The 50,683-nt window shown below is 60.8% G+C and carries 48 protein-coding genes (1 of these 48 cut by a window edge); 25 read left to right on the top strand and 23 right to left on the bottom strand.

All coding sequences use genetic code 11. From position 1 onward, the window contains the following. Positions 1-157 precede the first annotated feature (157 nt). A complete protein-coding gene (locus ACQRBT_RS24545) occupies positions 158-2,284 on the bottom strand; it encodes a TonB-dependent receptor (RefSeq protein ID WP_412046797.1) in 2,127 nt (708 codons plus the stop codon). Between the two features lie 93 nt (positions 2,285-2,377). Further along, the gene (locus ACQRBT_RS24540; RefSeq protein ID WP_060757161.1) at positions 2,378-2,767 is read right to left on the bottom strand and encodes a DUF2946 domain-containing protein; all 390 of its coding nucleotides are present in this window, start codon (positions 2,765-2,767) and stop codon (positions 2,378-2,380) included. Positions 2,768-2,860: 93 nt separating this feature from the next. Here ACQRBT_RS24540 and ACQRBT_RS24535 point away from each other — a divergent pair, with 93 nt between their 5' ends. The 5 genes from ACQRBT_RS24535 (at position 2,861) to ACQRBT_RS24515 (ending at position 5,841) form a co-directional block, all read left to right on the top strand. Beyond that, on the top strand, positions 2,861-3,298 hold the full coding sequence (locus ACQRBT_RS24535; protein ID WP_161549469.1) for a DUF3995 domain-containing protein: 438 nt from the start codon (positions 2,861-2,863) through the stop codon (positions 3,296-3,298). Positions 3,299-3,409: 111 nt separating this feature from the next. Continuing rightward, positions 3,410-3,739 (top strand): hypothetical protein, encoded by a 330-nt coding sequence (locus tag ACQRBT_RS24530; protein WP_060757159.1) that lies wholly within the window; start codon positions 3,410-3,412, stop codon positions 3,737-3,739. A gap of 107 nt (positions 3,740-3,846) precedes the next feature. Continuing rightward, the gene (locus tag ACQRBT_RS24525) at positions 3,847-4,542 is read left to right on the top strand and encodes a fumarylacetoacetate hydrolase family protein (RefSeq protein WP_412046798.1); all 696 of its coding nucleotides are present in this window, start codon (positions 3,847-3,849) and stop codon (positions 4,540-4,542) included. A 36-nt stretch (positions 4,543-4,578) separates the two neighbouring features. Continuing rightward, a complete protein-coding gene (locus ACQRBT_RS24520) occupies positions 4,579-5,487 on the top strand; it encodes a helix-turn-helix transcriptional regulator (protein ID WP_104993439.1) in 909 nt (302 codons plus the stop codon). Between the two features lie 93 nt (positions 5,488-5,580). Further along, a complete protein-coding gene (locus ACQRBT_RS24515) occupies positions 5,581-5,841 on the top strand; it encodes a hypothetical protein (protein ID WP_060757156.1) in 261 nt (86 codons plus the stop codon). Positions 5,842-6,130: 289 nt separating this feature from the next. Here ACQRBT_RS24515 and ACQRBT_RS24510 read toward each other — a convergent pair whose 3' ends face one another. Continuing rightward, positions 6,131-7,075, bottom strand: coding sequence for a sensor domain-containing diguanylate cyclase (locus ACQRBT_RS24510; protein WP_090371560.1), 945 nt, complete (start codon positions 7,073-7,075; stop codon positions 6,131-6,133). 245 nt (positions 7,076-7,320) lie between these two features. Between ACQRBT_RS24510 and ACQRBT_RS24505 the strand changes: the two genes are divergently transcribed. Beyond that, a complete protein-coding gene (locus tag ACQRBT_RS24505) occupies positions 7,321-7,569 on the top strand; it encodes a DUF1652 domain-containing protein (RefSeq protein WP_090371558.1) in 249 nt (82 codons plus the stop codon). On the opposite strand, the gene ACQRBT_RS24500 is transcribed toward ACQRBT_RS24505, so the two are convergent. After that, complete coding sequence (locus ACQRBT_RS24500; RefSeq protein WP_178126884.1) at positions 7,566-7,706, bottom strand: hypothetical protein; 141 nt, start codon at positions 7,704-7,706, stop codon at positions 7,566-7,568. The genes ACQRBT_RS24505 and ACQRBT_RS24500 overlap by 4 nt on opposite strands. A gap of 225 nt (positions 7,707-7,931) precedes the next feature. Here ACQRBT_RS24500 and ACQRBT_RS24495 point away from each other — a divergent pair, with 225 nt between their 5' ends. From ACQRBT_RS24495 to ACQRBT_RS24480, 4 genes are read left to right on the top strand one after another with little or no spacing between them, the layout of a single operon-like run. Then, a complete protein-coding gene (locus tag ACQRBT_RS24495) occupies positions 7,932-8,243 on the top strand; it encodes a YXWGXW repeat-containing protein (RefSeq protein WP_060757153.1) in 312 nt (103 codons plus the stop codon). A gap of 31 nt (positions 8,244-8,274) precedes the next feature. After that, on the top strand, positions 8,275-8,853 hold the full coding sequence (locus tag ACQRBT_RS24490; RefSeq protein ID WP_412046799.1) for an RNA polymerase sigma factor: 579 nt from the start codon (positions 8,275-8,277) through the stop codon (positions 8,851-8,853). Continuing rightward, positions 8,850-9,281, top strand: a complete 432-nt coding sequence (locus ACQRBT_RS24485; protein ID WP_412046800.1) for a hypothetical protein — start codon at positions 8,850-8,852, stop codon at positions 9,279-9,281. The genes ACQRBT_RS24490 and ACQRBT_RS24485 overlap by 4 nt, the downstream gene beginning before the upstream one ends. Then, positions 9,278-9,772, top strand: a complete 495-nt coding sequence (locus ACQRBT_RS24480) for a periplasmic heavy metal sensor (RefSeq protein WP_090371552.1) — start codon at positions 9,278-9,280, stop codon at positions 9,770-9,772. Before ACQRBT_RS24485 ends, ACQRBT_RS24480 begins: the two co-directional genes overlap by 4 nt. A gap of 103 nt (positions 9,773-9,875) precedes the next feature. On the opposite strand, the gene ACQRBT_RS24475 is transcribed toward ACQRBT_RS24480, so the two are convergent. Further along, entirely contained in the window at positions 9,876-10,238 is a 363-nt protein-coding gene (locus ACQRBT_RS24475; RefSeq protein WP_090371550.1) for an NUDIX hydrolase, read from the bottom strand. A 126-nt stretch (positions 10,239-10,364) separates the two neighbouring features. Between ACQRBT_RS24475 and ACQRBT_RS24470 the strand changes: the two genes are divergently transcribed. The 3 genes from ACQRBT_RS24470 (at position 10,365) to ACQRBT_RS24460 (ending at position 12,710) form a co-directional block, all read left to right on the top strand. Further along, the gene (locus tag ACQRBT_RS24470; protein WP_161549475.1) at positions 10,365-11,354 is read left to right on the top strand and encodes a Gfo/Idh/MocA family protein; all 990 of its coding nucleotides are present in this window, start codon (positions 10,365-10,367) and stop codon (positions 11,352-11,354) included. A 27-nt stretch (positions 11,355-11,381) separates the two neighbouring features. Continuing rightward, positions 11,382-12,011: a ribonuclease T2 family protein gene (locus ACQRBT_RS24465; RefSeq protein WP_412046801.1), complete on the top strand. Its 630-nt coding sequence runs from the start codon at positions 11,382-11,384 to the stop codon at positions 12,009-12,011. A gap of 111 nt (positions 12,012-12,122) precedes the next feature. Further along, positions 12,123-12,710, top strand: coding sequence for a LysE family translocator (locus ACQRBT_RS24460; protein ID WP_090371544.1), 588 nt, complete (start codon positions 12,123-12,125; stop codon positions 12,708-12,710). Here the strand turns inward: ACQRBT_RS24460 and ACQRBT_RS24455 are convergent. The 8 genes from ACQRBT_RS24455 to gloB form a co-directional block, all read right to left on the bottom strand. Next, positions 12,652-13,527, bottom strand: a complete 876-nt coding sequence (locus ACQRBT_RS24455; RefSeq protein WP_090371542.1) for an AraC family transcriptional regulator — start codon at positions 13,525-13,527, stop codon at positions 12,652-12,654. The genes ACQRBT_RS24460 and ACQRBT_RS24455 overlap by 59 nt on opposite strands. Before the next feature lie 105 nt (positions 13,528-13,632). Beyond that, positions 13,633-15,255: an ABC transporter ATP-binding protein gene (locus tag ACQRBT_RS24450; RefSeq protein WP_060757144.1), complete on the bottom strand. Its 1,623-nt coding sequence runs from the start codon at positions 15,253-15,255 to the stop codon at positions 13,633-13,635. Between the two features lies 1 nt (position 15,256). Beyond that, positions 15,257-16,276 (bottom strand): ABC transporter permease, encoded by a 1,020-nt coding sequence (locus ACQRBT_RS24445; RefSeq protein ID WP_017738565.1) that lies wholly within the window; start codon positions 16,274-16,276, stop codon positions 15,257-15,259. A 1-nt stretch (position 16,277) separates the two neighbouring features. Further along, a complete protein-coding gene (locus ACQRBT_RS24440; protein WP_412046802.1) occupies positions 16,278-17,351 on the bottom strand; it encodes a microcin C ABC transporter permease YejB in 1,074 nt (357 codons plus the stop codon). Next, positions 17,352-19,190, bottom strand: a complete 1,839-nt coding sequence (locus tag ACQRBT_RS24435) for an extracellular solute-binding protein (RefSeq protein WP_412046803.1) — start codon at positions 19,188-19,190, stop codon at positions 17,352-17,354. Then, positions 19,187-21,016 carry an extracellular solute-binding protein gene (locus ACQRBT_RS24430; protein WP_104993447.1) on the bottom strand — a complete coding sequence of 610 codons (1,830 nt, stop codon included), beginning with the start codon at positions 21,014-21,016 and terminating at the stop codon, positions 19,187-19,189. Before ACQRBT_RS24430 ends, ACQRBT_RS24435 begins: the two co-directional genes overlap by 4 nt. Positions 21,017-21,338: 322 nt before the next feature. After that, on the bottom strand, positions 21,339-22,745 hold the full coding sequence (locus ACQRBT_RS24425) for a transglycosylase SLT domain-containing protein (RefSeq protein WP_060757140.1): 1,407 nt from the start codon (positions 22,743-22,745) through the stop codon (positions 21,339-21,341). Positions 22,746-22,843: 98 nt separating this feature from the next. Then, positions 22,844-23,611 (bottom strand): hydroxyacylglutathione hydrolase, encoded by a 768-nt coding sequence (gene gloB, locus ACQRBT_RS24420; protein ID WP_090371531.1) that lies wholly within the window; start codon positions 23,609-23,611, stop codon positions 22,844-22,846. Between the two features lie 65 nt (positions 23,612-23,676). Between gloB and ACQRBT_RS24415 the strand changes: the two genes are divergently transcribed. Beyond that, the gene (locus ACQRBT_RS24415) at positions 23,677-24,435 is read left to right on the top strand and encodes a class I SAM-dependent methyltransferase (protein ID WP_060757138.1); all 759 of its coding nucleotides are present in this window, start codon (positions 23,677-23,679) and stop codon (positions 24,433-24,435) included. 32 nt (positions 24,436-24,467) lie between these two features. Next, the gene (rnhA, locus tag ACQRBT_RS24410; RefSeq protein ID WP_003173571.1) at positions 24,468-24,920 is read left to right on the top strand and encodes a ribonuclease HI; all 453 of its coding nucleotides are present in this window, start codon (positions 24,468-24,470) and stop codon (positions 24,918-24,920) included. Between the two features lie 3 nt (positions 24,921-24,923). Here the strand turns inward: rnhA and ACQRBT_RS24405 are convergent, their stop codons facing one another. Continuing rightward, entirely contained in the window at positions 24,924-25,232 is a 309-nt protein-coding gene (locus tag ACQRBT_RS24405) for a DUF2388 domain-containing protein (protein WP_161549481.1), read from the bottom strand. 202 nt (positions 25,233-25,434) lie between these two features. Here ACQRBT_RS24405 and dnaQ point away from each other — a divergent pair, with 202 nt between their 5' ends. The 3 genes from dnaQ to ACQRBT_RS24390 all read left to right on the top strand — a co-directional run bounded on the left by dnaQ (position 25,435) and on the right by ACQRBT_RS24390 (position 29,088). Next, positions 25,435-26,175 carry a DNA polymerase III subunit epsilon gene (gene dnaQ / locus ACQRBT_RS24400; RefSeq protein WP_201026499.1) on the top strand — a complete coding sequence of 247 codons (741 nt, stop codon included), beginning with the start codon at positions 25,435-25,437 and terminating at the stop codon, positions 26,173-26,175. Between the two features lie 67 nt (positions 26,176-26,242). Further along, positions 26,243-28,498 (top strand): Orn/Lys/Arg decarboxylase N-terminal domain-containing protein, encoded by a 2,256-nt coding sequence (locus ACQRBT_RS24395; RefSeq protein WP_060757135.1) that lies wholly within the window; start codon positions 26,243-26,245, stop codon positions 28,496-28,498. 20 nt (positions 28,499-28,518) lie between these two features. Further along, a complete protein-coding gene (locus ACQRBT_RS24390) occupies positions 28,519-29,088 on the top strand; it encodes a GNAT family N-acetyltransferase (protein ID WP_060757208.1) in 570 nt (189 codons plus the stop codon). On the opposite strand, the gene ACQRBT_RS24385 is transcribed toward ACQRBT_RS24390, so the two are convergent. Then, positions 29,085-29,978 (bottom strand): LysR substrate-binding domain-containing protein, encoded by an 894-nt coding sequence (locus ACQRBT_RS24385; RefSeq protein WP_412046804.1) that lies wholly within the window; start codon positions 29,976-29,978, stop codon positions 29,085-29,087. The two genes, ACQRBT_RS24390 and ACQRBT_RS24385, sit on opposite strands and share 4 nt — an antisense overlap. A gap of 146 nt (positions 29,979-30,124) precedes the next feature. Between ACQRBT_RS24385 and gspG the strand changes: the two genes are divergently transcribed. Together gspG and ACQRBT_RS24375 are read left to right on the top strand one after the other, a co-directional pair. Continuing rightward, on the top strand, positions 30,125-30,574 hold the full coding sequence (gene gspG / locus ACQRBT_RS24380) for a type II secretion system major pseudopilin GspG (RefSeq protein WP_412046805.1): 450 nt from the start codon (positions 30,125-30,127) through the stop codon (positions 30,572-30,574). 103 nt (positions 30,575-30,677) lie between these two features. Continuing rightward, entirely contained in the window at positions 30,678-31,022 is a 345-nt protein-coding gene (locus tag ACQRBT_RS24375) for a hypothetical protein (RefSeq protein ID WP_104996118.1), read from the top strand. Positions 31,023-31,082: 60 nt separating this feature from the next. Here ACQRBT_RS24375 and ACQRBT_RS24370 read toward each other — a convergent pair whose 3' ends face one another. After that, the gene (locus tag ACQRBT_RS24370; RefSeq protein WP_017136925.1) at positions 31,083-31,319 is read right to left on the bottom strand and encodes a hypothetical protein; all 237 of its coding nucleotides are present in this window, start codon (positions 31,317-31,319) and stop codon (positions 31,083-31,085) included. A gap of 236 nt (positions 31,320-31,555) precedes the next feature. On the opposite strand from ACQRBT_RS24370, the gene ACQRBT_RS24365 reads away from it, so the two are divergent. After that, positions 31,556-32,113 (top strand): NADPH-dependent FMN reductase, encoded by a 558-nt coding sequence (locus ACQRBT_RS24365; RefSeq protein ID WP_161549485.1) that lies wholly within the window; start codon positions 31,556-31,558, stop codon positions 32,111-32,113. 42 nt (positions 32,114-32,155) lie between these two features. Here ACQRBT_RS24365 and ACQRBT_RS24360 read toward each other — a convergent pair whose 3' ends face one another. After that, entirely contained in the window at positions 32,156-32,785 is a 630-nt protein-coding gene (locus tag ACQRBT_RS24360) for an FMN-dependent NADH-azoreductase (protein ID WP_060757131.1), read from the bottom strand. Between the two features lie 94 nt (positions 32,786-32,879). Here ACQRBT_RS24360 and ACQRBT_RS24355 point away from each other — a divergent pair, with 94 nt between their 5' ends. Then, entirely contained in the window at positions 32,880-33,734 is an 855-nt protein-coding gene (locus tag ACQRBT_RS24355) for a LysR family transcriptional regulator (RefSeq protein ID WP_412046806.1), read from the top strand. A 3-nt stretch (positions 33,735-33,737) separates the two neighbouring features. Here the strand turns inward: ACQRBT_RS24355 and poxB are convergent, their stop codons facing one another. Then, positions 33,738-35,462, bottom strand: a complete 1,725-nt coding sequence (gene poxB, locus ACQRBT_RS24350; RefSeq protein ID WP_412046807.1) for a ubiquinone-dependent pyruvate dehydrogenase — start codon at positions 35,460-35,462, stop codon at positions 33,738-33,740. A 484-nt stretch (positions 35,463-35,946) separates the two neighbouring features. On the opposite strand from poxB, the gene ACQRBT_RS24345 reads away from it, so the two are divergent. Continuing rightward, positions 35,947-36,657 (top strand): type III secretion effector protein, encoded by a 711-nt coding sequence (locus ACQRBT_RS24345; protein WP_412046808.1) that lies wholly within the window; start codon positions 35,947-35,949, stop codon positions 36,655-36,657. 80 nt (positions 36,658-36,737) lie between these two features. Here the strand turns inward: ACQRBT_RS24345 and ACQRBT_RS24340 are convergent, their stop codons facing one another. Next, positions 36,738-37,232 (bottom strand): DUF934 domain-containing protein, encoded by a 495-nt coding sequence (locus ACQRBT_RS24340; protein WP_060757128.1) that lies wholly within the window; start codon positions 37,230-37,232, stop codon positions 36,738-36,740. After that, positions 37,216-38,874, bottom strand: coding sequence for a nitrite/sulfite reductase (locus tag ACQRBT_RS24335; protein ID WP_060757127.1), 1,659 nt, complete (start codon positions 38,872-38,874; stop codon positions 37,216-37,218). The genes ACQRBT_RS24340 and ACQRBT_RS24335 overlap by 17 nt, the downstream gene beginning before the upstream one ends. A 423-nt stretch (positions 38,875-39,297) precedes the next feature. Here ACQRBT_RS24335 and ACQRBT_RS24330 point away from each other — a divergent pair, with 423 nt between their 5' ends. After that, positions 39,298-40,359, top strand: a complete 1,062-nt coding sequence (locus tag ACQRBT_RS24330) for an ABC transporter substrate-binding protein (protein WP_412046809.1) — start codon at positions 39,298-39,300, stop codon at positions 40,357-40,359. On the opposite strand, the gene ACQRBT_RS24325 is transcribed toward ACQRBT_RS24330, so the two are convergent. Both ACQRBT_RS24325 and metH read right to left on the bottom strand, forming a co-directional pair. Continuing rightward, entirely contained in the window at positions 40,356-40,574 is a 219-nt protein-coding gene (locus tag ACQRBT_RS24325; RefSeq protein WP_060757125.1) for a DUF2970 domain-containing protein, read from the bottom strand. The two genes, ACQRBT_RS24330 and ACQRBT_RS24325, sit on opposite strands and share 4 nt — an antisense overlap. A 225-nt stretch (positions 40,575-40,799) precedes the next feature. Further along, positions 40,800-44,510 (bottom strand): methionine synthase, encoded by a 3,711-nt coding sequence (gene metH / locus ACQRBT_RS24320; RefSeq protein ID WP_412046810.1) that lies wholly within the window; start codon positions 44,508-44,510, stop codon positions 40,800-40,802. 166 nt (positions 44,511-44,676) lie between these two features. On the opposite strand from metH, the gene ACQRBT_RS24315 reads away from it, so the two are divergent. Next, complete coding sequence (locus ACQRBT_RS24315; protein ID WP_412046811.1) at positions 44,677-46,968, top strand: fatty acid cis/trans isomerase; 2,292 nt, start codon at positions 44,677-44,679, stop codon at positions 46,966-46,968. Positions 46,969-46,989: 21 nt separating this feature from the next. Here the strand turns inward: ACQRBT_RS24315 and ACQRBT_RS24310 are convergent, their stop codons facing one another. Beyond that, positions 46,990-50,683, bottom strand: the 3' portion of a protein-coding gene (locus tag ACQRBT_RS24310; protein ID WP_412046812.1) for an SET domain-containing protein-lysine N-methyltransferase. 698 nt of this gene lie beyond the right edge of the window; only the last 3,694 of its 4,392 coding nucleotides appear in the window; the start codon falls outside the window, past its right edge; its stop codon occupies positions 46,990-46,992.

The raw sequence follows: 50,683 nt of genomic DNA, 5'->3' as shown, positions 1-50,683 counted from the left end.
CGGTCCTTCTGAAATACCGTAGCGTCTTTGTTGGGGCGGCTGCGCCATCCAGCGCGGGGCAAGCCCGCTCACTACAGATGATGTGTTCTACATCCCACCCTTTGACTGACTGGCATTAGGGCAAGTCCCCTCCCACATGTTTGATTACATTGCAGGTTCAGAACCGGGTTTGCACTGCCAGCTCGAACGTGCGTGGCGCCCCCAGGTAATACGCCGGCGATACATGGGCAAACTCGGCATACACCTCATTGGTCAGGTTACGCACCCGGCCGGTCACCGAGGTATGGGCGTCCACTTTGTAGCGCAGGAATGTGCCGAACAACGTATAGGCCGGCACCGTGAGGGTATTGGCGTTATCCGCATATACCTCGGCGACGTACCGCGCATCCACACCGCCTTGCCAAGCCTCGGCAAAATCATAAGTCAGCCACAGATTACCGACGCGCTTGGGCACGTTGGTCGGCGTGTTGCCCTTGCGCGATACCACCGCACCGCTGGCAAGTTTCTCATTGAAGTCATCGTACTCGGCATCCACCCAGGCAAAGTTGCCTTCCGCCAACAGTCGGGGCGTGATGCGCAGTGAGCTGGCCAGTTCGATGCCTTTGGACGATTGCGCTCCCACCGGAATGCTGTTGTTCGGATCCAGCGGGTCGGTGACGGCGAAATCCTTGCGCTCGATCCTGTAGGCGGCAACGGTGGCCGAGCCGCGACCGTCCAGGTAGTCGAACTTGCTGCCGACCTCCCACTGCCGGCCGGTGGACACATCGAAGACTTGGGTGGTGGTCGATGGTTGCTCGGCCGCCGTGCTGTATTGCACATACACATTAGCCGACGGGATGAACTGGTAAGTCAGGCCGACGCGGCCGGTCACCGGTTCCCAGCGGCGCTTGAAGTGACGCGGGTTGGTGGCCGTTATCTGGCGGTGGTTGGTCACGTCGAGGTCGATGGCGTCGTAGCGCAGGCCCGTCAGCAACGAGAGTTTATCGGTGAGGCCCAGGCGGTTTTCCGCGAACAGTGCCTGGGTCGTCACTGCATTGGTCTTGTCCGGCACGAACCCTGGCCGGGTACCCGGGATGTCGTAAAAGTGCCCAGGGTCGTAGTGGTTCGGGTCGACCGTGCTTTTACCCGGTACGTTCAGCGGGTGGTTGGTGGTGCTGTTGACCTTGTATTCAAAACCGCCCGACCAGGTGGTCGAAAGCCCCCACAACGTATTGTCATGACGCAGTTCGAACTGGTTGCCGTTCTGCTCACCCTGGTGGCGCACCTGATACGCGGTCGAGCGATTCACGGCGCTGTTGTCGGCGTTGTATTGGTAAGTTTCCAGGTTTCGATAGTCGCGCTGGCTGTCCAGGTGATAGAGGGTGTTTTTCAGCGTGGTGTTGTCGTTGATCCGGTAGTCGATGATCGAGCGCGCCCAGATCGTGCGCTGTTCGTATCGGCCATCGGCGACGTTGTAATTGTTGAAGCGGTTGTGCCGGTCGATCTTCAATTCGCCGGCCTTGGGGTTGAGCACCGGCGTGCCCCAGTAGGGGCTGTCTTCATGCTCATCCTGGTATTCCAGCGCCAGGGTGTGCGACAGGTTGGGCGTCAAGTCGCTGAGCACGGAGAACGCCAGGCTCCAGGCATCGCGCTGGTCGCGGTCGATGTAGCTGTGGTTGGTATTACGGCTGACGTCCAGGCGTGCGTAATGCTGCACCTCGGCTCCGGGTTCGGTCAGGGCGTGGTTGAGGCCCAAGGCCATACCGGCGGTGTCGTAACTGCCGTAGGTGAGCTGGCCTTCAGCCGCCTGTTCTTCGCGGGTTGCCAGTTTGGTCACATAGTTCAACGAGCCGCCCACGGAGCCGGCACCGTTGATCAAGGAGGAGGGCCCGCCGACGAGTTCGACCCGGTCATAGATCCAGGCATCCACTGGCCGCGCCAGGCCGGTGGCGACGTTGATACCGTTGAACATCTGGGTGATCTGGCTGCTGGTAAAGCCCCGATAGGACACAAACCCACCAAACCCCGGCGGTGCGCTGGCGTTGACGCCGGGCAGGGTATTAGCCGCATCGCGGAAGGTCTTGGCGCCATGGCGCTCGATATCATTGCGATTGGCGATGGCCACCGACGCCGGGGTTTCTCGCACACTCAGGCCAAGGCGCGACGCCATGCCGCTGGGCTGATCCAGCGCCAGGCCAGGCTCGGTGCTTTGTTCACCATCAATGGTGGTGGGGGCCAGTTCAAGTGCCCAGCCACAGACAGGCAGGCAGCCGAACAGGCCCGCCAACAGGGGTAAATGTTTCATGGTTGAATCCTGAAAAACTCAGCTTGAAAACAACGCACAGCCGCCCGTAAACCCGAGGGGAACGGTGAGCGGTGCAGATCGGAAAGCGAAGGATCAGGCGACAGCGGGAGGCGCGCGCGGGTGGGCCGTGGGCCAGGTGAAGCGGGCAGGAACGTCAGCGGCAAACACCACAGCCGCAGGCGGCGCGTGCGGTTGTGGCAACACGGCCACATTCAAATGGGTGTTGAGCGCAGGGCCCATGCCGCCGGTGGAGCACAGCGGGCAACCGAACGCCTTGGACAGCGTCGGCAGGTTCTCGTCAGTGGACCGGGTTGGGGTGGGGGCCTGAGTGCGCGGGTCTACCGTACAGAACTGACCACCGATGCCGTTGAGCTGCATCCCCAGCATCTGCCCATGGCCAATACTGCAGGCGAACACATTGAACAGGACGCAGCAGTAGAGCATCCAGGCAATGAGCGAGCGGTCGGTACGGGCAAGTTTCATGGGGCGGCACTTTACCATCAGCCGCCGACGAAATGCCTACAAAAAATCCCAGGGCGACTATCCTGAATCGCACATTTTTGGAGAGAGCCAGCCATGAGCTTTTTCATCGCGCGATGGATCGTTGGCGTATTTACCTGCATCAGCATGGTGCATTTGTACTGGGCCGCCGGTGGCAAACTCGGCATGCTCGCTGCCATTCCTCAACTGCCGGGCGAATTCGCCAGCGGGCCGAGGCCGGCGTTCAAACCCTCGGCGCTGGCCACGCTGCTGGTCGCGATGGGGCTGGTGGCGATTGCGTTACTCGTGTGCTTGCGGGTCGGGTTGTACTTTTCGCCGGTGTCCCACGGAGCGCTGCAGTGGGGCATCAGTGCGATCGCCGTGGTCATGTTCGCCAGGGCAATTGGGGACTCGGAATTGGTGGGTTTTTTCAAGAAAGTGGGCGGGTCGAGGTTTGCACGGTTGGATACGTATGTTTATTCGCCGTTGTGTCTGGTGTTGGGGGTGGGGTTATTGGTGGTGGCGTGGGGGTGATTGATCGAGACGAAAGTAAATGCCGACGCAATAAGGCAATTTAATGGCCCCTTTGTAACAAAATTCTCGCCAGAATCGCTTTTATTTTCAGGTGGTTAGGTGGGGAAGCGAATGCGCACTGTTGGAATCATGCTGATTGCCTGCTCCCTGGCGGGGGGGGCGGCTGCCGTGCAGGCAAGGGAACTGCGCGAGGGTGACAAGTACATGTGCAGTTGGGGCGCCGGTACGGCGGCCAGGGCCCAGGAGCTCAAGTTGGCGGGTGTGTCGTTGTATGCGGCGCGCCAGAAGATCCAGACCATCAAGTTCAGCAAGTCGTGGATGCGCATGATGGCCATGGGCATCACCGAGCAGACCTATGACAGCCGTTCCCGGCTCAAGCCTGAGGTGATTCGCCAGAGCTTCTATCAGGACTGCCTGCGCTACAAGGTGGCGCGCAAGTAGCCCCTGGGCGCTTTGCACCGGGCAGTGCAAAATCTGCGTAAGCCTGTCCAACTTTCCCCGGAGGCCGCTCGCCATACTGGTGCCAGGTAAACCAGGAGGCACAGGCCATGACCGATTACGTATTCCCCCCCGCGCAAACCCCATACCTGGCCATACAGGGCAGCGATGCGCGTTTCCCCCTGCGTCGCGTGTTCTGCGTTGGCCGCAATTACAGCGAACACGCCCGGGAAATGGGGCATGACCCGGATCGCGAGCCGCCGTTCTTCTTCATGAAACCGGCGGATGCGGTGGTGCCGGCCGAAGGTGTGATCGCCTATCCGCCGCTGACCACCGACCTGCACCATGAAGTGGAATTGGTGGTGGCCATCGGCAAGGGCGGGGTGGATATCAGCCCTGATGAAGCTTTTTCCCACATCTGGGGCTATGGCGTGGGGATCGACCTGACGCGCCGCGACCTGCAAGCCCAGGCGAAAAAGCTCTCACGCCCGTGGGAATGGGCCAAAGCCTTCGATGAGTCGGCGCCCAGCACGGCGTTGCAGCCGGTGAGCGCGGTAGGGCACCCGTCCACCGGCAAGATCTGGCTGAAGGTCAATGGCGAACAGCGCCAGCTCGGCGACCTGGCTGACCAGATCTGGTCGGTCAGCGAAGTGATCAGCCACGCCTCCCGATCCGTCGCGCTCAAGGCCGGTGACCTGATCTTCACCGGCACGCCCGCCGGTGTCGGCGCGTTGCAACCGGGCGATACCGTGACGGCCGGCATCGACGGCGTTGGCGAGTTGAGGTTCACCCTCGGCAACGGTTGAGGCTAAAGTGGTGCCCTGGCCACCCGAGACAGCGCTATGCCCGGCACCCGCGTCACCACCTACGGCATGGAACAACGCAGCGACCGCCCCGACTTCTATATCCGCGACAAACGCGGACGGGCGGCGCTGACCAGCCCCCATCGGCACGAATACTTCCAGATCCAGATCAACCTCGGTGGCGACACCGTGCAGCATATCGGTGGGGCGGTGCGACCGTTTCCGCGTAAAGCCCTGGCGTTCATCCTGCCCCATCGCCTGCATGTGATTCCCCATCCTGAGGATGGCGAGTTCATCTTGATCAACTTCAGCCAAGCGTTTTTCCTGCCGCAACTGAGTTGTGATCCGCTGGACCTGGAGGACATTCCTATCGGCCAGGCACCAGAGCTATCGCCGTTTCGCTTTCAGGAGCAACTGGACTTTATCCTCGATGATGCCGCGTTCGAAGAAGTCAAAACCTGGCTGGCCCATATGCGCGCCCTCGACACTCACCGCACTTTTGGTGCCCGCGAGAGGCTCAAGGGCTACCTGTTTCAACTGATTGGCCTGGTCTGTGAGCAGTACGCCGAGCCGCTGCAAGCGTTTGCCGCCAACAACGCTATCCGGCGCGGGCGTAAGGACGCCTTGGCGCGGGTGCAAGGCTATATCCGCGCGCATATCCACGAACCCAGTCTCAACCTGACCGATACCGCCGCCGCCGCATTTCTATCGCCCAACTACCTGACGCACCTGCTGCGCAAGGAAACCGGGAAACCCTTCTCCCAGTGGGTGCTGGACCGCCGCATGCAACTGGCGCGCACGTTGTTGCTGAACAGCACCCAACTGATCGGGGTGATAGCGCAACGTTGCGGGTTTACCGACGAGGCCTACTTCTCCCGCTGCTTCCGCAAGGCCCAGGGCATGACGCCCGGGCAGTTTCGCCGTCAGCAGCAGACAGAAATGTTGTAGTCACACGGTTTTTACAAATCCACGACAATGAGTAGGTTTCAATGTGCATACAATTCGACGCTTCTAGTCACTCCAGCAGGACGCTTGCGAGACATGAATCAACCAGAACCCCCATCCTCAAGCGGCTTTCGCTCTTTTGCGATCGGGGTTGTGTGCGTGGCGGTGCTGTTGGGCACTTATTTCATGCGGCTCAACGCTGAGGTTGACCGAGAGCGGGAGCAGGTTGCGGAGCGTCTGGCTTTCTGCCAGCACCTTGAAAGTGTGACCCGTGTGGCGGCGTCCACGAACCTGGAATCCCCAGAAGCCTGCAAGCAACTCAAAAAACGTTATGCCGAAAGTGTTGCGCCGTTATAACCAATAACCCCAATTACAGAGTGGAAATAAGCGGGCGAAGTGTGCACGCTTAATCAGCGCTTATTGCACCAAAAAGTGGCACTTATGGTGTTGGCCACCTTAAAAAATGTGTGGATATTGAATGACTTACGGCGCTTTTAATCCGACGAAAGGATTAAAATAATCTTGTTGCAGGTTTTAACAACCGTTACTATAGCCGGGCGTTCACCTCCCACGGTTTATGCATTTTTAAATCCCAAGTTTCCATCAGCTACTTGGGATTTTTTTTGCCCGGAATTTGATCTCGGCGTCAAACTTCTATGTCGGCAAACTCTGCTCGCATCCGGCCATTGTGCTTGGCTTGATAGAGCAACTTATCGACGGATTCGACAAACCCCAACACGTTGCTGTCGGGTGTCACGATGTGCGTGCCCACGCCCAGGCTCAACGTCAGCAAGTTCGACACCGGCGAGAACCCGTGCTCGATCTGTTGTTGGCAAATCAAATGCAGGCAACGCTGGGCAACCTGCCGAGCCGATGCGGCGTCGGTTTCCGGCAACAGCCAGACAAACTCCTCGCCGCCGATACGGGCAATGAAATCCCGGGGCCGGTTGGCGGCCTGGGCCAGGGTGCGCGCCACCTGGCGCAGGCACTCGTCGCCCTTGATATGGCCGTAGTGGTCGTTGTACTGCTTGAAGAAATCAATATCGAGGATGAGCAACGACAGCGGCAACCGGCTGCGCAGCGCACTGGCCCATTCCCGTTCCAGCACGGTGTCGAACATGCGGCGGTTGGCGATGCCGGTGAGGCCGTCCTGGAACGAGTACTCCTCCAGTTGTTTTTGCAGGCGGATCAGGTGTTCCTCGGTCTTTTTGCGTTCGCTGATATCGAACATGAAGCCGATCAACGCCTCCACTTCACCGTCCTTGCGCACGACGTGCACCACATCGCGAATCCACACGTAATCGCCATTCACCGTGAGCGCGCGGTAATCGGCCTCGTGGTCGACCCCGGCACGCGATTGCGACACACAGAAATTCACCACATATTCACGGTCGTCCGGGTGCATGCGTTCAACCCAGTCATCCACGCTGACCCAGCTTTGCGGCGTCCAGCCCAATAACGTCTCGATCTGCGGGCCGATATAGCTGAAGGTCATGGTCTGCCAATCAATGCGCCAAGGGATAGCCTTGGTCGACTCCAGCAGGGTCTTGTAGACGTCGCTGTCGGGCAGGCGTGGAGCGTCGATGTTCATGGGCGGCGGCTCGCATGATGGCTAAAAGCCAACAGCGTCTTGTGAGCGAAGCCCTGAGTCAAGCCTTCGCGAAAGCCGCAGACGAGAGGTCGTGTGCTGGGTTTCTGGCGCCAGCACCCCAGCATTTGTTGGGCATAGTGAGGCACAGCTAACACTTTTGAGTTAATTGTTCGGTAGCCGGCAAAAGCTTATCTACGCTGTTTACATCACACATTCAGGGATGCATCCACGGACGGGGCTTTATCATGATTCCGATCGTCGAATTCAACCGCATCATGGCCGCCGGGTTCCTGCCGCTGGCGTGTGATTGCAGCCTCAACAGCGACGGTTCGCTGCGCATTCGCGTGTTCGAGCCGGAGTCCGGCCGTGTCGAGCTGCTGCTGACTCGGGTCTCGCCCCAAGGTCTGGACAGCATCCGTTCCATCTCAAACCTGATTGGCGAGTTGCGCACCGAGATCAAGGCCGGGCGCCGTGGCTTTGCGGTGATGGGTTAGCTGTTGACGGTACTGGTGGTGGGAGTGGCGGCGCCGTAGTAGCGCCAGCAGCAATGCCGGTGTTCCGGCAGGATCACGCAACCGCTGAGGCTCACGATCAACAGGGCGGCGACCAGCATATATAGGCGACGGGACATGATGTTTCCTCTTGGTGTGTTCTGCGTCACTCCTTGAACGCAACCACCGACACAAATCCGTCGCAATGCTTGCAAACTTTTCATCAAGCCCTGTGATTCCCTGGGCAATACTTCCTCTGGGCCACCGTGTGGAAAAAACCTGTTTTTTCTGCGACGGATTTTCCTGCGCCTGGCGTTCAACCCATCAGCAGCGTGCACTTTCGCTCGCCGTATGAAGGAGTTGCCATGAACTCACTGACCCAATTGCGTTGTGCCGTGCTGGCTCCGCTGGCTTTCGCCGCGTTTGTCAGCACCCCGGTTTTCGCCGAGACCGAAGTGATTATCCGCCAGGCACCACCGGCAGAACGTGTCGAAGTGATCCCTGCCGAGCGCCCCGGATACGCCTGGGATCGCGGCCACTGGCGTTGGGAACACGGTGCCTACGCCTGGGTGCCTGGCCACTGGCAACCGGTGATGCGCAATGCCCGGTGGGAGCCTGGGCATTGGGAATCGCGTGGGCCGAACTGGTACTGGCGCGAAGGGCATTGGATTCGCTGAAACCTAACTCCCCGGACCGAGTATTACCCGATTGAAAGACACTGATCCGGACGTTGAGCTACTGGCACGTATCGGCAACAACGAAGCCGCCGCGGTCAATGAAATGGTGACGCGCAAGCTGCCGCGGTTGCTGGCGCTTGCCGGCCGGCTGTTGGGGGATGCCGACGAGGCCAGAGACGTGGCTCAGGAAAGTTTTCTACGAATCTGGCGCCAGGCGGCCAGTTGGCGTGCCGGTGAAGCGCGCTTCGACACTTGGCTGCACCGAGTGGCGCTCAACCTGTGCCATGACCGCTTGCGTCGACGCAGAGAACGCCCGTTGAATGAGGAAGAGGTGCTGGAACTGGCGGACAGCGCACCGTCCCCTGAGGAACAGTTGGAAACCAGCCAGCGCAGCGCCCGTATGGCCGCCGCGTTAGCGGCTTTGCCGGAGCGTCAGCGCGAAGCCATCGTGTTGCAGTATTACCAGGAGCTGTCGAACATCGACGCCGCGGCCCTGATGAATATCAGCGTCGAGGCACTGGAGAGCCTGCTGTCGCGGGCCCGCCGCCAGTTGCGCAGTCAACTTGCCGACACACCCGGGCTCGCCCGCCCAGGAAGGGGAACACCATGACACTTGAACGATTTGCTTATCTGGCCGATGCCTACGGCGCCAGCCTGCACCGCTGGCCCGTTGCCGATCAAGCGGCGGCCCGCGCCTTGCTCGACAGCGGCGACCCTGGCGCCCGCGAAGCACTGAATGCGGCGAGTTGGCTCGATCAGCAGATGGACAGCCATCAGCTGGCGCCCGTCGACCCCGCACTGGTGCGGAAAATTCGTCAGTCGGCTGTGCAACGCAGGTCATTCTGGTCGCGCTATGCCAACTGGTTGTCACCGGCCGGTCTGGTGGGCGTGGGCATTGCCGGTATCGCTGCCGGGGTGCTGGTGGCGTCGATGAGCGTGCCGCTGCCGATGTTGTCATCCGAAGTGTTGCCCAGCGTCTTCGATCAAGGCGATGCCGACGTCGTGTTTACCGTCAACGCCGAGGAAACCGAGCAATGACAGCCAAAACCCTTAAGCCGTGGTTGGTCGTCTCGGTGTTGCTCAACGTATTTTTGATTGGCGGGGTGGCGGGCGGCCTCTATCACTGGATGGCCGTTGCCGCGCCTGCCGAGGCGGTGGTCAACCAGCATGGTCTGCGCCAGGCGATGTTCAAGTTGCCGGTCGAGCGGCGTAAGGAGTTGCGTCAGTTGCTGCGCCACAACCGTGCCGACAGCCAGCCGTTGATCATGGCGGGTCGTGAAGCCCGTCTGGGGGTGATCAAGCAATTGGAGGCGCCGACGCTGGACCGCGCGGTGCTGGTGTCTGAGTTGGCCAAGGCACGTGAGGCGGATGTTGCGCTTCGGGCGTTGGTGGACGATACCTTGGCGCAGTTTGCGAGTAATTTGCCTCAGGATGAGCGGCAGAAATTGGTTGAGGCGCTTTATCAGCGGGGGCAGGGGAAGGCCAGGGATAAGGTGACGCAAGGGCTGGGGAGTAAGCCGCGGTCTTGAGCGGGGTGGCTACCTATCCATTGCTGCGGTAACGGCTGATGGCGCTGCCGCGTTCGTCAATTCCTTTGTCGAACGGCAGGGCGTAGAGGCAGGGATGCAAGGGTCAGAGGCGACGCAGGAAGGCTTTGACGATATGCCGGGTGGCGTTGGTGGTGTCCAGGTCGTCCACGGCGGTGTAGGGGTGCCACCGGCAATCGATGATTTCGTTGCAGGGCCGCGCGTCCGCGAGGTTGATCACGGAGGCTTCAAACACGTGGTGCTCGGTGTCACTGGTTTTCAGTTCTTGCAGGTAGAGCAGGCCGTCGACCTTCAATCCGGTTTCTTCGTGCAACTCCCGTTCGGCCGCGCCCACGGGGCGTTCGCCGGGTTCGACCTTGCCGCCCGGCAAGGCCCATTTTGATCGGACTTTGCGCACGAAGAGGATATGCCCCTCATGTGCGCAAATGACGGTTGCGCGTGTTTTCAATGTGTGAAGCTCCGTAGCGAGATGGCTGTCATCAAAGTGTAATGCAATTGTCATGCTGGGCGGCTGTGGCACTTGCATCAGGGGATGTGGATACTGCTCGCTGGACAACACGGACGAGGAAGGCAGATGAGTACCGTACGCTGGGGCATGATCGGCTGTGGCAGTGTCACTGAGTTAAAGAGTGGACCCGCTTTCTACAAAGCGCCAGGTTCGGCGCTGGTGGCGGTGATGGGGCGACGTGTCGAAGCGGTGCGCGATTATGCGGCACGCCATGGCATCGCTCGCTACTACACCGACGCCCAGGCGTTGATCAACGACCCCGAGGTGGATGCGGTGTACATCGCCACACCGCCCGACAGCCATCTTGAATACAGCCTGATGGTGGCGGCAGCCGGCAAGCATTGTTGCGTCGAGAAACCCATGTCGTTGAATGCCGGGCAGAGCGCGTTGATGCAGCGCACGTTCGAGCGCGCCGGGCTGCATTTGTTTGTGTCCTACTATCGACGCTCCTTACCGCGCTTCCAGCAAGTGCGCGATTGGCTGCAGACCGGGCGCATCGGTGAGTTGCGTCATCTGACCTGGACCCTGTGCAAGCCGGCCGCCGCAGCGGATACCAACCCGGCCAACTGGCGCACCGACCCGGCGATTGCCGGTGGTGGCTACTTTGCCGATCTGGCCAGCCATGGTTTTGACCTGTTTCAGTACCTGGCCGGGGATATTGTCGACGTGGCCGGGTTCACCGCGCGCCAGGCCGGCCGTTATGCCGCGGAGGACGCGGTGACCGCCAGCTGGCGCTTCGCTTCGGGTGCGCTGGGCATGGGCGCCTGGAACTTTGTGGCGGACCGGCGCGAAGACCGGGTCGAGTTGATCGGCAGCCATGGGCGCATCTGCTTTTCGGTGTTCGAAGACCAGCCGATACGTCTTGAAGCGCAGGCCCATGAAGTGCTGACCGTGCCGTGCCACGCGCATATCCAATGGCATCACGTGCTGGGCATGAATGCGCATATTCGCGGGGAGGCGCAGCACCCCTCGTTGGCCATCGAAGCATTGAAGACCGATCAAATCCTTGACCAGGTGTTGCAACGTAACCCCGTTCATCCCGAGTCGTCGTACTAAAGTCAGCTTTTTTCAAGGAACACGCAGATGAAATACTGGATGTTGTTATGGCTGGTGCTGGCCACGGGGGCCGTGGCGGCTCCGCGCAGCCAAGGGCAGGCGGGGGAGTTTGATTTTTATGTGTTGTCGTTGTCGTGGTCGCCGACCTTTTGCCTGACGCACCCGGACAACGAGCAGTGTTCGGGCAAGGGGTACGGCTTTGTACTGCACGGTTTGTGGCCGCAATACGCACGGGGCGGGTGGCCGGCCTCGTGCGACTCGCCGTCGTCGCTGAACCGCCAAGCCATGGACAAGGGCGCCACGTTGTTCCCCAGCCGTTCACTGATCAAGCATGAATGGGCCAAGCATGGCACGTGCTCCGGGCTTGAGCCGCTGGCCTATCTGGAAAAGGCCGACGCCGCGCTGGGGGTGGTGAATATTCCGCCACAGCTGCAGCCGCTCAACTCGCCGGCGTCATTGCCGGCCCAAGCGATCGAGGCGTTGTTTCGCGAAAGCAACCCACGCATGGGCAGCCACGGGCTGGCGGTGATCTGTAAAGGCAAGGTGCTGTCGGAAGTGCGCGTGTGCCTGACCAAGGATCTGGCGTTCGCCGGCTGCCCGCGCAGCGTCAAGACCCAGTGCCGTGACGGGGATATCCGCATTCCTTCACAGCGTTGAAGCAACAGCGCCTTGCTGTTCGGCGCCAGAGGGTGATTTTCTTCAATACCGCGCGTGCCTTGCCCTTTAACGTGACGGCATCTTGATCGTCACCACCTAAAGGGAATCGCAATGAGCTTGATCATTTCCATGGCCGCCTTCGCCTTGGCGACCTCCATTACGCCGGGCCCGGTCAATGTGGTCGCCTTGAGTTCCGGTGCGCGCTTCGGTTTCGTCGCCAGTCAGAAGCATGTATTTGGCGCCGCCGTGGGTTTTACTTTGTTGCTGGTGCTGATCGGCCTCGGGTTGCATGAAGTGCTGTTGCGCTGGCCCATCCTCACCCAATTGATTCAGTGGGGCGGTGTGGCCTTCCTGCTGTACATGGCCTGGAAACTGGCCGTGGACGATGGCCGGTTGGATGCTGAGGGTACGGCTACCGCACCGTCGATGCTGTATGGCGCAATCATGCAGTGGCTCAACCCGAAAGCCTGGTTGGCCTGTGTCGCGGGCATGGGCTTGTTTGTGGCCGATGGCGACGCCGCGCAGGTCTGGCTGTTCGCGGCGCTCTATCTGGTGATCTGCTACCTGTCGGTGGCGTGCTGGGCCTATGCCGGCACGTTCTTGCGTCGCTACCTCGGCAACCCGCAGGGTGTGCGCCTGTTCAACCGTTCAATGGCCGCGTTGCTGGTGGCCAGTGTGGGTTATTTGCTGATGGCTTGAGCCGGTCGCGGTACTGGCCAGGCGTGGCGGCGAAGTGCTGTTTGAAGGCGCGCTGGAAATGCGCCTGGTCGGCAAAGCCCGCCGCCAGGGCCACATCGGCAATCAGCTTGCCCTGGCGCAGTTGGGCGCGGGCAAACTGGATGCGTTGGTTGATCAGGAAGGCATGGGGCGTCAGCCCGTAATACTGCTTGAAGGCGCGGATCAGGTACGAGGGCGACAGCTCGGCGGCCAGGCAGATGTCTTCCAGTTTCAAGGCTTGCGTGCAGTGCGTGCGAATGTAGTCGGCCGCCCGTTCCAGCTTGTGGTTGACCTCGCGTACCGGAGTGTCCGCAGGGTTGAGGCGCTGTTGGACTTCGGTGAAATAACTCACCAGCGCGCTTTGTTTTTGCAGATGTTCAGCCTGTGTATCCACCAGTATCCGGTACAACTCCAGCAGGCCGCGATACAGCAGCGGATCGCGCACGTAGGGCGTGTTGAACGGCCGGTAACCCTGGTCGGTGCTGAAGCCCAGTTGGTACTGCAGGTCAGTCAGCCAGGGCGTATCGATGTACAGCATCTGATAAGACCACGGCTCATTGTCGATGGGGTTGCAGGCATGCACATCGCCGGGGTTCATCAGGACCACCGTACCCGCGTCGATCTCGAACGTCTGTGTACCGTAGTGGTAATAGCTGCGTCCGGTGGTGATTGCCCCAATCGAAAAATGCTCGTGCGCATGCCGGCTGTAGGTCACCTTGCGCCCGTCCGCAATAGTGCGCGCCTCAATGAACGCCAACGCAGGGTCACGCCAGAAAAACGGTGCTGTAGCGGCGGTCATGGCAGGCGCTCCCTGAAAGAATTGGAATGAGCAGGCAACAGCCTCATACAAAAGGTGGGCTTATTCAAGCCTTGCGCATCACACGATACGCTGCCACGCAGTGCTCTATTGGCCTGACTGATTAACGGGCGGTGGCACCAGGAACGCCGCCTCCAGCAATTGCCGGGTATACGCATGCTGCGGATCGGCAAAAATCGTCCCGGCTTCACCTTGTTCCACCACCTGCCCATGCTTGACCACCATCAGTTGGTGGCTCAACGCCTTCACCACCGCCAAGTCATGGCTGATAAACAGGTAAGTCAGGTTGTACTTGGCCTGCAGGCTGCGCAACAACTCGACCACTTGGCGCTGCACCGTGCGGTCCAATGCCGAGGTGGGTTCGTCCAGCAGGATCAGGCGCGGCTTGAGCACCAGGGCGCGGGCGATGGCGATGCGTTGGCGCTGGCCACCGGAGAACTCGTGGGGGTAGCGATGACGGGATTCCGGGTCCAGGCCGACTTCCTTGAGTGCGGCAATAATCGCCGCCTCCTGTTCAGCCGGCGTGCCCATCTTGTGAATACGCAAGCCTTCGCCGACGATTTCGCTGACGCACATACGCGGGCTCAGGCTGCCGAACGGGTCCTGGAACACCACCTGCATTTCCCGCCGCAGCGGGCGCACCTGTTGCTGGCTGAGCTTGTCCAACTGCTGGCCTTCAAAGCGAATGCCGCCCTGGCTGCCGATCAGCCGCAAGATCGCCAGGCCCAGGGTCGATTTGCCTGAGCCGCTCTCGCCGACAATGCCCAGGGTCTGCCCCTGGGGCAGGTTGAAATGGATACCATCCACCGCCTTGACGTAATCGACGGTGCGGCGCAAAAAGCCTTTCTTGATCGGGAACCAGACCTTGAGGTCATCGACTTCCAGCAACGGCGGCCCGACTTCATTGGCAACCGGCCCGCCGCTGGGCTCGGCGGCCAGCAGCTCCTGGGTGTAGGGGTGGCGGGGCGACTGGAACAGTGTCTCGCAGTCGGCTTGTTCAACGATGCAACCTTGCTGCATCACGCACACCCGGTGAGCGATGCGTCGCACCAGGTTCAAGTCGTGGCTGATCAGCAGCAACGCCATGCCCAGGCGCGCTTGCAGTTCTTTGAGCAACTCGAGGATCTTCAACTGCACCGTGACGTCGAGGGCCGTGGTCGGTTCGTCGGCGATCAACAGCTCCGGCTCGTTGGCCAACGCCATCGCGATCATCACCCGTTGGCGTTGGCCGCCGGACAACTCGTGGGGCAGGGCCTTGAGGCGCTTGTGCGGCTCGGGAATGCCCACCAGTTCAAGCAATTCCAGGGTTCGCCGGGTGGCGACTTTGCCGGTCAGCCCCTTGTGCAGGCCAAGCACTTCGTTGATCTGCTTCTCGATGGAGTGCAGCGGGTTCAACGAGGTCATCGGTTCCTGGAAGATCATCGCGATGCGGTTGCCGCGAATATGCCGGATGGTTTTTTCCTTGAGCGTGAGCAAGTCTTGCCCAGCATAGGCAATGGTACCCGATGGATGCCGCGCCAGCGGGTAGGGCAGCAGGCGCAGGATCGAGTGAGCGGTCACCGACTTGCCCGAGCCGCTTTCGCCGACCAGGGCCAGGGTTTCGCCACGCTTGATATCGAAGCTGACGTTGTTCACCACGCGGTGATGGTGATTGCCCGTGACGAACTCGACGCTGAGGTCGCGGACTTCGATCAGATTGTCCTGGTTCATCTCATTTCCTCGGGTCGAAGGCATCGCGAGCGGACTCGCCGATAAACACCAGCAAACTCAGCATGATCGCCAGCACGGCAAAGGCACTCATCCCCAGCCACGGCGCTTGCAGGTTGGATTTGCCCTGGGCCACCAGCTCGCCCAGGGATGGCGAACCGGCCGGCAAACCGAAGCCGAGGAAGTCGAGGGCCGTGAGGGTGCCGATGGCGCCGGTGAGAATGAACGGCATGAAGGTCATGGTCGAGACCATGGCGTTGGGCAGGATATGGCGGAACATGATCGCGCCATTTTGCATACCCAGCGCCCGGGCTGCGCGGACGTATTCCAGGTTGCGCCCGCGCAGGAACTCGGCGCGCACCACGTCCACCAGGCTCATCCAGGAGAACAACAGCATGATCCCCAGCAGCCACCAGAAGTTGGGCTGCACGAAGCTGGCGAGGATGATCAGCAGGTACAACACCGGCAAGCCCGACCAGATTTCCAGGAAACGCTGCCCGGCCAGGTCGACCCAGCCGCCGTAGAACCCCTGCAACGCGCCGGCGATAACGCCGATGATCGAGCTGAGGACGGTCAGGGTCAGGGCAAACAGCACCGACACCCGGAACCCGTAGATGACCCGGGCCAGGACATCGCGGCCCTGGTCATCGGTGCCCAGCAGGTTGACGCTTGACGGCGGTGCGGGCGCCGGGACTTTCAGGTCGTAATTGATACTCTGGTAGCTGAACGGGATCGGTGCCCATAAGGTCCACGCATCCTTGGCCTTGAGCAGCTCCTGGATGTACGGGCTCTTGTAGTTGGCCTCCAGCGGGAACTCGCCGCCGAAGGTCGTCTCGGGGTAGCGCTTGAGCGCTGGAAAGTACCAGTCGCCGTCGAAGTGCACCGCCAGCGGCTTGTCATTGGCGATCAGTTCCGCACCCAGGCTGAGCACGAACAGGATCAGGAACAGCCACAGCGACCACCAGCCGCGTTTGTTCGCCTTGAACCGCTCGAATCGGCGGCGATTGAGGGGGGACAGGTTCATCTCAATGCTCCCGGCTGGCGAAGTCGATGCGCGGATCGACCAGGGTGTAGGTGAGGTCGCCGATCAACTTCACGATCAGCCCCAGCAGGGTGAAGATGAACAGCGTACCGAACACCACCGGGTAGTCGCGGTTGATCGCCGCTTCAAAGCTCATCAGGCCCAGGCCGTCGAGGGAGAAGATCACTTCGACCAGCAACGAGCCGGTGAAGAAAATCCCGATGAAGGCCGACGGGAAACCGGCGATGACCAACAGCATCGCGTTACGGAATACATGGCCGTAGAGCACGCGATGGTGGGTCAGGCCTTTGGCCCTGGCGGTGATCACGTACTGCTTGTTGATCTCGTCGAGGAAGCTGTTTTTGGTCAGCAGCGTCATGGTCGCGAAGTTGCCGATCACCAGTGCGGTAATCGGCAGTGCCAGGTGCCAGAAGTAATCGAGGATTTTGCCGCCCCAACTCAACTCATCGAAGTTGTTCGAGGTGAGGCCGCGCAACGGGAACCAGTCGAAGTAACTGCCGCCGGCAAACACCACGATCAGCAGGATGGCGAAGAGGAACGCCGGGATCGCATAGCCGACGATGATCGCCGAACTGGTCCACACGTCGAAGTGGCTGCCGTGTCGCGTGGCCTTGGCGATGCCCAGCGGGATCGATACCAGGTACATGATCAGCGTGCTCCACAACCCGAGGGAGATGGACACCGGCATCTTCTCCTTGATCAGGTCGATGACCTTGGCATCGCGGAAGAAGCTGTCGCCGAAGTCCAGCCGGGCGTAGTTCTTGACCATGATCCACAAGCGTTCCGGCGCCGATTTGTCGAAGCCGTACATCTTCTCGATTTCCTTGATCAGCGCCGGGTCCAGCCCCTGGGCACCCCGATAACTGGAGCCGGCCACCGAGACTTCGGCACCGCCGCCGGCAATACGGCTGGTGGCGCCTTCAAAGCCTTCGAGCTTGGCGATCATCTGCTCAACCGGGCCGCCGGGGGCGGCCTGGATGATGATGAAGTTGATCAGCAATATGCCGAACAGCGTGGGGATGATCAGCAGCAGGCGGCGAACAATATAGGCCAGCATTCAATTGCCTCCGCTCGCCGGGTCGGCGCTTTGAGTCGTGTCCAGGGAAACCGCCGGCTTGACGTTGGGTTTAGCCCACCAGGTGATGGTGCCGACGTCATAGCGTGGCGGCACCTTGGGGTGGCCCAGGTGGTCCCAGTAGGCGACGCGGAACGTCTTGATGTGCCAGTTGGGAATGACGTAGTAGCCGAACTGCAGCACGCGGTCCAACGCCTTGGCATGAGCGACCAGGCTTTTGCGCGAGTCGGCGTTGATCAACTCTTCGACCAATTGGTCGACCGCCGGGTCCTTGAGGCCCATGTAGTTGCGGCTGCCGGGTTTGTCGGCGCTGGGGGAACTCCAGAACTCACGCTGCTCGTTGCCGGGCGATGTGGATTGGGGGAAGCTGCCCACCAGCATGTCGAAGTCGCGCGAGCGCAGGCGGTTGATGTACTGCGACACGTCGACCCGGCGAATCACCAGGTCGATGCCCAAATCGGCGAGGTTGCGCTTGAAGGGCAGCAGGATGCGTTCGAATTCGGTCTGGGCCAGCAGGAACTCAATGGTCACCGGTTTGCCGGTGGTGTCGACCATTTTGTCGTTGACGATCTTCCAGCCCGCCTGCTGCAGCAACTGGTAAGCCTCGCGTTGCTGGGCGCGGATCATGCCGCTGCCGTCGGTCTTGGCCGGTTCGAAGGCTTGGGTGAAGACCTCGGCCGGGATCTTGTCGCGCAGCGGTTCGAGAATCGCCAGCTCGTCCGGGCCGGGTAGACCGGTGGCGGCCATTTCCGAGTTTTCAAAGTAACTGCGGCTACGGGTATAGGCGCCGTTGAACAGTTGCTTATTGCTCCATTCAAAGTCCAGCAACAGGCTGATCGCCTTGCGCACACGTACATCCTGGAACATGGGCTTGCGGGTATTGAACACAAAACCCTGCATGCCGGTGGGGTTGCCGTTGGGGATCTCTTCCTTGATCAATCGGCCTTGAGCGACCGCCGGAATGTTGTAGGCGTTGGCCCAGTTCTTGGCGCTGATCTCCAGCCAGTAATCGAACTGCCCGGCCTTCAGCGCTTCCAGGGCGACGGTGTTATCGCGGTAATAGTCGGTGATGCGGCTGTCGAAGTTGTAGAAACCCTGGGTGACCGGCAGGTCCTTGGCCCAGTAGTCCTTGACCCGCTCATAACGAATCATGCGTCCGGCCTTGACCTCGGCGACCTTGTACGGCCCGCTGCCCAGAGGAATTTCCAGGTTGCCCTTGGAAAAGTCGCGGGTCGCCCACCAATGCTTGGGCAGTACCGGCAATTGCCCGAGGATCAGCGGTAACTCGCGATTGTTGGTGCGCTTGAACTTGAACAGCACGCGCAACGGGTCTTCAGCCACCACTTCATCAACGTCGGCGTAGTAGGTGCGATAGATCGGTGAACCGTCCTTGAGCAGTGTCTGGAAGGTGAACACCACATCGTCGGCGCGGATCGGCTGCCCATCATGAAAGCGCGCTTCGGGGCGCAGGTAGAAGCGTACCCAACTGTTATCCGGGGCCTTTTCGATCTTGCCGGCGACCAGGCCGTATTCGGTGACGGGTTCGTCCAGGCTTTGCATGGCCAGGGTGTCATAGACCAGGCCGATGTTATCGGCGGGCACACCTTTGCTGATGTAGGGGTTGAGGCTGTCGAAGCCGCCCATGGCCGACTCGCGGAAAGTACCGCCCTTGGGCGCATTGGGGTTTACGTAGTCGAAGTGCTTGAAGTCGGCGGGGTACTTCGGCGGCTCGTTGTAGAGCGTCAACGCATGTTGCGGCGCGGCTTGGGCCGCGGTACACAGCAAGAGGCTGCCAAGCAGTGCCGTACGCAAAAACATCATTGGGCTTTCTCCGAAGCTTTGAGCCACCACGCGCTCAGGCCCAGGCTGTAGGGCGGCGTGGTGACAAAGGCGAACCGGTTGCGGTAGGCCAGTCGATGATAGTTGAGGTACCAGTTGGGAATGCTGTAGTGCTGCCACAGCAGCACCCGGTCCAGCGCCCGGCCGGCGGCCAGTTGCTCCTCGCGGGTTTGCGCGGCGAGCAGTTGTTCCAGCAAGTGATCGACCACGGGGTTGGCGATGCCTGCATAGTTCTTGCTGCCCTTGATCGCGGCCTGGCTGGAGTGGAAGTACTGCCACTGCTCAAGACCCGGGCTCAAGGTCTGGTTGAGGGTCATCAGGATCATGTCGAAGTCGAACTGATCCAGGCGTTGCTTGTATTGCGCCCGGTCAACGGTGCGCAGGCGGGCGTCGACGCCGATGCTGATCAGGTTCTCGACATAGGGCTGCAGGATGCGCTCCAGGTTCGGGTTGACCAGCAGGATCTCCAGGCGCAGCGGCTGCCCCTGGCTGTCGAGCAAGCGTTGCCCCGACAGCTTCCACCCGGCGTCTGCGAGTAATGCCAAGGCACGACGCATGGTGTCGCGGGGAATGCCACGCCCATCGGTCTGCGGCAGGCTGAACGGCTGGGTGAATAGTGGCGCCGGCAACTGCTCGCGGTAGGGTGAGAGCATCAGCCATTCATGCCCCACCGGCACACCGGTCGCCGAAAACTCGCTGTTGGGGTAGTAACTGACGCTGCGTTTGTAAGCACTGCTGAACAGCGAGCGGTTGGTCCATTCAAAGTCGAACATCAGCCCCAGGGCTTCGCGCACTTTGGCTTGGCTGAAGGTCGGCCGCCGCGTGTTCATGAACAAACCCTGGCTTTGGGTCGGGATCTGGTGGGCGATCTGCGCCTTGATCACGTCGCCTCGGTTGACCGCCGGAAAGTTGTAGCCCGTGGCCCAGTTCTTGGCCTGGTGCTCGATATAGATGTCGAACTCGCCGGCCTTGAAGGCTTCGAACGCGACGTCACTGTCACGGTAGAACTCCACTTCGACCTTGTCGTAGTTGTAGAAACCCTGGTTGACCGGCAGGTCCTTGCCCCAGTAGTCCTTGACCCGCTCGAACACCAGTTGCCGCCCCGGCGTGACCTTGGTGATGCGGTACGGCCCGCTGCCCAGTGGCGGCTCGAAAGTGGTGGCCTTGAAGTCGCGGTTTTTCCAGTAATGCTGGGGCAGCACGGGCAACTCGCCCAGGCGCAGGATCAGTAGCGGGTTACCAGCGCGCTTGAAGACAAAGCGGATACGATGACGATTGAGAATGTCGACCCGCGCCACTTCCTGCAGGTTGGTGCGGTATTGCGGGTGGCCTTCGGTCAGCAGCGTACGGTAGGAAAACGCCACGTCATACGCTGTGATCGGCTTGCCATCGTGAAAGCGGGCTTCGGGGCGCAGATTGAACACCACCCAACTGCGGTCCTCGCTGTACTCCACCGATTGCGCGATCAGGCCGTAGCTGGACGTGGGCTCATCCCCGGACGGCGCGTACTGGCCGGTGCCGACCATCAGCGGTTCGTTCAGCTCGTTGACGCCGTATTGCAGGAAATTGGGAGTGGAAACCGGGCTGGTGCCCTTGAAGGTGTAGGGGTTGAGCGTGTCGAACGTGCCAAATGCCATCACCCGCAACGTACCGCCTTTGGGCGCTGCAGGGTTTACCCAATCGAAGTGGGTGAATTTGGCCGGGTACTTGAGCGTGCCGAACTGCGCGTAACCGTGGCTCTCGGTAATCGTCGCGTTCGCAGCAAAGCTCAAGGCCAGACTTATTAGTAGAAGGAGGGGACGCTTCAAGGCAGAGATCCGATCCAGGCGGCTTGGGCTTTATGATCGGTACAGTAACAGCTTGTTCCGGTTGGAAAAAGCTGGTTTATGTAGTGAGCGGGCTTGCCCCGCGCTGGGCGGCGCAGCCGCCCTAAACCAGGCCCCCCGGTCTTCCTGACACACCACGGCGTCCATGTTGGGGACACCTCATCTGTAGTGAGCGGGCTTGCCCCGCGCTGGGTGGCGCAGCCACCCTAAACCAGACCCCTCGGTCTTCCTGACACACCACGGCGTCTTTGTTAGGGCGGCTGCGCCGCCCAGCGCGGGGCAAGCCCGCTCACTACAGAACCGGCTATCGTGGGCCGGAAACGACGAGCATCTGCCCTGGCTTCAATGCCTGGCCGGTGCGCGGGTTCCAACGCTTGAGGTGTTGCATCTCAACGTTGAAGCGCTTGGCAACGATGTACAACGAGTCGCCTTTCTTGACCTTGTATTGCACCGGCTTCTTGCTGCTGGCCACGACTTTGCGCGTGTCCTGCATCACCAGGGTCTGGCCGACCTTGAGTGCCTGGCCGTTGAGCTTGTTCCAGCGTTGCAGGTCATGCACGTCGACCTTGTTCGCCTTGGCGATCAGGGTGAGGTTGTCGCCAGTGCGCACCTTGTAGCTGCGGGTACGTCCGGCAACGGCTTTTGTCTCGACTTCGTCGAACACGGCCTTTTTCGGGCGCATGGCCAGCAATTCCTCCGGCCGCATCGTCGAAAGGGTGCTGGTCAGCAGATGCGCCTTGGAACTGGGCACCAGCAGATGCTGGGGGCCGTCCAGGGTGGTGCGTTGTTTCAGGGCCGGATTGAGCTGGAACAGCTCGTCTTCGTCGATTTCAGCCAGTGCCGCGACCCGTGACAGGTCCATGCTCTGTTTGACTTCAACCACTTCGAAGTACGGCTGGTTGGCGATCGGGCTCAGGTTGACACCGTATGCCTCCGGTGCCAGTACCACTTGGGACAGCGCCAGGAACTTGGGCACATAGTCTTTGGTTTCCTGGGGCAGGGGCAGGTTCCAGTAGTCGGTGGGCAGGCCGAGTTTCTCGTTACGCTCGATGGCCCGGCTGACCGTGCCTTCGCCGGCGTTATACGCCGCCAGGGCCAGCAACCAGTCGCCGTTGAACATGTCATGCAGGCGCGTCAGGTAGTCCAATGCGGCGGTCGTGGAAGCGGTGATGTCACGGCGGCCGTCGTAGGCGCGGGTCTGGCGCAGGTTGAAGTAGCGCCCGGTGGAGGGAATGAACTGCCACAAACCGACCGCATCGCTACGCGAATAGGCCATTGGGTTGTAGGCACTTTCAATCACCGGCAGCAGCGCCAGCTCCAGGGGCATGTTGCGTTCTTCAAGGCGCTCGACGATGTAGTGAATGTAGAGGCTGCCGCGTTCTCCGGCGTTTTCCAGAAAGGACGGGTTGCTGGCGAACCACAAGCGCTGTTGCTCGATGCGCGGGTTGACGCCCAGGCCTTCCTGCAATTGAAAGCCCCGTCGCATGCGTTCCCAGACATCCTGGGGCACTTCGGGGCTGGGCTTCTCTGAGAGCCAGATAGGTTTTTGCTTGATCTTGGCGGCAAGATTGGGTTTGGGTTGCACGGTGGATTGTGCAGCGAAATTTGTCGATTGGCAGCCCGCCAGAGTCGCGGACACAGCCACCGCCACGGCTTGAGCCAGGCGGGTCAATGCGTCTGAAGAAATGGATTTACGAATAGATGACGACATTGGCTGGAAGTAAGTTCCGGGCAAAAATGTCGGGCGATTCTAGAAAGCGCTTCGGTTCCGGTCAACCATTCAGAAATTGCGTATCAGATTGCTTCCCGTTAGAACTTATCTTTCCACGCCCTCAAGCTAGCAAACACCTCGGCCCCAGAGCGGTTGTCGCGACCGTTCCGTTCGTCCGCTTTTTGTTTAACGGATGTTTCAGCGGTGCGCAGGAAAGGGTTGGTGCGTTTTTCCAGGGCCAGGTTCGACGGCAGTGTCATCTCGCCACGGGCTCGCAACTGGTTGACGTCAGCCACCCGTTCGGCAATATCGGCGTTATCCGGCTCCACGGCCTGGGCGAATTTAAGGTTGCTTTGCGTGTACTCGTGAGTGCAATACACCAACGTGTCGGCGGGCAGGGCGGCGAGGCGTTGCAGCGAGGCGTGCATTTGCTCTGGAGTGCCTTCGAACAGGCGCCCACAGCCGGCGGCGAACAGCGTGTCGCCACAGAACAGCACGCCCTGGTGGTAATAGGCTATATGGCCCAGGGTGTGGCCGGGCACCGTATAGACGTCGAAGTCCCAGCCCAGGACCGTGACACGGTCGTTATCCTGCAGGGCAATGTCGCGTGCCGGGATCTTCTCACTGGCCGGGCCGTAGACCTTGGCGTCGGTAGCACTTTTCAAGGGCTCCACACCGCCGACATGATCATGGTGGTGGTGGGTGATCAGGATATCGCTGAGCTGCCAGCCGGGGTTGGCCTGGAGCCAGGCGAGCACCGGCCCGGCATCGCCAGGGTCGACGACGGCGCAGCGCTGGGTGCTTGGGTCTTGTAACAACCAGATGTAGTTGTCGGTGAAGGCGGGTAGCGCACTGATCTGTATCATTCTTCGATTCGCCAAGCTGAACACATTGGTGCATCTTAGAACGTCTAGGCGAGTTGGAGAATGCAATGACTGATAAAGCGTTCGCCCAGGCCGATCCTGAGTGGCTGGCCCTGATCAGCGCGGCCCGCGAGTGGCTGTCCGGGCCGATAGGGCAATTTCTGCTGGACGAAGAACGGCGCATGCTCGAAGACGAGCTGGGGCGCTTCTTCGGCGGTTACCTGGTGCATTACGGCCCCTCGGCGCAGACGCCGCCGTCGGCCCCGCAGGTGCAGCGCAATGTGCGTCTGGGGGCGCCGTTGCCCGGTGTGGAAATCGTCTGCGAGGAACAAGCCTGGCCACTGAGCGAGCACGCCGCCGATGTGGTGGTGTTGCAACATGGCCTGGATTTTTGCCTGTCTCCCCACGGTTTGCTCCGTGAAGCCGCCAGCAGCGTACGCCCCGGTGGCCATCTGCTTATTATCGGCATCAACCCCTGGAGCAGTTGGGGAATGCGCCATCTGTTCGCCCATGACGGCCTGCGCCAGGCGCGCTGCATCGCGCCGTCGCGGGTGGGAGACTGGCTGAACCTGCTGGGCTTCGCGCTGGAGAAACGCCGCTTCGGGTGCTATCGTCCGCCGCTTGCGTCGACCAAGTGGCAGGCACGCCTGGCCGGCTGGGAGCGCCGGGCCGGGGCCTGGCAGCTGTCGGGTGGTGGCTTCTATTTGTTGGTGGCGCGCAAGATTGTGGTCGGGCTTCGGCCGGTGCGCCAGGTGCTACGCCAGCCCGTGGGCAAGCTGGTGCCGATGCCGATGGCCAAGGTCAACCGCAAGCAGAGTGAACCGTAAAACCCTTTTTTTGATTTCAGGCCGAGTGACCGATGACCGATAGCGTAGAACTCTTCACCGACGGCGCCTGCAAGGGCAACCCTGGCCCGGGCGGCTGGGGTGCCCTGCTGGTGTGCAAGGGCGTGGAGAAGGAACTGTGGGGCGGCGAAGCCAACACCACCAACAACCGCATGGAGCTGATGGGCGCCATTCGTGGCCTGGAAGAGCTCAAGCGCCGCTGCAACGTGCTGCTGGTGACTGACTCGCAGTACGTGATGAAGGGCATCAATGAGTGGATGGTCAACTGGAAAAAACGGGGTTGGAAGACTGCCGCCAAGGAACCGGTCAAGAATGCCGACCTGTGGCAATTGCTCGATGAACAATGCAATCGCCACGACATTACCTGGAAATGGGTACGCGGGCATATCGGCCATCCCGGTAACGAGCGGGCAGACCAGTTGGCTAACCGTGGCGTGGACGAAGTGCGGGGTTACAAGCAGAGCTGATGTTCAGAGTGCGACGATGGCCTGTGCCAGTTGCATGTCGGTAAAGGTTTGCCCTGGCAGGCGTTCGCGAATGTGTACCAGCGCCGCCTCCAGGCGCACACCACGGATCTGGCCATCCGTGGCAACAAAAGATTCGGCGTCGTCCCGTGCCGCTTGAACGATCTTGTCATCCTTGAATGACGAACTGGTGCCCCGAGTGGCACTCATGGACAGGCTGACCAGTGCGTCGGTGGTCATGACGAAGCTGGTGGCGTGTGCCGTGCAGGTGCTGCCCAACAGCAACAGGGTGCACAGTAGTTTTGGCGGGTTCATGGTGGTTGTGGGTTCTGCATCAACTAGGGCGTGCAGGCTAACAAGGGCGCCTTGGGCAAAACTGCTGCAGCTTTGCTAAGGATTGTAAAAAACTGTCGAGCCTTGAGCGCCTTGGCCCGGTCTTGGGTTGCCCGGGCCATGGCGTGCTAAGATTGCGCGCCTTGAAATACACCACACCGCTGAGAGTTGAACCCTGATGGCCATCCGATCCGTAGTACTCGATACCGAAACCACCGGCATGCCGGTGACCGATGGTCACCGGATCATCGAGATCGGCTGCGTCGAGTTGATGGGCCGTCGCCTCACCGGCCGTCATTTCCATGTCTACCTGCAACCGGATCGGGACAGTGACGAGGGCGCTATCGCCGTTCACGGCATCACCGATGAATTCCTCAAAGGCAAACCGCGCTTTGCCGAAGTGGCCGATGAGTTCTTCGAATTCATCAACGGCGCCCAACTGATCATCCACAACGCGGCGTTCGACGTCGGCTTCATCAACAACGAATTCGCCCTGATGGGGCAGATGGACCGGGCGGATATTTCCCAGCACTGCTCGATCCTCGATACTCTGATGATGGCGCGTGAACGCCACCCGGGCCAGCGCAACAGTCTCGATGCATTGTGCAAACGCTACGGCGTCGACAACTCCGGCCGTGAACTGCACGGCGCCTTGCTCGACTCCGAGATTCTCGCCGACGTCTACCTGACCATGACCGGTGGCCAGACCAGCCTGTCCCTGGCTGGTAATGCATCCGACGGCAGCGGCTCGGCGGAAGGCTCGGGCAATCGCCCATCGGAAATTCGCCGGCTGCCGGCTGATCGTAAAGCGACCGCCATTATCCGTGCCAGCGAGCAGGACCTGGCCGAGCATGCGGCGCGATTGGAAGCGATTGCCAAGGCGGCGGGTGCACCGGCGTTGTGGTCGCAGCTGGCGGAGCAATAATCTTCATTCGCCACATTCTCTTCCAGCTTCTACCCTGAGTGCATAGCCCTCAGGACCACAAGCCGTCATGTACAAAGACTTGAAGTTTCCCGTTCTGATCGTGCATCGCGACATCAAGGCCGACACCGTTGCCGGTGACAGGGTTCGAGGCATCGCCAGGGAATTGGAACAAGAGGGCTTCAGTATCTTTTCTGCCGTGGACTATGCCGAGGGGCGGCTGGTGGCATCGACCCATCACGGCTTGGCCTGCATGCTGATTGCCGCTGAAGGTGCCGGGGAAAATACCCATCTGCTGCAAAACATGGTCGAACTGATTCGCCTGGCACGGGTGAGGGCGCCCAACCTGCCGATCTTCGCGCTGGGCGAGCAAGTCACTCTGGAAAACGCTCCGGCGGACGCCATGAGTGAGCTCAATCAACTGCGCGGCATTCTTTATCTGTTCGAAGACACGGTGCCGTTTCTCGCCCGGCAGGTGGCTCGCGCTGCGCGGACCTACCTGGACGGTTTGTTGCCACCGTTCTTCAAGGCCCTGGTCCAGCACACCGCCGATTCCAATTACTCTTGGCACACCCCCGGCCACGGAGGCGGCGTGGCCTATCGCAAAAGCCCGGTGGGGCAGGCGTTCCATCAGTTTTTCGGTGAGAACACGCTGCGTTCGGATTTGTCCGTTTCAGTACCGGAACTCGGTTCGCTGCTGGATCACACCGGGCCGCTGGCCGAAGCTGAAGCCCGCGCCGCACGCAACTTTGGCGCTGACCACACCTTCTTCGTCATCAATGGCACATCCACCGCCAACAAGATCGTGTGGCACTCCATGGTCGGCCGTAACGACCTGGTGCTGGTGGATCGCAACTGCCACAAGTCGGTACTGCACTCGATCATCATGACTGGGGCGATCCCGCTTTACCTGTGCCCGGAGCGCAACGAGCTGGGCATCATCGGCCCGATTCCCCTGAGCGAATTCAGCCCCGAGGCCATCCGTGCCAAGATCGACGCCAGCCCCCTGACCCGTGGCCGGCCGGCGAAGGTGAAGATGGCGGTGGTGACCAATTCGACCTACGACGGCTTGTGCTACAACGCCGAGCTGATCAAGCAGCAATTGGGCAGCAGTGTCGAGGTGCTGCACTTCGATGAGGCCTGGTACGCTTACGCGGCCTTTCACGAGTTTTTTGCCGGGCGCTACGGCATGGGCACTTCACGCACACCGGACAGCCCCCTGGTGTTCACCACCCACTCGACGCACAAGTTGCTGGCCGCCTTCAGCCAGGCGTCGATGATCCATGTTCAGGATGGTGGCGCCCGCCAACTGGATCGTGACCGCTTCAACGAAGCCTTCATGATGCATATCTCCACTTCGCCGCAATACAGCATCATCGCCTCGCTGGACGTCGCCTCGGCAATGATGGAAGGGCCGGCCGGGCGCTCGCTGTTGCAGGAAATGTTCGACGAAGCCCTGAGCTTTCGTCGTGCGTTGGCCAACCTGCGCCAGCATCTGGCCGCTGACGATTGGTGGTTCTCGATCTGGCAACCGCCGTCGGTGGCGGGCATCGACCGGGTTGTCACGACGGACTGGCTGTTGCATCCCGGCGACGACTGGCATGGTTTTGGCGACGTGGCCGAGGATTATGTGCTGCTGGACCCGATCAAAGTGACGCTGGTGATGCCCGGCCTCAACGCCGGAGGAGCCTTGAGCGACCGGGGTATCCCGGCGGCGGTGGTCAGCAAGTTCCTCTGGGAACGCGGGCTGGTGGTGGAGAAGACCGGTCTGTATTCATTCCTCGTGTTGTTCTCCATGGGCATTACCAAAGGTAAATGGAGTACCTTGCTCACCGAATTGTTGGAGTTCAAGCGTAGCTACGATGCCAATGTCAGCCTGGCCAGCTGTTTGCCATCGGTGTATGCCCAGGGGCCGTCGCGCTATCAGGGTCTGGGGCTGCGTGACCTCTGTGATCAATTGCACAGTTGTTACCGCAGCAATGCCACCGCCAGGCACCTCAAGCGCATGTACACGGTGTTGCCGGAAATCGCGATGAAACCGGCCGACGCCTACGACCAACTGGTGAGAGGTGAGGTGGAAGCCGTTTCCATCGATGCCTTGCCTGGGCGCATCGCAGCGGTGATGCTGGTGCCTTATCCGCCGGGCATTCCGTTGATCATGCCCGGCGAGCGTTTTACCGAGGCAACGCGGTCGATCATTGATTACCTGGCATTCGCCCGCACGTTCGACAGCGGCTTCCCTGGGTTTGTCGCCGATGTTCATGGGCTGCAGCACGAAGATGACGGTCATGGTCGTTGTTACACCGTCGATTGCATCAAGGATTAAGGATGGTTATGCACGCAGTGATGAACGTGAAGTATCCGGGGCTCAGTGTCCGCGTGGCCGACGAGGGCTTCGATGCCTATGTGTGGGGCAATGACTTCAGCTTTGAGGTCAGCGGCTACGGCCAGCCGCAGATGGGCAAGCGGGTTGACGAATGGCCTGTGGAGCGGATCCTGCCGTACCGCAAGTGCTATGGCATAGACCCGGAAGAGTTCGCCAGTTTCCGTAACGCCGCCGACAGCGCAGTCTTCATGGCTTACCTCGATGATCGGGCGGTAGGGCATATTGTGGTGAGCACCAACTGGAATGGCTTTGCCCATGTTGATGAGTTGGCGGTGGTCCTGTCTGCGCGTCGCCATGGTGTGGCCAAGGCGCTGCTGGACGTGGCGCAGTTCTGGAGCCGCAAGAAAAACCTGCCGGGCATGATGCTGGAAACCCAGAACAACAACCTCGGGGCCTGCCGCTTGTATGAGCGGTGTGGCTATGTGATGGGGGGCGTCGACCACCTGCGCTATCGGGGCATTGATCCGCAAACCCGCGAAGTGGCGATCTTCTGGTACCGCTTGTTCAAGACGGAAACCGCAGCGTCCTAGCCTGCCAACAGGCCTTCTGCCTTCTGCGTGACAATCTCCAGCAACGCATTCAGGGCAGGGGCCGTCACGCTGTCCTTCAGGGTCAGCGCATACAGGCTGACCTGGATCGGCGGTGACAGCAGGCACGCGTCCAACCCTGCTTCCCGTGCGCCGAATGCGGTAAACGGGTCGACAATCGCCAAGCCTTCCCCGGCCTCCACCATGCTGCGCATCATCTGGTAGGTCTGTACGCGCGTTTGCACCACCGGCAGCGGGCGCAGGGCACGCAGCTTGGCGTCCAGCAGGCGGCTGAGCGGGTCCTGGCCTTCGAGACCGATCATCGACTGCCCCGCCAAGTCCTGCAAGGCAATGTACTTCTGCCTGGGTTTGAGCCAGCCATGGGGAGCGAGCAGTTGCAATTTGCCTTGGGCCAATACGGTGCTTTGAATTTGTGGATGTTCCGGGTCATGCAGGCTCAGGCCCACATCGGCCTCGTGCAACAACAGGCTCCTGACAATTTCCCGGGTCGGCAGGCTCGACAGGTTGCACGGCGTGTCCTGGAAGCGTCGGCGTAGCATGGCGATGCTTTGCGGCAGCAACTGGTTGGCCAGGGGCGGGGTGCACAGGGCGCGCAGGGTCGGCGCGTGATGGTGTTTCAACCGGCTGGCCAGGCGTTGCACCGGCTCCAGGGCCTCGTAGAGGTGGGCGATTTCGGCCTGCAGTTCCAGGGTCTCGCGCGTGGCTTGCAAGCGCCCACGCACACTGGCAAACAGCATGAAACCTAATTGCTGCTCGGCGTCTTTGAGCACGGCGTCTACATCGCCCACGGGGAGTTGCAACCATTCGGCGGCAGTGCCGAGGTGTCCGGTTTGCAAGATGGCCTGAATCACTTCGATATGACGTAAACGCATCGCCGGAGTCTAGGGTGCGCGCGACGGTGTTTCAATGGCCGGGGCAAAAGAGCGCATGTTGCGAGGGCATATCGGGTAATCATGCGTGCAACTGCAACGAGCAGGCCCTATAAAGAGCGTATTGATTTTATCAAGGAGGCGTACCCATGCGCGGACTGACCACAGTGGCTGGACCGTTGCACACCCAACGCGGTTATACGCGTTGGGCGGCATTGACGGTGGTGCTGGTCATCGGCCTGTTGGCCGTGGCCTTGGGGCCGCGGTTGTTTGGTGATGTGACCCTGGTCGAGATCGCCAGCGCCAAAGCCCAGGTGAGCCAGCTCGGTGAGGCCGTCGAACGCTTTCATCAAGATACCGGTCGCTATCCTGGCGATGAGGAGGGGCTTGAAGCGCTCATCCGGCAACCCGCCGGAGAGGCCAGCTGGAAGGGCCCTTATGTCGACGAGGCGTTGCTGACGGATCCTTGGGGTATTGCCTACCAGTATCACTATCCGTCGAGCCAGCCCAATACTCCCTTCGATCTGTTCTCCTTCGGCAAGGACCGCACGCTGGGCGGCGTCGGGGATAACAAGGATATTACCTACGGCGACCTCTGATACATCTGGCATAACCTGGCGACCTGATTAGAATGGTGCATCTGATCATCAACGACCAATGCCGATGACTCGGCACTTAAAACAACAACAGGTCTGGTCTCAAATGCCTCTACCCACGAACATCTTCGGGGTAACGGCCAAGCAACTCCTGGTACTGGCAACCCTGGGGTGTGCGGCTGCTTATCTCTTGAACAATCAAGAAGAACATTCACCTGAAACCCTGGCGCTCGAAGCGTTTATCCGTTCCCAGGAACAGGTGAGCGAGCGCGTCGGCGCCGTGCTGGAAATGGCGTTGGTCAGGCAGGTTGTGGCTTACCCCACCAACACTACATCGGGGTACAAGCGTTCGATGTTTGTCGTCGAGGGCGAGAGAGGGCAGTTGATGGTGACGCTCAAGCAAATGGACGGCGAGCCAGGGGTCGAGGTGACTGAGATGCGTAGCCGGTGATCCGCCAGCCCAGTCAGTGGCAGCCAGGGCCAGGACTGAGCAGGTCGACCAGGCGAGATCTTATGAGGCGAGGGTGGTTTGCGATTCGCGCACGATGATCGTGCCTGACTGGATCAATTTGAATTCATCACCTTCCAGTTTTTCTACGCGGTCGCCAATGGCCAACTTGTAGGTGGTGGTAGGCGTCGAGCCAGCCTGGCTGTCCTGCGCCGGGTTGGATTCCTGGAACTCATGCACCGAATACACACGTCCTTCTGCGTCTCTGGCATGGAACTGTCCGACAAGTACTGCAGCCATCTGTTTAGAACCTCTGGAGATAAACACTCGATTTCGGTTCTGTAGACCGTCATGAAGCGGGGTAGTTTACCTATAAGAAAAAAATACTATTCGTTGAAATTTTCAGACACTTCCTACGCGCTTCCTGCACATTGCGCGCTGCGGAAAACCTCTGGAGGATTATCACAACCTGCTGGTGATCACGCCGCGAAGGCTCTATAACTACACACTCCTTAGTCAGACGTCGGGAAAAATCAATGAGCAAGGTCTACACGGTTGCCGTCCTGGTGGGCAGCTTGAGAAAAGCCTCGATCAACCGCAAGGTCGCCCTGGCATTGGCTGAACTGGCCCCTGCCAACCTCAAGTTGAACATTGTCGAAATTGGCGATTTGCCGCTCTATAACGAGGATATCGACGGTGCTACACCGCCGGCAGCCTACAGTACTTTCCGTCAGCAGGTCAGTTCATCCGACGCGGTGTTGTTTGTGACCCCGGAATACAACCGTTCCGTGCCCGCGCCGTTGAAGAATGCCATCGACGTCGGTTCCCGCCCATACGGGCAAAGCGCCTGGAGTGGCAAGCCCGGGGCGATCATCAGCGTTTCGCCGGGTGCCATTGGTGGGTTTGGCGCCAACCATCATCTGCGCCAGTCCCTGGTGTTCCTCGACGTGCCCTGCATGCAGCAGCCGGAAGCCTACCTGGGTGGTGCGGGCAGCGTGTTTGACGAGGCGGGCAAACTCTCGGACAAGACCCGGCCGTTTCTGCAGGCGTTTATCGATGCCTTCGGCAAGTGGGTTGCCAAACAGAACGGCTGATGCCCTCGAACCCGGCCGACAAGGCCGGGTTTTACTGAGGGTTCAGGCCAGTTGATCGGCCAGCAGCAGCGCCAGTGCGGTACTTTTCAGGCGCGATGCCCGATCGACTTCCGGCCCCAGGATCGTCTTCTCCACATACAGTGAATGCACGTTCGTCACTCCAATAAAGCCGAGCCAGGCGTCCATGTACGGGCGCTGGAAATCCATGGCCTGGGCGCCCGGTGCGGAAAAATCCATGCCGCGCGCATACACATTGACGGCGGTCTTGTCCTGCAGCAAGCCTCGCAGGCCGTGCTCGGGGCTGAACTCGAACAGCACGTCCTTCTGTGACACCACGTCGATAAAGTGCTTGAGCTTGTAGGGCACGGCGAAATTCCACAGTGGCACCGAAAACACCAGCACGTCAGCCTGATGCAGATAGGCGGCCAGGGATTTCAGCGCAGCCCAGGCGCCGGCCTGTTCCTCGGTCAAGGGCGTGCCGCTGAGACCGGCGTACTTGGCGTCCATGATCGCGCCATTGAACTCCGGAAGCTCCAGGGCCCATAGATCCAGGGTGATCACTTCTGTATCCGGAGCATTGTGCTGATAGCGGGCGATAAATTGGCGGGCGACATCCAGGGACGCGGAGCGCTGTTTACGTGGAGAACATTCGATGTGCAGGAGCGTGGTCATGATGGGCCTCGGGGCAGTTGACCCAGGCATTGCAACATAGTGATGATTGAAATATAAATCGTGTTTTCAGTGCTCATTAATCATTAATTAAAATATGTTCGACATCCTGCTACTCAAAACCTTCGTCGCTGTGGTGGATGAAGGTGGCTTCAGTCGCGCCGCGGCCCGCTTGCATCTCACGCAGTCGGCGGTGAGTGGTCATCTGCGGCGCCTGGAAGAGCAGGTCGGCAAGTCTCTGCTGATCCGCACCACGCGCGCCCAGCAACTGACGCCGGACGGCGCGCGGCTGATCGCTTATGCACGGGGTATTTTGGCGCTGAACCGGGATGCCTGGGCCGAGCTGACGCGCTCGACCTGGGAAGGCCACCTGCGCCTGGGTGTTTCCGAGGAGTTCGCCGAAGCACGACTGCTGCGCGAATTGCAGGCCGCCGCCGCCGAGTACCCGGGCATGCAGATCAGCGTGCAAGTGGGCATTCCCGGTACGTTATTGGCCCTGATGAAGCAGGGCGAGCTCGACGTGGTGGTGGGATCGTTGTGCGAGTCCGGCGAGCCAGGCCTGGCCTTGTGGCAGGAGCCGCTCGTATGGGCCTGGTGCGCGCAGCCGCGTGCGGTGTTGCCGACGCCCCTGCCACTGGCGCTGTTTCCCGAGCCCTGCCCGTATCGAGAGGCGGCCCTGACCCGCCTGGCGCAGGCCAATATCACGCAGCGCACCGCCGTCCTGTGTACCAGCTATGCCGGGTTGCACGCCGCGGCGCTGGCCGGTTTTGCCATCGCGCCCATGGTTCGCAGCCAGGTAGGCGCGGGCTTGACGGTACTCGGTGCTGAGCACGGTTTACCCGCGCTGCCCGATGCGCAGTTTCGCCTGTTCAGTGCGCCGGATGCGGACCCACGCCTGGTTGAGGTGATCACCCAGGTGGTGGTCCGCTATGGCGCCGCTCCACGCAGTTGAAGGTCAGCGCAACCAGTTGGTGCGCGCCAGCTCAATCACTTCATCGCCACGCCCGCTCATGACCGCCTTGAGCATGTACAGGCTGAAGCCCTTGGCCTGTTCCAGCTTGATACTCGGGGGCATCACCAGCTCTTGGGTAGCGGTGACAACGTCTACCAGCACCGGGCCGTCATGGGCCAGCGCGCGGCGGAGTGCCGGTTCCAGGTCTTCGGATTGCTCCACGCGGATCCCCAGGATCCCCATGGCGTTGGACATGGCCGCGAAGTCCGGATTTTTCAGCTCGGTACCGGTATCGAGATAGCCCGCCGCTTTCATTTCCATGGCGACAAAACCCAGGGACGCATTGTTGAACACGATGACTTTCACCGGCAGTTGCAGTTGTGCCAGTGAGATGAAGTCCCCCATCAGCATGGTGAACCCGCCGTCGCCGGACATCGAAATCACCTGGCGCCCAGGAAACGCCGCTTGGGCACCGATGGCCTGGGGCATGGCGTTGGCCATGGAGCCGTGATTGAACGAGCCGATCAGGCGGCGCTTGCCATTCATTTTCAGGTAGCGGGCGGCCCAGACGGTCGGCGAGCCCACATCGGCGGTGAAGATTGCATCATCGTCCGCCAGTTCACTGAGCAAGCGTGCGACGTATTGCGGGTGAATCGGGCGGTTGGCTTTTGATGGCTGTGCCAGCTCATCCAGCCCCTGGCGGGCTTTCTCGTAATGCTTCAACGAGGTGTCGAGAAAGCTGCGATCGGTCTTGCGGGTCAGGCGGGGCAGCAGTGCATCGATGGTTTCACCGACATCGGCGGCGATGCCCAGGTCCAGCGCGACACGACGGCCCAGGGCCTGGGCATTGTGGTCGACCTGAATGATGGTCGCGTCGGTCGGGTAGAACTGACGGTAGGGAAAGTCGGTGCCGAGCATGACCAGCGTGTCGCAGTTGAGCATGGCGTGGTAGCCCGAGCTGAAGCCGATCAAGCCGGTCATGCCCACGTCGAAGGGGTTATCCCATTCCACATGCTCCTTGCCGCGAAGGGCATGCACCACCGGCGCGCCCAGGGCGTCGGCCAGCGCAACGACCTGGTCGTGGGCACCGGCACAGCCGCTGCCGCATAGCAGGGTCACTTTCTGGCTGCCCTGGAGCAGGTCGGTGAGGCGCTGCAGGTCCTGTTCGGCCGGTAGCGTGCGCGGCGCATGCAGGGCCGGCCAGGGCTTGAGCCGGTCTTCGACTTCCAGCAGCGACACATCCCCCGGAATCACCACCACGGCCACGCCCCGGTTGAGAATTGCCGAGCGCATGGCACGGTGCAGCACCTCGGGCATCTGCGCGGGGTTGCTCACCAGTTCGATGAAATGGCTGCACTCCTTGAACAGTTCCTGGGGATGGGTTTCCTGAAAGTAATTGAGGCCGATCTCCGAAGAGGGGATTTGCGCAGCGATAGCCAGTACCGGCACGTGATTACGATGGCAGTCGAACAGGCCATTGATCAGATGCAGGTTACCCGGCCCGCAACTGCCGGCGCATACCGTCAGCTCGCCGGTGACGGCGGCCTCGGCTCCGGCGGCGAACGCCGCGACCTCTTCGTGGCGTACATGCATCCATTCGATGCTGTCCATGCTGCGCAGAGCGTCAGTCAGGCCGTTGAGGCTGTCGCCAGTCAGGCCCCAGATACGCTTGATGCCCGCTTGCTCGAGTGTGGTCGCCAATTGCTGGGCCAGGTTGATTTTCGCCATGAAGCACTCCAATCGTCAGTGAGATGAAAAGCGTCTGATCAGAAGAGGACAGTTCAATCAGGGCGTATGTTCACCCCGCTGCATGAAGCTTGTGTCATCTGTCCTGCAAAAACTCAGGCACTTGATGACATAACGTGTAGTCATGGAACTCTGGTTTTGTGCATGGCCACTGAGGAGATGAAGCGGCAGGGAGCCCTCTCCTAAACATGTCAGAGGTCTAGCTATGCGGTTATCCAGTCAGTCTGCTATTTCGTCACCGGTTCCAATGGTTCACCCGCAAACAACAGGCACTTCTGCCCCGGCGTTGCCTGACGTGCGGGTTCCAAGTGTTTCGAATGTAACGCGGGATTCAACTCGCCATATGGAGCGCTCTACTCAATACCCTATGGCGAGCGAGGAAGAGATCCATACCCGAAACAGGCGTAGTTTGAAGCGTTCAAGGCGACCCAGGCCGCACGTGGAGGCAGACTCGGGCAAGCCACCTGTGTCATCTAAACCAGCCAAGCCGATTGTGCCTCCATTGCCACCTGTGCCGACGCCGCTGCCCAAGCCGATAACCAAGCTGAAAGGTACCCAGGCCTCTCTGGGTGACTCCCAGAAAATTGTCGGGTTGAACAAAAACAACGCGTTCCCACCACTCCCCAAGCAAGTTGCCGCCAGCGCGCGCAGCGCCTTCGTGAATGCGGCCGTAGGCGGTCTGATCAATATCCCATTCACGGTGGGGGAGCATTTTGCGTCTAAAACCATTATCGCCAGGATTGAAGCGCAAGCCAAAATGCCAGGCGCCGAACAGGTCAACGCAAGCGGCGTCAAGACGACCGTAGACCCAGGCGCTACGGAACAGCAAAAAATTGAGGCGCGCCTGGAGAACAATGAAATAAAACTGGAGTTGATGGTCAATTCAATCCTGTCCATCAACGAAGGTCCAGACGCCCCGGCAGTGGGCAAAGGCCCTGACGCGCCCACCGACACGGGCGGGCGTTTGGCCAATCTGGAAAAAACCATGGATGTTGTTGAGGCGCAGATGAAAGACATCGGGAAAAGATACGGGCTTATTTATGAGCCGTATGTCGCGCCCACTTCATCCGAAACACCGACTGAGCAGTCTCGCCTGGAGGTCATCGAGCAGCGGTTGATCCATATGAACCGAATGCTCAAGCGGCTAACCAAGAATGCGGAAGCGGATGCTGAATAGCGCCTGGGTTAAAGCAAGAAAAGCCAGGTGAAAAAAATGGGCACGCCGACGGGGTCGGGTGCCCATTTTTTCATTCAGGCTTAACGTCGACGAAACAGCGGCAGCGGTTCATCGGTTGCAGCCTGGTAAGTCACCGAGAAATCCTTGAGGCTTTCCAGCGCTTCGTACGGGTCTTTGTCGGCGCGCAAGGCGAAGGCATCGAACCCGCAACGGTGCAGGTAGAACAGTTGGTCGCGCAGTACATCGCCAATCGCACGCAGTTCGCCTTTGTAACCGTAACGGTCACGCAGCAGACGGGCGTTGGAGTAGTTACGACCGTCGGTGAAGGCCGGGAAGTTCAGGGCGATGACCTGGAAGTGCTGCAGGTCTTCACCGATCTCTTCGGCTTCTTCATCGGCGTCCAGCCACACGCCCAGTCCACCGTCGCGGGCCTTGAGGGCGTGGCCGTGTTCGCGCCACAGGGCCAACGGCACGATCAGGTCGTCGCAGTTGGAGATGCCGTCGAAGCTCGCGTCCTTGGGCAGCAGGTGCCAGGTTTCGTCGACGACTTGGTTGTTCTTAATGATTCGCTGCATAGACGCGCTCCTTGAACAGGTCGATGCCGATGCGCTGGTAGGTATCGATGAAACGCTCATCTTCGGTACGCTGTTCGATGTACACATCGATCAGTTTGCCGATCACCTCGGGCATGGCTTCCTGGGCGAAGGACGGGCCGAGGATCTTGCCCAGGCTCGCATCACGGCTGGCGCTGCCGCCCAGGGACACTTGATAGAATTCTTCGCCTTTCTTGTCCACGCCCAGGATGCCGATGTGACCGACGTGGTGGTGACCACAGGCGTTCATGCAGCCGGAGATGTTCAGGTCCAGCTCGCCGATGTCGAACAGGTAATCCAGGTCGTCGAAACGGCGTTGGATCGATTCGGCAATCGGGATCGACTTGGCGTTGGCCAGGGAGCAGAAATCGCCACCCGGGCAGCAGATGATGTCGGTCAGCAGGCCGATATTCGGCGTGGCGAAACCGCTTTCGCGCAGCTCGCCCCACAGCGTGAACAGTTGGCTCTGCTCAACGTCGGCGAGGATGATGTTCTGCTCGTGGGAGGTGCGCAGTTGGCCGAAGCTGTAGCGGTCGGCCAGATCGGCGACGGCGTCCAGTTGCTTGTCGGTGATATCACCCGGCGCAACGCCGGTCGGTTTCAGCGACAGGGTCACCGCCACATAGCCCGGCTGCTTGTGCGCCAGGGTGTTGCGGGCACGCCAGCGGGCGAAGCCAGGGTGTTGCTGGTCGAGGGCGGCGAATTCAGCGTCCTGGTTGGCCAGGGCCTTGTACTCGGGGTCAACGAAGTGCTTGGCCACGCGGTGGACTTCGGCTTCGGTCAGGGTGGTCTGGCCGCCGCGCAGGTGTTCCATTTCGGCGTCGACTTTCTGGGCAAATACCTCAGGGGTCAGCGCCTTGACCAGGATCTTGATCCGGGCCTTGTATTTGTTGTCACGACGGCCGTAGCGGTTGTAGACCCGCAGGATGGCGTCGAGGTAGCTCAACAGGTCCTGCCACGGCAGGAACTCGTTGATGAACGCACCGACCACCGGGGTACGGCCCAGGCCGCCACCTACCAGCACACGGAAGCCCAGCTCGCCGGCTGCGTTGTACACCGGCTCCAGGCCGATGTCGTGCACTTCGATCGCTGCGCGGTCCGAGGTCGAGCCATTGATGGCGATCTTGAACTTGCGCGGCAGGTAGGCGAATTCGGGGTGGAAGGTGGTCCATTGGCGGACGATTTCACACCAGGGGCGCGGGTCGATCAGTTCGTCGGCCGCTACACCGGCAAATTGGTCGGTGGTGACGTTACGCAGGCAGTTACCGCTGGTCTGAATGGCGTGCATCTGCACGGTGGCCAGTTCAGCCAGGATGTCCGGCACATCTTCCAGCGCCGGCCAGTTGAACTGTACGTTCTGGCGCGTACTGATGTGGGCATAGCCCTTGTCGTAGTCGCGGGCAATCTTGGCCATCATGCGAACCTGGCGCGAAGTCAGCTGGCCATAGGGCACGGCCACCCGCAGCATCGGCGCAAAGCGCTGAACATAAAGGCCATTTTGCAGGCGCAGAGGGCGGAACTCTTCTTCGCTCAGTTCACCTGCCAGATAGCGTCGGGTCTGATCACGGAACTGCTTGACGCGGTCCTCGATGATGCGCTGATCGTATTCGTCGTATACGTACATATAGGTCCTGTTCTCGGCAAATCTGCGCGCACGGCCGCGCACTCCCAACGGAGCCGGCGCACGATACCAGTTTGCGTTTATGCGCAAAAGTGATGTTTGAGTATATGTAAATAACCAAATTGACTAATGAGAACGGTTATCGCGATACCCACATTTGTCATACGGGCAATCATGAACTTTACTGTGGTCGAGTCTTAGTGCAGTCACCTATAAAACCGACAAGAGGCGATGCGATGAGCAATTCTACAAAGGCCCGTAAACCTGACAGTACCGTTGATGCCTGGGCGATTTTGTTTTTGATCGTTCTGGTGGTGGGCACCGCAGTATTCTGGGTGAGCCACCAGTAAAAAGGCTGTCGCTGAGCCTCGATTGACTGTCGCAATGCCACTATCATGGCGGTCAATGCTCAAGGCTCGGACAACCATGTTGAAGGTTCTGATTACGTGTGTGTGGTTGCTGGGGGCGGCGTACGGGACGATGGCCCAGGCCGCTTCGGTGGTGTTTCTCAATCCCGGCCTGTCGACGGAAACCTTCTGGGTCAGTTATGCGCAATTCATGCAGGCCGCGGCCAAGGACCTCGGCCTGGATTTGCGCGTGCGTTATTCCGAGCGCGACACTCGCAACACCCTGGCCCAGGCCCGGGAAGCGCTGCAAGGCGCTGAGCGCCCCGATTACCTGGTGCTGGTCAACGAACAGTACGTCGCCCCGCAAATTCTGCGCATGGCCCAAGGCAGTGGGGTCAAGTTATTGCTCGTGAATAACGCGCTGACGGCTGATCAGGCGCAAATGCTCGGCAGCGGCGTCAATTGGCTCGGCAGTATGGTGTCCAACGACGAGCAGGCCGGTTACCTGATGCTCAACGACCTGCTGCGTGCTCACGGCCCGGCGGCGCCTGGCGAGACCATAGAGCTGTTGGCATTCTCCGGCGTCAAGACCACCCCGGCGGCCTTGCTGCGTGAGCAGGGCCTGCGTCGCGCTCTGGCCGAACACCCGCAGGTGCGCCTGCGCCAGCTGGTCTATGGCGAGTGGAACCGCCAGCGCGCCTATGAGCAGGCCACGCTGCTATTCAAGCGCTACCCGCGGACGACGCTGGTGTGGTCGGCCAATGACGAGATGGCGCTGGGCGCGATGCAGGCCCTGCAAGACAGCGGCCGCGTACCCGGTAAGGACGTGCTGTTCAGTGCGCTCAACAGCTCGCCGGAGGTCTTGAACGCGCGCCTGGATGGGCGGCTGACAACCTTGGTGGCCGGGCATTTTACCCTGGGCGGTTGGGCGATGGTGTTGATCAATGATGATGCCAAGGGCGTCGACATCAGTGCCCATGGCGGGCGCGACCGCCAGGAAGCGCTATTCCAACTGATCGATACCGCCCAGGCCCGACGTTTGCTCGAGCCTATGGCAAAGGTGGATTTCCGTGCACTGTCCGCCGTCGACAAGCCGGCTTCCTACCGTTACCCCTTCAGCCTGCAACTGCTGTTGCGCTAGACGCCGGCCAGGTGCAGCACGAGCTTGACGATACCGAACAAGGTCAAGGCAAACACCACGGTAAACAGAATGCCCAGCGCTACAAAGTGGCTGGGCTTGCCGTGGGTAAAGTCCCGGGCGCGGTTCTTGCCGCTCTGTACGCCGAAGGCGGCAGCCACGACGCTGTGAAGCATCTGCCAGAAGGTAGGAGGCTTGTTGTTGACTGGATCGTCCATACATCCCTCGACACAAGGTGTGTGAGAGATAGCATAGCCGCTGGCGGGTCGTAGTGAGCGGGCTTGTCCTAATGCCAGTCAGTTAAGCGATAGAACGGACGATGAATAACTTGTGGGAGGGAGCAAGCCCCCTCCCACAGTCGCCGCGGTCCTTCAGAAACACCATGGCGTCGTTGTTGGGGCGGCGAAGCCGCCCAGCGCGGGGCAAGCCCGCTCACTACAGGGTCAGTTGTCGTAGCCGAGGTTCGGTGCCAGCCAGCGTTCGGTCACGGCCAGGTCCTGGCCTTTACGCGCGGTGTAGCTTGCAATCTGGTCTTTATCCACCTTGCCCACGGCAAAGTACTGCGCCTGCGGGTGGGCGAAGTACCAGCCGCTGACCGCCGCCGCCGGGAACATCGCGTAGTGCTCGGTGAGGAACACTCCACTGCGGCCGGCGTGCAGTTCATGGGCTTCGGGGTCCAGCAACTGGAACAGGGTGCCTTTCTCGGTGTGGTCCGGGCACGCCGGGTAGCCGGGGGCAGGGCGGATGCCGCTGTACTGCTCCTTGATCAATGCCTCGTTGTCCAGCGCTTCATCCTTGGCATAACCCCAGTAGTCTTTACGCACCTGCTGGTGCAACCACTCGGCACAGGCTTCGGCCAGGCGGTCGGCCAGGGCCTTGACCATGATCGAGTTATAGTCGTCACCCGCATCCTGGTAGGCCTTGGCCACGTCTTCGGCGCCAATGCCGGCGGTGGTAATGAACCCGCCCACGTAGTCGGTCACGCCGCTGTCCTTGGGGGCGACGAAGTCGGCCAGGGAGAAGTTCGGCTTGCCGTCGGTCTTGATGATCTGCTGGCGCAGGTGGTGCAGGGTTGCCAGAGGCTTGCCGTCATCGCCGTAGACCTCCAGGTCATCGTCCTGCACCTGGTTGGCCGGCCAGAAGCCGAACACCGCGCGGGCGCTGATGAGTTTTCCGTCGATCAGCTTCTTGAGCATTTCCTGGGCATCGGCATACAGCGCGGTGGCGGCTTCGCCCACGACTTCATCGGCGAGGATGCGCGGGAATTTGCCGGCCAGGTCCCAGGAAATGAAGAAGGGCGTCCAATCGATGTACTCGGCCAGGACATTCAGGTCGATATTGTCCAGCACCTTGGCACCGGTAAACGTCGGCTTGACCGGGGTGTAGCCGGCCCAGTCGAACTGCGGCTTCTTGGCGATGGCCGCCGCGTAGCTCAGGCGCTCGGTGCGGGCGCTACGGTTGGAGGTGCGCTCGCGGACTTCCACGTACTCCTCGCGGGTGCGTTCGACAAAACCGGCCTTGAGTTCCTCGGACAGCAATTGCGTGGCCACACCCACCGCACGCGAGGCGTCGGTGACATACACCACCGCATCGTTGCTGTATTTGGGCTCGATCTTCACCGCCGTGTGCGCCTTGGACGTGGTCGCGCCACCGATCATCAGCGGCAGGTGGAAATCCTGGCGCTGCATCTCACGCGCCACATGCACCATCTCATCCAGCGACGGGGTGATCAGGCCGGACAGACCGATAATGTCGCACTGCTGCTCCTTGGCCACCTGCAGGATTTTCTCCGCCGGCACCATCACGCCCAGGTCGACGATGTCATAGCCGTTGCAGCCCAGCACCACGCCGACAATGTTCTTGCCGATGTCGTGCACGTCGCCTTTGACCGTGGCCATCAGGATCTTGCCCTTGGCTTGCGGCTTGTCGCCTTTTTCCAGCTCGATGAACGGGATCAAGTGGGCCACGGCCTGCTTCATCACCCGGGCGGATTTCACCACCTGGGGCAGGAACATTTTGCCGGCGCCGAACAGGTCGCCAACAATGTTCATACCGGACATCAGCGGGCCTTCGATCACTTCGATCGGGCGTGCGAACGACAACCGGGATTCCTCGGTGTCTTCAACGATATGCGTGGTGATGCCCTTGACCAGCGCGTGCTCCAGGCGCTTGTTGACCTCCCAACCACGCCACTCCTCGGTCTCGGCTTCCTTGACGCTGCCGTCGCCCTTGTACTTGTCGGCAATGGCGAGCAGGGCGTCGGTGCCGTCCGGGGTGCGGTTGAGCACCACGTCTTCCACCGCATCACGCAGCTCTGTCGGGATCTGGTCGTAGATTTCCAACTGGCCGGCGTTGACGATACCCATGGTCAGGCCATTGCGGATCGCATACAGCAGGAACACCGAATGGATTGCCTCGCGCACCGGGTTGTTGCCGCGGAACGAGAACGACACGTTGGACACACCGCCGGAGCTCAGTGCATACGGCAGCTCGTCGCGGATATAGGCGCAGGCGTTGATGAAGTCGACGGCATAGTTGTTGTGCTCTTCGATACCGGTGGCGACCGCGAAGATGTTCGGGTCGAAGATGATGTCTTCCGGTGGGAAGCCGACCTCATTCACCAGGATGTCGTAGGAGCGTTTGCAGATTTCTTTCTTGCGCGCTTCGGTGTCGGCCTGGCCGGCCTCGTCGAACGCCATCACTACCACGGCAGCGCCATAGCGCTTGCACAGCTTGGCGTGATGAATGAACTGCTCCACGCCTTCTTTCATGCTGATGGAGTTGACGATGCCCTTGCCCTGGATGCACTTGAGGCCCGCTTCGATCACGTCCCACTTGGAGGAGTCGATCATGATCGGCACGCGGGAGATGTCCGGTTCGCCAGCGATCAGATTGAGGAAGGTCACCATGGCCTTCTTCGAATCGAGCATCCCTTCGTCCATGTTGATGTCGATCACCTGGGCGCCGGCTTCCACCTGCTGCAGGGCGACTTCGAGGGCTTCGGTGTAGTTGTCCTCACGGATCAGCCGGGCAAACTTGGCCGAACCTGTGATGTTGGTGCGTTCGCCGACGTTGACGAACAACGAGCTGCGATCAATGGTGAAGGGCTCCAGGCCCGACAGGCGGCAGGCCTTCGGAATGTCCGGGATCACGCGTGGCGCGTAGCCGGCCACGGCCTTGGCAATCGCCTCGATGTGGCCTGGGGTGGTGCCGCAGCAACCGCCGACGATGTTGAGGAAGCCGCTCTGGGCGAACTCTTCGATGACCTTGGCGGTTTCCGAGGGCAGCTCGTCATACTCGCCGAACTCGTTGGGCAGGCCGGCGTTGGGGTGGGCCGAGACGTGGGTGTTGGCCTTGTTGGACAACTCTTCCAGGTACGGGCGCAACTCGCTGGCGCCCAGGGCGCAGTTCAAGCCCACCGAAATCGGCTTGGCGTGGGCCACGGAGTTCCAGAACGCTTCGGTGGTCTGGCCCGACAGGGTACGGCCGGAGGCGTCGGTGATCGTGCCGGAAATCATGATCGGCAGTTCCACGCCCAGTTCCTCGAATACGCCTTGCACGGCGAAGATCGCGGCCTTGGCGTTGAGGGTGTCGAAGATGGTTTCGATCAGGATCAGGTCGGCGCCGCCTTCGATCAGCCCTTTAGTGGCTTCGGTGTAGTTTTCCACCAGCTCGTCGAAGGTCACGTTGCGGTAGCCGGGGTTGTTCACGTCGGGGGACAGCGAGCAGGTGCGGCTGGTCGGGCCGAGCACGCCGGCGACAAAGCGCGGCTTGGCCGGGTTCTCCAGGGTCTTGGCGTCGGCCACCTTGCGCGCCAGGCGCGCACCTTCTACGTTTAGCTCGTAGGCCAGTTCTTCCATGCCGTAATCGGCCATGGAAATGCGCGTGGCGTTGAAGGTGTTGGTCTCGAGGATGTCGGCCCCGGCATCCAGATAAGCCTTCTCGATCCCGCCGATCACGTCGGGGCGGGTAATCACCAGCAGGTCGTTGTTGCCCTTGACGTCGCTTGGCCAGTCGGCGAAGCGTTTGCCACGGTAGTCATGCTCCTCGAGCTTATAGCTCTGGATCATCGTGCCCATGCCGCCGTCGAGGATCAGGATACGTTCCTTGAGGGCTTGGTGAAGGGCTTGCAGACGAGCGCTACGATCGGACATGGGACTACTCTGGTCAGGCATTACGGGGGGCATGAATCATAGCAAACCTGTGCCGATTTGGAGCATGTCCGGGCTTTGCATGAATATCGTTCATGTTGGAAGGGGCGATGGCCCTGTAGAATCACCGGCAATTTTTCAGCGTACGCTTCGATTCGGGACCGGGCACATGCCATTTCGTTTTATTACCAGCGCCGTCCTGGCGTTGGTCGCCGGCTATGCCCAGGCACAAGGTCCCGCTTCGGCGATCTCCTATACCCGCGATATTCAGCCGATCTTTACCGAGAAGTGCGTGGCCTGCCACGCCTGCTACGACTCCGCCTGCCAACTCAACCTGGGCAGTGCCGAGGGCGCGGCGCGCGGTGCGAGCAAGTCGCCGGTTTACGATGGCGAGCGCAGCCAGGCGACGCCAACCACCCGTTTGTTCTATGACGCGTTCGGCAAGCAGGCGTGGCAGCAAAAGGGTTTCTATTCGGTGCTGGACGCCCAGGGCAGCCAGGCCGCGCTGATGGCGCGCATGTTGGAACTGGGCCACAACGCGCCGCTGCAACCCAATGCCAAATTGCCTGAAGACATCGTGCTGGGCCTCAACCGCGACAACATGTGCGCAATGCCCGGCGAGTTCAACGCCTACGCCGGTGCGCATCCCAAGGAAGGCATGCCCCTGGCGGTCACCGGCCTCACCGATCAGCAGTACCAGACCCTGCAACGCTGGCTCGCCTCCGGTGCGCCGATCGATGAGCAGGGCCTGGCGCCAAGTGCCCGTGAAGCCTTGCAGGTGCAGCAATGGGAGAACCTGTTCAACCAGCCCGGCGCCCGCGAGAGCCTGGTGGCGCGCTGGTTGTACGAGCACTTGTTCCTGGCGCATATCTATTTCGAGAACGGCGAGCCTGGGCATTACTTTCAATGGGTCCGTTCACGCACACCCAGCGGCCAACCCATCGACCTGATCGCCACGCGCCGCCCCAACGACGACCCCGGTACCCAGGTGTACTACCGCCTGTGGCCGGTGCAGGGGGTGATTGTGCATAAAACCCACATCACTTACCCGTTCAGCGCCGAGAAGATGGCCCGCATCAAGGCGCTGTTCTACGCCGGCAACTGGCAAGTGAATGCCTTGCCGGGCTACGGCCCGGGGCGTCGCGCCAACCCGTTCGAGACGTTCGAGGCGATCCCGGCCAAGGCGCGTTACCAGTTCATGCTGGATAACGCCGAATATTTTGTGCGCACGTTCATTCGTGGGCCGGTCTGCCGTGGGCAGATCGCCACGGATGTGATCCGCGATAACTTCTGGACCCTGTTCCAGGACCCGGATCACGACCTGTACATCACCGATGCCCGTTATCGCGGCCAGGCCACGCCGTTGCTGGCGATGCCGGGGCAGAACGATGACGTGGGCAGTGTGCTCGGCCTGTGGTTGGCCTATCGCGACAAGCGCAACCAATACGAAGTCTTGCGCCGCGACAGCTATGCAGACGTGGCGCCGCCCAGTTGGTCGACCCTGTGGGCCGGCAACGACAATGCGTTGCTGACGATCTTCCGTCACTTTGACAGCGCCTCGGTCACCAAAGGCCTGATCGGCGAAGTCCCGCAAACGATGTGGTTGTTCGACTATCCGCTGCTGGAGCGCACCTATTACCAACTGGCGGTAAATTTCGACGTGTTCGGCAACGTGTCGCACCAGGCCCAGACGCGCTTGTATTTCGACTTGATCCGCAACGGCGCCGAGCAGAACTTCCTGCGCTTGATGCCGGCTGACAGCCGCGACGGTTTTCTCGATGACTGGTACCAGAACAGCGGGAAACTGAAGATGTGGCTCGACTATGAGGCGATTGACGACGACAAGCCGAGCGGCCTGCACCTCAACGCGCAAGACCCGAAACGCGACTTCGCCAACCAGTTGCTGGCCCGCTACGGCGACCTCAACGTCAGCCCGGACCCGATCAACCGCTGCACCGGCGCGTTTTGCTCGCGTGACGGTATCGAGCCGGCCTTGCAGGACGCCGAACAGGCGCTCAGCCGCCTGACCAAACGCCCGGCGGCCGGGCTCAAGGTCATCGACCAATTGCCTGAAGCGACCCTGCTGCGCATTGAGACCGCCAGCGGCAAGCGCGAGGTCTACAGCATGCTGCGCAATCGCGCGCACAGTAACGTGGCGTTCCTGTTGGGTGAGGCCTATCGCTACCAGCCCGGGCTGGATACGCTGACTATTTATCCTGGTGTACTGACCAGCTATCCGAACTTCATCTTCAACATCCCGGCGCAGCAAGTGCCTGAGTTTGTGGCGGCCATGGAGAACGCCAAGGATGCCAAGGGTTTTGAGCAGATCGTTGATCGATGGGGTATTCGTCGCAGTCATCCGCTGTTTTGGCAGTACTTTCACGATCTGTCGCGGTACATCCACGAAACCACACCGGTGGAAGAGGGTGTATTGGACATGAACCGCTATGAAAACCTCTGAGTCCTCGCGCTATCGTTGACCCTACGAGGATGGGCGCTGCCAGTAGGCGGGGCCATAGTCCATCAGCAGTTCACTGCCGGCGCGGATGTCGTCCTTGGCGATCAGGAAGACCATGTATTTCCCGGCATAGACGGCCGCCACATTGTCGTTGCCCACGCGTGGCGCGCCGGGCATCTGGCCTGTATTGATCAGGCTGAGCATATTGCTGTTGCCATGCCCGCTGATCGTCGCGCCCTCGGTGGCGGTCTGGAATAAATAGTCGGACACCCGCTGCATGCCATGCTCAAGAATATCGGCACTGAGCGACGCATCGTTCAGATGCAGGCGCCCGGTGTACGGCCCCAACACATCAAAATGCTGGATATCGCGCCGCGCCACCAGCGAGTAACCGCGCTCCGGGCCGTCGTCGAGTTTTTTTACCTCGAACAGTTCGCTCAGCAGGTCATGGTGACGGCCTTCCTTGGTGATCCAATCCTGGATGTCTTCCGTCACGGCCTCGATCACCCGCTGGCGCTTGGGCTCCCTGAGCCCGTCGAACAGGCCGCAGTCATTGGTGATCCTGATCTGCTCCACCGCGCCCTCCAGCTCTGCCGTCAGGCTGCGGTTGACGTTGTAGGGGTCTTGCAGGATCGGCGCGGCGTTGTTGATCTGGTGCCCATCGGGGCGATCGGCGTCGTAGTGCGTACGGCTGCGCTTGGCGGCGAGGGTAGGCTGTTCAGTGTCGGGTTCACGCGGCGACGTCTGGGTGGTGGAATCCTTGGAGGGACTGGCGGCCGGCGCCGGCACTGTGCGCTTGCGCGCCAGCGGTGTGTTGGGCAGGGGCTGGTCAAAAAATACCGCCAGGCGCCCGGCCTGGGTCAACTGGCCATTGTCCTCGACATACTGCCGCCATTTCACCGGGTTCAGATTACGCTGGTCGAGGAAGTGTTCCATAGAACGATGCGGCTGGGCCTGGGCCTGGGCGTGCAGGCGGTGCCAATCCTCCAGGTCTTGCCGGGTCAGCGGGCTGAACGACTGCTGCAGGCTGTGTTTTTCCAGGACTTTGCCAAGTGGCGTGAATGAGCCGTCCATATTGACATGGTCGATAAAGGCCTGCGGGTCGAGGTTGTGATCGTGGGCATAGCCCTCGCGGGTGCGCTTGACCCGCATCGCCTGGGGCATGCGCCGCCAGCGTTGCAGGTTTTTCAAGGCTACGGGCACCCGAGCGCGGTTGGCTTGATCGAGCATTTCCTGGCCGCGACCGCGCAGTTCGCCGCGCATATGCACAAACTGGTGAAACGCCGCCGGGTCGAGATTGTGCTTTTTGATGAAGGCGTCCGCCGCCAGTTTCAGGGCCATCTCGGAGAAGGCCGACCACTTTTGCAAGGTCGGCGGCGTAAGCACATTCAGGCCATCCGGCGCGCCGCCCGCGAGCCTTGTCGGGCTTGAAAACCAATGGCCGGGCTGCACCGAGGACAGCCTGATACCCAAGTCCCGATTGGTTTTCGGGTTGATCAGGGCGACGGTAAAACTGTTTGCGCTCCCTTCGGCGATTTCCTTGAGGTAGCCGTAGGAATGCTCGCGGATCTGATAAACGGCGATCTCGCCGCGCTCATCGATGTTGCAGACAAACGCCTGACCATACTCGCGTCGGTGGAAAATCCCCCGGGAATCCGGCTTGAGCCCGCTGATCCAGTGGGCTGACACCGCATAGCGGCTGATGTGCGGGTCACTGTTGCTCATGACCGTGACCGGTTCGCGAAAGCGTGGGCCGAAAACGCTGTCCGAGGCAGCGTCAATCAAGCGCCAGTCCGGCTGCGCAGTGCTGCCGACATTGCGCAGCGGCACATTGGGCGTGTCTGCCACTACAAACAGCCGGTCGCCGGCTTGTCGTGGCGCCCAGCCTGCGGGGTTCACCGGAATCAAGCGGCTGGCGGGAATCATCTCGTCCGCCCATTCGCCCAGCTTGTTCAAGGTCTTGTAGAACAATTTGAGCGAATAGTAATGGCCCATCTGCAACAAGGTCGGCAGGGCGCTAAGTGGGTTCAGTTCGTCCAACACCTGGATGATCAACTGCCGTGTCAGGGTCTTGAGCGCGGGCAGCGCCAGGCGAATCCCGGCCCGGCCGGACTGCACCATCACCCGTGCACTGCCGGCCACGTATTTGCCAATGGGCAGGGCGAACCCAACGATATCCGCAAAAAAACCCAAGCCGCCGAGGGCTACGCGTTCCGGGTCGCTGGAATTGAGGTCCTCGATTGCCCCCCAGAACGGCACGAGGATTTTTCCCCAGAACACCATGCGTTCGACGAGGTACTCGCCGATGTCCAGCACCTTGGTGGCTTCGCGGATGTTTTCCAGCAACGTCGCTTCGTCGCAGAAAAAATGTTGCTCGGCGATCATTTGCGCCAACGCTTCAGCGCGTGCCCCATAGAGGTGGTTGGTGGCGCGGGACACCTGACTGACGGGTCGATGGAGCGGTGCCAGCACCTCGCCAACCGGCTCGGCGATCAGCGTATGGTGCTGGCCGGGCCTGGGCGTTGCGCCATTGCGGTAGGCCGGCCAGTCGAATGCCAGCAAGGTACCGCAGCGAAAGGTACCTTTGCCGCGGCGGGTGGCAGCGCCGATGGATTGGGTCTTGACCACGCCACCAATCAGCAGGCTGCGAATGTCATCGCGTACACGAATCACGCCAAGGGCGGGAAACACTTCGATGTAACACGCAGTGTCCGCAAGACGCGGGTTGCTCAGGCGCAGGATGAAACCCGTGCGGCCACGTACGGCGGAGGTCCGACGTGGGGTCTCGAAGTTGGCTTCGACGTCGCGCAGCGGCTCGCGCAATGCATAGACGCGGACTTCGTCGCGCTCGATATCGCCGACAGACGGCGGGATTTGCGCGAGCAGTGTCTTGATCAGTTTCTTATAGGCGGCTTTCGGGGTTTGCAGATAGGCATAGAACGCCGTGTCATGGGCTTGGTCGCTGCTGAACTGTGCGCGTCCCGGCGGCCTGAGTACAATTTGCTTGATAGCCTCGATCACCTCACGCTCGTGGCGCTCCAGTGCCGCAACTGCCTGGGTCACTTGCTCCGGGGTATAGCGCTGCTTTTGCACGGGCAGCAAACCGTTGGCCTGCGCCCAGTGCAGGGTCGGCGGTAATCTGGCCAGGGTCACCAGCGTCTGTCGCCTGGTATCGCCCTCGCAGGCCCGGAAGTACTCGGCTGAAAGGTTGTGCAATTCATCAAAGGTGAAAACACGCGACGCGCCGGGTTCCAGGCATTCGGCAAGGAGAAAGCCACTTTTGAAATGCACCCAGGCACTGGTGGTGCCGTAGGACAGCTCATCGGGAATGCCGTCGACCCATACCTCGCTGGCGATGTGCGCCTTGGCGACGCACAGCACCAGCGCCGCGCCATGGGCGTCGACGCCCAACTCACGTTGGTAGTCGTGCAGCAGGGACTCACGGATTTGCGCGTAGCTGGCGCACGGTGCGATCAACCGGTTGAGTTCGTTGTCGTACTGGGCGGTGTCGTGGGGCTTGATGCTCAGCCATAGGGCGCGCCAGACGAGTTTGACCAGCACTGCCCGAGGACAGTCCTGAGTGGGGTCTGCGCCGAACCAGTCGAGTGCGCTGACGATCCGCCGGCCGACCTCGAGGCTGTGGGGCTGATGCAGGTATTCGCTTAACAGTACCGTCGGCTGGCTGCGGGCCAGCTTTTGCTGCGGCGCAAAAAACGTG

This window comes from Pseudomonas sp. R19M, from assembly GCF_050312585.1.
Lineage (GTDB): Bacteria > Pseudomonadota > Gammaproteobacteria > Pseudomonadales > Pseudomonadaceae > Aquipseudomonas > Aquipseudomonas palleroniana.
The sequence above is the reverse complement of the archived record's forward strand: the minus strand, read 5'-3'. Positions and strand labels throughout refer to the sequence as shown.

Excerpts from the sequence above, each read along its gene's own strand:
- ACQRBT_RS24500 (WP_178126884.1), bottom strand. The coding sequence starts at position 7,706 with ATGTCCCGTCGCCTATATATGCTGGTCGCCGCCCTGTTGATCGTGAGC.
- ACQRBT_RS24545 (WP_412046797.1), bottom strand. The coding sequence starts at position 2,284 with ATGAAACATTTACCCCTGTTGGCGGGCCTGTTCGGCTGCCTGCCTGTC.
- ACQRBT_RS24485 (WP_412046800.1), top strand. The coding sequence starts at position 8,850 with ATGACACTTGAACGATTTGCTTATCTGGCCGATGCCTACGGCGCCAGC.
- metH (WP_412046810.1), bottom strand. The coding sequence starts at position 44,510 with ATGTCCGATCGTAGCGCTCGTCTGCAAGCCCTTCACCAAGCCCTCAAG.
- ACQRBT_RS24340 (WP_060757128.1), bottom strand. The coding sequence starts at position 37,232 with ATGCAGCGAATCATTAAGAACAACCAAGTCGTCGACGAAACCTGGCAC.
- ACQRBT_RS24450 (WP_060757144.1), bottom strand. The coding sequence starts at position 15,255 with ATGAACCAGGACAATCTGATCGAAGTCCGCGACCTCAGCGTCGAGTTC.
- ACQRBT_RS24425 (WP_060757140.1), bottom strand. The coding sequence starts at position 22,745 with ATGTCGTCATCTATTCGTAAATCCATTTCTTCAGACGCATTGACCCGC.
- ACQRBT_RS24495 (WP_060757153.1), top strand. The coding sequence starts at position 7,932 with ATGAACTCACTGACCCAATTGCGTTGTGCCGTGCTGGCTCCGCTGGCT.
- ACQRBT_RS24525 (WP_412046798.1), top strand. The coding sequence starts at position 3,847 with ATGACCGATTACGTATTCCCCCCCGCGCAAACCCCATACCTGGCCATA.
- ACQRBT_RS24415 (WP_060757138.1), top strand. The coding sequence starts at position 23,677 with ATGACTGATAAAGCGTTCGCCCAGGCCGATCCTGAGTGGCTGGCCCTG.
- ACQRBT_RS24520 (WP_104993439.1), top strand. The coding sequence starts at position 4,579 with ATGCCCGGCACCCGCGTCACCACCTACGGCATGGAACAACGCAGCGAC.
- ACQRBT_RS24440 (WP_412046802.1), bottom strand. The coding sequence starts at position 17,351 with ATGCTGGCCTATATTGTTCGCCGCCTGCTGCTGATCATCCCCACGCTG.
- ACQRBT_RS24480 (WP_090371552.1), top strand. The coding sequence starts at position 9,278 with ATGACAGCCAAAACCCTTAAGCCGTGGTTGGTCGTCTCGGTGTTGCTC.
- ACQRBT_RS24530 (WP_060757159.1), top strand. The coding sequence starts at position 3,410 with ATGCGCACTGTTGGAATCATGCTGATTGCCTGCTCCCTGGCGGGGGGG.
- ACQRBT_RS24325 (WP_060757125.1), bottom strand. The coding sequence starts at position 40,574 with ATGGACGATCCAGTCAACAACAAGCCTCCTACCTTCTGGCAGATGCTT.
- ACQRBT_RS24360 (WP_060757131.1), bottom strand. The coding sequence starts at position 32,785 with ATGACCACGCTCCTGCACATCGAATGTTCTCCACGTAAACAGCGCTCC.
- ACQRBT_RS24395 (WP_060757135.1), top strand. The coding sequence starts at position 26,243 with ATGTACAAAGACTTGAAGTTTCCCGTTCTGATCGTGCATCGCGACATC.
- ACQRBT_RS24460 (WP_090371544.1), top strand. The coding sequence starts at position 12,123 with ATGAGCTTGATCATTTCCATGGCCGCCTTCGCCTTGGCGACCTCCATT.
- ACQRBT_RS24370 (WP_017136925.1), bottom strand. The coding sequence starts at position 31,319 with ATGGCTGCAGTACTTGTCGGACAGTTCCATGCCAGAGACGCAGAAGGA.
- ACQRBT_RS24535 (WP_161549469.1), top strand. The coding sequence starts at position 2,861 with ATGAGCTTTTTCATCGCGCGATGGATCGTTGGCGTATTTACCTGCATC.
- ACQRBT_RS24335 (WP_060757127.1), bottom strand. The coding sequence starts at position 38,874 with ATGTACGTATACGACGAATACGATCAGCGCATCATCGAGGACCGCGTC.
- poxB (WP_412046807.1), bottom strand. The coding sequence starts at position 35,462 with ATGGCGAAAATCAACCTGGCCCAGCAATTGGCGACCACACTCGAGCAA.
- ACQRBT_RS24435 (WP_412046803.1), bottom strand. The coding sequence starts at position 19,190 with ATGATGTTTTTGCGTACGGCACTGCTTGGCAGCCTCTTGCTGTGTACC.
- ACQRBT_RS24355 (WP_412046806.1), top strand. The coding sequence starts at position 32,880 with ATGTTCGACATCCTGCTACTCAAAACCTTCGTCGCTGTGGTGGATGAA.
- ACQRBT_RS24515 (WP_060757156.1), top strand. The coding sequence starts at position 5,581 with ATGAATCAACCAGAACCCCCATCCTCAAGCGGCTTTCGCTCTTTTGCG.
- ACQRBT_RS24465 (WP_412046801.1), top strand. The coding sequence starts at position 11,382 with ATGAAATACTGGATGTTGTTATGGCTGGTGCTGGCCACGGGGGCCGTG.
- ACQRBT_RS24505 (WP_090371558.1), top strand. The coding sequence starts at position 7,321 with ATGATTCCGATCGTCGAATTCAACCGCATCATGGCCGCCGGGTTCCTG.
- ACQRBT_RS24455 (WP_090371542.1), bottom strand. The coding sequence starts at position 13,527 with ATGACCGCCGCTACAGCACCGTTTTTCTGGCGTGACCCTGCGTTGGCG.
- ACQRBT_RS24385 (WP_412046804.1), bottom strand. The coding sequence starts at position 29,978 with ATGCGTTTACGTCATATCGAAGTGATTCAGGCCATCTTGCAAACCGGA.
- gloB (WP_090371531.1), bottom strand. The coding sequence starts at position 23,611 with ATGATACAGATCAGTGCGCTACCCGCCTTCACCGACAACTACATCTGG.
- ACQRBT_RS24365 (WP_161549485.1), top strand. The coding sequence starts at position 31,556 with ATGAGCAAGGTCTACACGGTTGCCGTCCTGGTGGGCAGCTTGAGAAAA.
- ACQRBT_RS24315 (WP_412046811.1), top strand. The coding sequence starts at position 44,677 with ATGCCATTTCGTTTTATTACCAGCGCCGTCCTGGCGTTGGTCGCCGGC.
- ACQRBT_RS24510 (WP_090371560.1), bottom strand. The coding sequence starts at position 7,075 with ATGAACATCGACGCTCCACGCCTGCCCGACAGCGACGTCTACAAGACC.
- ACQRBT_RS24470 (WP_161549475.1), top strand. The coding sequence starts at position 10,365 with ATGAGTACCGTACGCTGGGGCATGATCGGCTGTGGCAGTGTCACTGAG.
- gspG (WP_412046805.1), top strand. The coding sequence starts at position 30,125 with ATGCGCGGACTGACCACAGTGGCTGGACCGTTGCACACCCAACGCGGT.
- ACQRBT_RS24390 (WP_060757208.1), top strand. The coding sequence starts at position 28,519 with ATGAACGTGAAGTATCCGGGGCTCAGTGTCCGCGTGGCCGACGAGGGC.
- ACQRBT_RS24445 (WP_017738565.1), bottom strand. The coding sequence starts at position 16,276 with ATGAACCTGTCCCCCCTCAATCGCCGCCGATTCGAGCGGTTCAAGGCG.
- ACQRBT_RS24405 (WP_161549481.1), bottom strand. The coding sequence starts at position 25,232 with ATGAACCCGCCAAAACTACTGTGCACCCTGTTGCTGTTGGGCAGCACC.
- rnhA (WP_003173571.1), top strand. The coding sequence starts at position 24,468 with ATGACCGATAGCGTAGAACTCTTCACCGACGGCGCCTGCAAGGGCAAC.
- ACQRBT_RS24375 (WP_104996118.1), top strand. The coding sequence starts at position 30,678 with ATGCCTCTACCCACGAACATCTTCGGGGTAACGGCCAAGCAACTCCTG.
- ACQRBT_RS24540 (WP_060757161.1), bottom strand. The coding sequence starts at position 2,767 with ATGAAACTTGCCCGTACCGACCGCTCGCTCATTGCCTGGATGCTCTAC.
- ACQRBT_RS24330 (WP_412046809.1), top strand. The coding sequence starts at position 39,298 with ATGTTGAAGGTTCTGATTACGTGTGTGTGGTTGCTGGGGGCGGCGTAC.